The 57,671-nt window shown below is 46.4% G+C and carries 45 protein-coding genes and 1 tRNA gene (2 of these 46 cut by a window edge); 26 read left to right on the top strand and 20 right to left on the bottom strand.

Annotated features, from left to right (window positions below; genetic code table 11):
* Together ftsH and rsfS are read right to left on the bottom strand one after the other, a co-directional pair.
* A protein-coding gene (gene ftsH, locus CLV25_RS01770) for an ATP-dependent zinc metalloprotease FtsH (protein ID WP_131838109.1) crosses the window boundary here: on the bottom strand, nucleotides 1-1,873 show its 5' portion. The gene continues 182 nt to the left of window position 1, outside the view; the window shows 1,873 of its 2,055 coding nt (coding positions 1-1,873); its start codon is at nucleotides 1,871-1,873; the stop codon falls past the left edge of the window.
* Nucleotides 1,874-1,976: 103 nt separating this feature from the next.
* Nucleotides 1,977-2,348: a ribosome silencing factor gene (gene rsfS, locus CLV25_RS01765; protein WP_131837916.1), complete on the bottom strand. Its 372-nt coding sequence runs from the start codon at nucleotides 2,346-2,348 to the stop codon at nucleotides 1,977-1,979.
* Between the two features lie 152 nt (nucleotides 2,349-2,500).
* On the opposite strand from rsfS, the gene CLV25_RS01760 reads away from it, so the two are divergent.
* A complete protein-coding gene (locus tag CLV25_RS01760) occupies nucleotides 2,501-3,268 on the top strand; it encodes a biotin--[acetyl-CoA-carboxylase] ligase (protein ID WP_131837915.1) in 768 nt (255 codons plus the stop codon).
* Here CLV25_RS01760 and CLV25_RS16100 read toward each other — a convergent pair.
* The 3 genes from CLV25_RS16100 to pyrE all read right to left on the bottom strand — a co-directional run bounded on the left by CLV25_RS16100 (nucleotide 3,261) and on the right by pyrE (nucleotide 4,519).
* Nucleotides 3,261-3,395 carry a hypothetical protein gene (locus CLV25_RS16100; protein WP_262709451.1) on the bottom strand — a complete coding sequence of 45 codons (135 nt, stop codon included), beginning with the start codon at nucleotides 3,393-3,395 and terminating at the stop codon, nucleotides 3,261-3,263. The genes CLV25_RS01760 and CLV25_RS16100 overlap by 8 nt on opposite strands.
* A gap of 71 nt (nucleotides 3,396-3,466) precedes the next feature.
* Nucleotides 3,467-3,880: a polyketide cyclase gene (locus CLV25_RS01755; RefSeq protein WP_131837914.1), complete on the bottom strand. Its 414-nt coding sequence runs from the start codon at nucleotides 3,878-3,880 to the stop codon at nucleotides 3,467-3,469.
* Nucleotides 3,881-3,886: 6 nt separating this feature from the next.
* Entirely contained in the window at nucleotides 3,887-4,519 is a 633-nt protein-coding gene (gene pyrE / locus CLV25_RS01750) for an orotate phosphoribosyltransferase (protein ID WP_131837913.1), read from the bottom strand.
* A 1-nt stretch (nucleotide 4,520) separates the two neighbouring features.
* Here pyrE and CLV25_RS01745 point away from each other — a divergent pair, with 1 nt between their 5' ends.
* Nucleotides 4,521-5,138 carry an NUDIX hydrolase gene (locus CLV25_RS01745; protein WP_165876958.1) on the top strand — a complete coding sequence of 206 codons (618 nt, stop codon included), beginning with the start codon at nucleotides 4,521-4,523 and terminating at the stop codon, nucleotides 5,136-5,138.
* Between the two features lie 122 nt (nucleotides 5,139-5,260).
* Here CLV25_RS01745 and CLV25_RS01740 read toward each other — a convergent pair whose 3' ends face one another.
* The 7 genes from CLV25_RS01740 to CLV25_RS01710 all read right to left on the bottom strand — a co-directional run bounded on the left by CLV25_RS01740 (nucleotide 5,261) and on the right by CLV25_RS01710 (nucleotide 12,938).
* A complete protein-coding gene (locus CLV25_RS01740) occupies nucleotides 5,261-6,664 on the bottom strand; it encodes a TlpA family protein disulfide reductase (protein WP_131837911.1) in 1,404 nt (467 codons plus the stop codon).
* Nucleotides 6,664-7,140, bottom strand: a complete 477-nt coding sequence (coaD, locus tag CLV25_RS01735) for a pantetheine-phosphate adenylyltransferase (RefSeq protein WP_131837910.1) — start codon at nucleotides 7,138-7,140, stop codon at nucleotides 6,664-6,666. The genes CLV25_RS01740 and coaD overlap by 1 nt, the downstream gene beginning before the upstream one ends.
* 84 nt (nucleotides 7,141-7,224) lie before the next feature.
* Nucleotides 7,225-9,681: an endopeptidase La gene (gene lon, locus CLV25_RS01730; RefSeq protein WP_131837909.1), complete on the bottom strand. Its 2,457-nt coding sequence runs from the start codon at nucleotides 9,679-9,681 to the stop codon at nucleotides 7,225-7,227.
* Between the two features lie 93 nt (nucleotides 9,682-9,774).
* Nucleotides 9,775-10,959 (bottom strand): putative sugar nucleotidyl transferase, encoded by a 1,185-nt coding sequence (locus CLV25_RS01725; RefSeq protein WP_131837908.1) that lies wholly within the window; start codon nucleotides 10,957-10,959, stop codon nucleotides 9,775-9,777.
* A gap of 86 nt (nucleotides 10,960-11,045) precedes the next feature.
* On the bottom strand, nucleotides 11,046-11,306 hold the full coding sequence (locus CLV25_RS01720; RefSeq protein ID WP_131837907.1) for a type B 50S ribosomal protein L31: 261 nt from the start codon (nucleotides 11,304-11,306) through the stop codon (nucleotides 11,046-11,048).
* A gap of 133 nt (nucleotides 11,307-11,439) precedes the next feature.
* Nucleotides 11,440-12,198 (bottom strand): Bax inhibitor-1/YccA family protein, encoded by a 759-nt coding sequence (locus CLV25_RS01715; protein ID WP_131837906.1) that lies wholly within the window; start codon nucleotides 12,196-12,198, stop codon nucleotides 11,440-11,442.
* 56 nt (nucleotides 12,199-12,254) lie between these two features.
* A complete protein-coding gene (locus CLV25_RS01710; RefSeq protein ID WP_165876957.1) occupies nucleotides 12,255-12,938 on the bottom strand; it encodes a DNA alkylation repair protein in 684 nt (227 codons plus the stop codon).
* A 119-nt stretch (nucleotides 12,939-13,057) separates the two neighbouring features.
* Here CLV25_RS01710 and CLV25_RS01705 point away from each other — a divergent pair, with 119 nt between their 5' ends.
* The 3 genes from CLV25_RS01705 (at nucleotide 13,058) to CLV25_RS01695 (ending at nucleotide 15,154) form a co-directional block, all read left to right on the top strand.
* Nucleotides 13,058-14,341, top strand: a complete 1,284-nt coding sequence (locus tag CLV25_RS01705) for an oligosaccharide flippase family protein (protein ID WP_131837904.1) — start codon at nucleotides 13,058-13,060, stop codon at nucleotides 14,339-14,341.
* Nucleotides 14,342-14,487: 146 nt separating this feature from the next.
* A tRNA-His gene (locus tag CLV25_RS01700) sits at nucleotides 14,488-14,563 on the top strand.
* 177 nt (nucleotides 14,564-14,740) lie between these two features.
* On the top strand, nucleotides 14,741-15,154 hold the full coding sequence (locus tag CLV25_RS01695) for a hypothetical protein (protein WP_131837903.1): 414 nt from the start codon (nucleotides 14,741-14,743) through the stop codon (nucleotides 15,152-15,154).
* Between the two features lie 43 nt (nucleotides 15,155-15,197).
* Here the strand turns inward: CLV25_RS01695 and hydF are convergent, their stop codons facing one another.
* On the bottom strand, nucleotides 15,198-16,397 hold the full coding sequence (gene hydF, locus CLV25_RS01690; RefSeq protein WP_131837902.1) for a [FeFe] hydrogenase H-cluster maturation GTPase HydF: 1,200 nt from the start codon (nucleotides 16,395-16,397) through the stop codon (nucleotides 15,198-15,200).
* A gap of 313 nt (nucleotides 16,398-16,710) precedes the next feature.
* On the opposite strand from hydF, the gene CLV25_RS01685 reads away from it, so the two are divergent.
* From CLV25_RS01685 to CLV25_RS01650, 8 genes are all read left to right on the top strand, one after another.
* Nucleotides 16,711-17,364, top strand: coding sequence for a DUF4290 domain-containing protein (locus CLV25_RS01685; protein ID WP_131837901.1), 654 nt, complete (start codon nucleotides 16,711-16,713; stop codon nucleotides 17,362-17,364).
* 26 nt (nucleotides 17,365-17,390) lie between these two features.
* The gene (gene murA, locus CLV25_RS01680; RefSeq protein ID WP_131837900.1) at nucleotides 17,391-18,698 is read left to right on the top strand and encodes a UDP-N-acetylglucosamine 1-carboxyvinyltransferase; all 1,308 of its coding nucleotides are present in this window, start codon (nucleotides 17,391-17,393) and stop codon (nucleotides 18,696-18,698) included.
* Between the two features lie 110 nt (nucleotides 18,699-18,808).
* Nucleotides 18,809-19,411, top strand: coding sequence for a nucleotide exchange factor GrpE (locus CLV25_RS01675; RefSeq protein ID WP_243649579.1), 603 nt, complete (start codon nucleotides 18,809-18,811; stop codon nucleotides 19,409-19,411).
* Nucleotides 19,412-19,432: 21 nt separating this feature from the next.
* The gene (gene dnaJ / locus CLV25_RS01670) at nucleotides 19,433-20,593 is read left to right on the top strand and encodes a molecular chaperone DnaJ (protein ID WP_131837899.1); all 1,161 of its coding nucleotides are present in this window, start codon (nucleotides 19,433-19,435) and stop codon (nucleotides 20,591-20,593) included.
* A gap of 470 nt (nucleotides 20,594-21,063) precedes the next feature.
* Nucleotides 21,064-22,008 (top strand): ABC transporter ATP-binding protein, encoded by a 945-nt coding sequence (locus CLV25_RS01665; RefSeq protein ID WP_131837898.1) that lies wholly within the window; start codon nucleotides 21,064-21,066, stop codon nucleotides 22,006-22,008.
* Between the two features lie 12 nt (nucleotides 22,009-22,020).
* On the top strand, nucleotides 22,021-23,373 hold the full coding sequence (locus CLV25_RS01660; RefSeq protein ID WP_131837897.1) for an ABC transporter permease: 1,353 nt from the start codon (nucleotides 22,021-22,023) through the stop codon (nucleotides 23,371-23,373).
* A gap of 216 nt (nucleotides 23,374-23,589) precedes the next feature.
* Nucleotides 23,590-24,459 carry a Cbp1 family collagen-binding glycoprotein adhesin gene (locus CLV25_RS01655; protein WP_131837896.1) on the top strand — a complete coding sequence of 290 codons (870 nt, stop codon included), beginning with the start codon at nucleotides 23,590-23,592 and terminating at the stop codon, nucleotides 24,457-24,459.
* An 87-nt stretch (nucleotides 24,460-24,546) separates the two neighbouring features.
* Nucleotides 24,547-26,988: a hybrid sensor histidine kinase/response regulator gene (locus CLV25_RS01650; protein ID WP_131837895.1), complete on the top strand. Its 2,442-nt coding sequence runs from the start codon at nucleotides 24,547-24,549 to the stop codon at nucleotides 26,986-26,988.
* Here the strand turns inward: CLV25_RS01650 and CLV25_RS01645 are convergent.
* Nucleotides 26,985-28,331, bottom strand: a complete 1,347-nt coding sequence (locus CLV25_RS01645) for a sigma-54-dependent transcriptional regulator (protein ID WP_131837894.1) — start codon at nucleotides 28,329-28,331, stop codon at nucleotides 26,985-26,987. The two genes, CLV25_RS01650 and CLV25_RS01645, sit on opposite strands and share 4 nt — an antisense overlap.
* A 442-nt stretch (nucleotides 28,332-28,773) precedes the next feature.
* Here CLV25_RS01645 and CLV25_RS01640 point away from each other — a divergent pair, with 442 nt between their 5' ends.
* Nucleotides 28,774-29,691 (top strand): Ppx/GppA phosphatase family protein, encoded by a 918-nt coding sequence (locus tag CLV25_RS01640; protein ID WP_131837893.1) that lies wholly within the window; start codon nucleotides 28,774-28,776, stop codon nucleotides 29,689-29,691.
* 6 nt (nucleotides 29,692-29,697) lie between these two features.
* A complete protein-coding gene (locus tag CLV25_RS01635; protein ID WP_131837892.1) occupies nucleotides 29,698-30,864 on the top strand; it encodes a sigma-54-dependent transcriptional regulator in 1,167 nt (388 codons plus the stop codon).
* An 87-nt stretch (nucleotides 30,865-30,951) separates the two neighbouring features.
* On the opposite strand, the gene CLV25_RS01630 is transcribed toward CLV25_RS01635, so the two are convergent.
* The 5 genes from CLV25_RS01630 to CLV25_RS01610 all read right to left on the bottom strand — a co-directional run bounded on the left by CLV25_RS01630 (nucleotide 30,952) and on the right by CLV25_RS01610 (nucleotide 37,652).
* Nucleotides 30,952-31,227 carry a DUF4884 domain-containing protein gene (locus CLV25_RS01630; RefSeq protein ID WP_131837891.1) on the bottom strand — a complete coding sequence of 92 codons (276 nt, stop codon included), beginning with the start codon at nucleotides 31,225-31,227 and terminating at the stop codon, nucleotides 30,952-30,954.
* Nucleotides 31,228-31,738: 511 nt separating this feature from the next.
* Nucleotides 31,739-32,116 (bottom strand): helix-turn-helix domain-containing protein, encoded by a 378-nt coding sequence (locus CLV25_RS01625; RefSeq protein ID WP_131837890.1) that lies wholly within the window; start codon nucleotides 32,114-32,116, stop codon nucleotides 31,739-31,741.
* Nucleotides 32,117-32,668: 552 nt separating this feature from the next.
* On the bottom strand, nucleotides 32,669-33,607 hold the full coding sequence (locus CLV25_RS01620; RefSeq protein WP_131837889.1) for a DMT family transporter: 939 nt from the start codon (nucleotides 33,605-33,607) through the stop codon (nucleotides 32,669-32,671).
* A gap of 124 nt (nucleotides 33,608-33,731) precedes the next feature.
* Nucleotides 33,732-35,177, bottom strand: a complete 1,446-nt coding sequence (locus tag CLV25_RS01615; protein ID WP_131837888.1) for an OmpA family protein — start codon at nucleotides 35,175-35,177, stop codon at nucleotides 33,732-33,734.
* 318 nt (nucleotides 35,178-35,495) lie between these two features.
* Complete coding sequence (locus CLV25_RS01610; RefSeq protein WP_131837887.1) at nucleotides 35,496-37,652, bottom strand: elongation factor G; 2,157 nt, start codon at nucleotides 37,650-37,652, stop codon at nucleotides 35,496-35,498.
* Nucleotides 37,653-38,076: 424 nt separating this feature from the next.
* On the opposite strand from CLV25_RS01610, the gene CLV25_RS01605 reads away from it, so the two are divergent.
* Nucleotides 38,077-39,750: a putative transporter gene (locus CLV25_RS01605; RefSeq protein ID WP_131837886.1), complete on the top strand. Its 1,674-nt coding sequence runs from the start codon at nucleotides 38,077-38,079 to the stop codon at nucleotides 39,748-39,750.
* A 555-nt stretch (nucleotides 39,751-40,305) separates the two neighbouring features.
* Nucleotides 40,306-42,540 carry a beta-N-acetylhexosaminidase gene (locus CLV25_RS01600; RefSeq protein WP_131837885.1) on the top strand — a complete coding sequence of 745 codons (2,235 nt, stop codon included), beginning with the start codon at nucleotides 40,306-40,308 and terminating at the stop codon, nucleotides 42,538-42,540.
* A gap of 74 nt (nucleotides 42,541-42,614) precedes the next feature.
* Here CLV25_RS01600 and CLV25_RS01595 read toward each other — a convergent pair whose 3' ends face one another.
* The gene (locus CLV25_RS01595) at nucleotides 42,615-43,532 is read right to left on the bottom strand and encodes an alkaline phosphatase (RefSeq protein ID WP_131837884.1); all 918 of its coding nucleotides are present in this window, start codon (nucleotides 43,530-43,532) and stop codon (nucleotides 42,615-42,617) included.
* 267 nt (nucleotides 43,533-43,799) lie between these two features.
* Here CLV25_RS01595 and CLV25_RS01590 point away from each other — a divergent pair, with 267 nt between their 5' ends.
* The 9 genes from CLV25_RS01590 to fusA all read left to right on the top strand — a co-directional run.
* Nucleotides 43,800-44,528 carry a GntR family transcriptional regulator gene (locus CLV25_RS01590; RefSeq protein ID WP_131837883.1) on the top strand — a complete coding sequence of 243 codons (729 nt, stop codon included), beginning with the start codon at nucleotides 43,800-43,802 and terminating at the stop codon, nucleotides 44,526-44,528.
* Between the two features lie 101 nt (nucleotides 44,529-44,629).
* Nucleotides 44,630-45,784 (top strand): MFS transporter, encoded by a 1,155-nt coding sequence (locus tag CLV25_RS01585; protein WP_131837882.1) that lies wholly within the window; start codon nucleotides 44,630-44,632, stop codon nucleotides 45,782-45,784.
* 2 nt (nucleotides 45,785-45,786) lie between these two features.
* A complete protein-coding gene (locus CLV25_RS01580) occupies nucleotides 45,787-48,156 on the top strand; it encodes a GH92 family glycosyl hydrolase (protein ID WP_243649578.1) in 2,370 nt (789 codons plus the stop codon).
* 108 nt (nucleotides 48,157-48,264) lie between these two features.
* Entirely contained in the window at nucleotides 48,265-49,548 is a 1,284-nt protein-coding gene (locus tag CLV25_RS01575) for a GH36-type glycosyl hydrolase domain-containing protein (protein ID WP_131837880.1), read from the top strand.
* Nucleotides 49,549-49,561: 13 nt separating this feature from the next.
* Nucleotides 49,562-51,328 (top strand): class I mannose-6-phosphate isomerase, encoded by a 1,767-nt coding sequence (locus CLV25_RS01570; RefSeq protein WP_243649577.1) that lies wholly within the window; start codon nucleotides 49,562-49,564, stop codon nucleotides 51,326-51,328.
* Nucleotides 51,329-51,638: 310 nt separating this feature from the next.
* Nucleotides 51,639-54,566 (top strand): FN3 associated domain-containing protein, encoded by a 2,928-nt coding sequence (locus CLV25_RS01565; RefSeq protein ID WP_165876956.1) that lies wholly within the window; start codon nucleotides 51,639-51,641, stop codon nucleotides 54,564-54,566.
* 457 nt (nucleotides 54,567-55,023) lie between these two features.
* A complete protein-coding gene (gene rpsL, locus CLV25_RS01560; RefSeq protein ID WP_131837878.1) occupies nucleotides 55,024-55,443 on the top strand; it encodes a 30S ribosomal protein S12 in 420 nt (139 codons plus the stop codon).
* Nucleotides 55,444-55,469: 26 nt separating this feature from the next.
* Nucleotides 55,470-55,946: a 30S ribosomal protein S7 gene (gene rpsG, locus CLV25_RS01555; RefSeq protein ID WP_131837877.1), complete on the top strand. Its 477-nt coding sequence runs from the start codon at nucleotides 55,470-55,472 to the stop codon at nucleotides 55,944-55,946.
* A 70-nt stretch (nucleotides 55,947-56,016) separates the two neighbouring features.
* Nucleotides 56,017-57,671, top strand: the 5' portion of a protein-coding gene (gene fusA, locus CLV25_RS01550) for an elongation factor G (RefSeq protein WP_394345233.1). Its footprint extends 415 nt past the window's final position; only the first 1,655 of its 2,070 coding nucleotides appear in the window; it begins with the start codon at nucleotides 56,017-56,019; its stop codon lies off the right edge, out of view.

Here is a 57,671-nt window from a genome sequence, read left to right as displayed (position 1 = left end):
AGATTACTTCTCTTTCTAAAAGAAGTTCAGAGAGCTTATTTAGCCCTTCTCTATTTTCGATGAGGGTATTCTTTGCTCGCTGATAAGCTTCTTCTACGATACTCTTAACCTCTGCATCTATCGTTTCGGCAGTTTTTTCGCTGTAAGGTTTACCGAACATGTATTCGTTTTGCCCTGTTGAATCGTAAAAGCTTAGGTTGCCGAGCTCTTTGTTCATGCCGTAGTACGATACCATGGCATAGGCTTGCTTGGTAACTCGTTCAAGGTCGTTAAGCGCACCTGTAGAAATCTTTCCGAAAACAATCTCTTCTGATGCACGGCCACCTAATGTTGCAGCCAACTCGTCCATAATTTGTTCGCGAGTGGTTATTTGGCGTTCTTCAGGAAGATACCATGCTGCACCAAGCGCTCGTCCACGGGGCACGATGGTTACCTTAAGCAACGGATTGGCATGTTCGAGCAACCACGATACGGTGGCATGTCCACCCTCGTGGTAAGCAATTGTTCTTTTCTCTTCAACGGTAATGATCTTGTTTTTCTTTTCAAGACCTCCTATGATGCGGTCTATTGCATCCAAAAAGTCTTGCTTATCTACCTGCTTTTTGTTTTTACGAGCAGCAACAAGAGCAGCTTCGTTACAAACGTTGGCAATGTCTGCCCCCGAAAATCCTGGGGTTTGCTTAGCTAGGAAACTTGTGTCGAGTTCTGGAGCAAGCTTTAATGGGCGTAAGTGTACCTTGAATATCTCTGCTCGTCCGTTTAGATCTGGCAGCTCAACGTAGATCTGCCTGTCAAAACGTCCGGCGCGGAGTAGGGCGCGGTCGAGAATATCAGCCCTGTTGGTTGCTGCAAGTATGATTACCCCTACGTTGGTTCCAAAACCATCCATTTCGGTTAAGAGCTGGTTGAGGGTGTTTTCTCGTTCGTCATTGCCCGAGAAGTTGGCGTTTTTACCTCTTGCGCGACCAATAGCATCAATTTCATCGATGAATACGATGCATGGAGCTTTCTCCTTTGCTTGCTTGAAGAGGTCGCGTACGCGCGATGCTCCTACTCCAACAAACATCTCAACGAAGTCTGATCCCGAGAGCGAGAAGAATGGAACATTTGCTTCGCCTGCTACGGCCTTTGCCAAAAGCGTTTTACCAGTTCCTGGAGGGCCTACAAGAAGTGCTCCCTTGGGGATTTTACCTCCAAGTTCGGTGTATTTTTGTGGATTCTTAAGGAAATCGACAATTTCCATTACCTCGACTTTTGCTTCGTCGAGTCCGGCAACATCGTTGAAGTTGACTCTAACGTGGTTTTCCTTGTCGAAAAGCTGCGCTTTTGATTTGCCAACGCTAAAAATGTTGCCACCAGCACCCCCAGCTCCTTTTGACATTCGGCGTAGAATGAATACCCAAAAACCAATAATTAAAGCTGCGTATAGTAGGAGCGTGAATATGTCGCCAGTCCAGTCCTTCTTATTGTTAAAGGTGATAACGGCTTGATTGCCGGCTGGAAGTGTTTTCTGGAATTCTTCAATGTTCTTCTGAAATTCATCAGGAGATCCAATGGAAAAGTAGAATTGGGGTCCGTTTTTAGAAGGAGAGCTGAAACTGGTCTCAAAATCCTTTTGGTAGTTTTTTATACGGCCTTTCTTAAGGTAAACATCTACGCGCCTATCGTTGCTGACAATGTCTAGGCGCTCAACGTCTCCTTTAGGGAGCATTTGTGTTTTTACCTTTTGAAGGTTTGTCTCTACGGGAGATCCTCCGCTGTAGAAAAAGTTTAGCCCTATAATGGCTAATGCCACAATAGCATATATCCAGTATATGCTAAACTTGGGTTGAGGGAACTTGCTGTTTCCTCCTTGCTTGTTATTATTGTCCATGTTGTTGTTCTTCCCATCTGTATCAAAAAAGGCCTTTATACGGCTGCTAATTGGCAGCAATGCCTTTGCTATGCTCTTGTTGGCGTATGGTTTTGTTTTTTGTCTATCCATGTTTTACTCTTTTTGCATCGGCCCAAAGATCTTCCAGCTTGTAGAACTCTCTTTGTTCTGTTTGAAAGACATGCAGCACTACGTCTCCATAGTCTAGTAATACCCATAGGCAATTATCGTACCCTTCGCTGTGCCATGGTTTTTCGCCTGTTTTTTCCAGCACTTTGTCAGATACACCATCGGCAATTGCGCCTACCTGTGTGGTAGAGTTTGCGTTACATACTATGAAATATTGGCAGACGGCATTATCGAGCTTCCTTAAGTCGAGGCTTACAATGTTTTCCCCTTTCTTGTCATCAACGGCCTCAACGATTGCATTTACTAATTCTTGAGTTTGATTTTTGACGCTGGTTTGCTTTACCATTAAGCTGCTGTTGTAATAAAGTTTGCGTACAAATGTACTGATTTGTAACAATATTAAGCACAGGAAGTGTCTTCGAAATCCCGCTTAAAGCGGCAAAGTAACAAAAAAAAACAAAATAAAGTTTAATACTTTTGTTCCTCAAAATGTAAAGCATGAGCAAAACTTTCACAAGTCGGAATGATGGTGTAATTGGGGCAAATGTTGCCTACAAGCCCGTTGCGGAGTCGACGAATACGGAGGCTACAATGGGGTTGGCTCAAAAGGATGGTGAGGGGACGGTGTATATTGTAGACTTTCAGACAAAAGGACGAGGGCAGCGCGGAAACTACTGGGAGAGCGAAGAGCGGAAGAACCTTACGCTTTCGATCTTGACGTACCCTGCGTTCCTGGATATAGCCAACCATTTCTACCTTTCGAAGGTGGTGGCCAACGGTATGGTGCAGGCCTTGTCGGAATTTGGTATAGCGGCAAAAATTAAGTGGCCGAACGATATCTACGTTGGCGATTTTAAGGTTGCCGGAATTCTTATCGAGAATGGGCTTATGGGGAGCAAGCTCTCGCACAGCATTTGGGGGATTGGGCTAAACGTAAACCAGCACATCTTTAACAGCAATGCTCCAAATCCTATATCGATGTCGTTGGTTGTAGGTGGCGAGCTGAACCGTGACGAGGTGCTTCAGGCTGTGCTTGGGGCTATCGATGGCTGGTATGCAAAGCTTAGAAACGGGCTGCTGGCCGATATTGATGCTTACTACTTCGGGGCGCTGTACCGTAGCCAAGGAAAGTTCTGGTTTGAGGCCGATGGAGAACGCTTTATGGCCTCTATAAAGGGGATTGAGCCTACCGGCGAGCTGGTGCTGGAGGATGAGAAGGGGGCGCTCCGCTCGTTTGCTTTCAAGGAGGTGTCGTTTATTATCTAGCGACATCGGTAGAATTGCCAGCGTACTCGGTAGAATGACCAGCAACATCGGTAGAATTGCTGGCGTACTCGGTAGAATCACTAGCAACATCAGTAAAATGGATGGCGTACTCGAGTAGGATATGCAAAAAAGGAGGCAAACGGATGGTTGCCTCCTTTTTTACGTTATCGTAGGGCGCTGTGCTCGATCGGCATCAGCCTATCGGCTAAAGGCCTTGGCGATTTGGTCGGCCATCTGGTCGATGCCGTCCTGCAGCTTGCCCTTGAGCATCATCTTCATCATAAAGTTGAGGTCGGCGTGAAGGGTGAGCTTCATGCGAACGTCGTAGGGGGCTACCTCCTTGAGCTGTATCCAGAAGAAAAACTCGAAGGGGATTTTGCCGTCGCCGGTAAGCTTAAGGGTTTTGTGGGGCTCCTTCTCCACGAACTTCAGGCCTACGTCGAAGCCTTTTACCTTAAAGTGGCAGGTGTTTTCGTCGGCCTGCCAGTCGGTCATTTGCCCTTCGGGCACCATGTTAACCAGCCCATTGAAGTTGCGGAAATCCGAGAGCGCGTTGAATACGAGCTCGGCGCTGTTGCGGATGGCTACTACTTTGCTTTCTACTTCTGTCATGATTCCTTACTTTCTCCACTTGTCGGGGGCGATGCGCCACTCCTTTAAATCGTTTAGCTGATCTTCCTTTACGTAGCCCGACTCGAGGGCCGACTCGATGAGCGCGTTGTAGCAGCTTAGGGTGTCGACCTTTACGTTGGCGGCGGCGAAGTTGTCTTCGGCGGTTTTAAAGCCGTAGGTGAAGATGGCCACCATGCCGAGCACCTCTACGCCGGCCTGACGTAGCGCTTCGACAGCGCTAAGGCTGCTGCCTCCGGTGGAGATGAGGTCTTCGACTACCACAACTTTTTGGCCTTTGGTGTACTGACCTTCGATCTGATTGCCCAACCCGTGCCCCTTTGGAGCCGAGCGCACGTAGATGAATGGCTTTTGCATCTCCTCGGCAACCAGAACGCCGTGGGCAATGGCTCCGGTGGCTACGCCGGCAATTAGCTCGGCTTCGGGATACTTTTCGGCGATAAGCTGAGCAAAAGATTGGTAAATTTGCTTGCGGATTTCGGGGTACGAAAGGGTTACCCGGTTGTCGCAGTAGATGGGCGAGTTCCAGCCCGATGCCCAGGTGAAGGGCTCGCTGGGGCTTAGCTTCACGGCCTTAATCTTGAGCAAGCTTTGTGCTATTGCTTTTTCAACGCTAGTCATTATGAAGAAAATTTATTTTAACGATCGGTTTATCGGGGTTGCCGGATTGGACCATGCCGTTAGCAGCGCCGAGGGGATGGAGCAAATCCTTGTAACCGACTGCAAAGATATTCCAAATCTTGTAAAATACTTTGATGATACGCCTTCCATCGTTGGGCTAATCCTGAAAGGGGCGGATAAGAAGAAGATTTTTAGGGCGGTTCGAGCCTGCTTTACCGGCATCGAGGCTGCTGGTGGTTTGGTGGTAAACCCTCGCGGCGAGGTGCTGATGATCTACCGCTACGATAGGTGGGATCTGCCCAAGGGTAAGGTGGAGCGCGGCGAGGATGTTGAGGATGCTGCCGTTCGCGAGGTGGAGGAGGAGTGCGGCATCGCGGATCTTACAGTTGAGGCGAAGCTGTGCAAAACCTACCACGTTTACGCGATGTACGGCAAGCGCATGTTCAAAACTACGCACTGGTACCTGATGCGCCACGATGGCAGCGGGGCGCTGATCCCCCAAACCGAGGAGGCGATTACTGACGCTCGCTGGGTGGCGGCTGACGATCTGTCAGGCTGTCTCGAAAGCACCTACCAAACGATACTGGAGGTTTTTAGAAGCGCTGGGAAAGGACTTTAGGTATTCCGAAGCGTTTGGCGCCTCGACTCCGCTCGGCGACCAACAAAGGGTCGCCGAGCGGAGTCGAGGCGGAGGAAAAGGGCTCTTTTTATGCTAGCTCCGCCACATTCTTCTAGCTCCTTTTACAGCATGTCCCAATTCCGCAGCTGGTTTACGAGCATAATCTCCAGCTTCTCGTGTGGCGTAGGTGCAGGCGAAACCTCCATTTTCCCTTCGGGGTTAATCAGGAAGTAGGTAGGGTACGCTCTAACGTCGTATCGGTTGATGATGTCGGGTGCCGCTCCGTAGTGCACAAACGTCCATTTGTAAGGCTTTGTGGAGAGAAAATGCTTCAGATCGTCGATGTTGGAATCGGTGGATATGGATATGATCTCTACATGCTTGCCGTACTTTTTGTGGATTTGCTCGAGCAGCACAAAGTCCTGTAGGCAGGTGTAGCTGCTAACCGAGCAGAAGTTGAGGTAAACAAACTTTCCTCGGAACTGCTCTAGCGAGAAGGGCTTTCCGTTAATGTCGTATAGCCTAAACGCTGGAGGGAAGTAGCCAGGTAGCAGGCGAATAACCTTTTCTCTAATGTTGGTTGCAATGGCTTTATGCTCGGGAACTGTTGTGGAGAAGTAGAGGGAATCGAGCAGCGTTAGCAGGTTTTTTCTCGAAAAGTTATCCTCGTAGAAGCCATCATAAATTCCTTTTAGGATGACGAGCTCCAGATGCTGGTCGTTTTTTAGTACGCTATCCTTCGATAGCACCTTTTTTAGGCGCGACAGGCTTGCTGCGCTAATGCTGGAGCCAACGTTGTCGCCCCTCGATGGCTGATTGTAGAAGAGAAAGAAGCGGTCGTATATCTGGTTGAAGAGCTCCATGTACGACGGGTTGGTGTAAAGTATGGGCTGGTTTAAGAAGTACTGGTCGGAGATGCTTTTCGACTTGTAAACCATTACCAGATGCTTCAGTAGTCCCATGCGGTACCTTTTGTAAGCTTCGAAGAATGGGTTTTGCAGCTTGGCGCCTATGGTATCGAGCTGGTATATCGATGAGTCGATCTTTACCTTGCCTTTAGTCTTAAAAGACTCTTGAGCTATCGCGTTAAACTTTTCGTTGAAAAGGTCGTCGTAGAGGCTTATTAGGTAGTTAATGTCGGACCTAGGGCAGCTGCTTATGCCAATATGAAAGGTTTCTTCCTTAAAGAATGGGTTTAGGCGCTCTTCTTCGGTTTTAGGAACCTTTGGGGGGAAAATTAGGTTGTACTCCTTTCCCGGTTCTGCAAAGAAGTAGCCTTTTTGCGCTCCAAGCACTACGAAAACGAACGTCGGTTCAACTACCTTTAGCGAGCTCTGAAAGCTCCCGCGCTTATCTACCTTTACTTTACCCAAGGGCTCTTCGTTGTAGGTAATAAGGTCGCTATAGGTTTGGAACGTGAGGCTATCGCCTGCGTACGAAGGAGCGGTGCCCTTTATATGTGCCATTTGGCAGTACCCAACGTTGGCTGCAAGTAGGGTTAGCAGCAGCAGAGCCTTTTTTACCATTACTCTTCGAGGTATTTCTTAATGTCTAACGATTTTGGAATAAAAGCGGATACATCGCCTTTATTCTTCATGATCTCTCGGACTATGCTCGAGTTTATTGGGGTGTGTATGGTTGATGTAAGTAGGAATACGGTCTCGATATCGTCGTCCATCATCTTGTTCATTTGTCCGATGGCGCGTTCGTATTCGAAATCGGCGGATGTTCTCAGCCCTCTTAGGATAAATTTGGCGTTGATGGATTTGCAGAAGTCGACGGTTAACCCTTCGAAGGTAACAACTTCTACCTGGGGGGTGCCGGCAAATATCTCCTGTACCATTCGAATGCGTTGCTCTACGCTAAAGCAGCTATTCTTTGTGGTGTTGTGGCCAATGGCAACGATAACTCTGTCGAAAAGGTTCAGCCCGCGAAGAACTATTGATTCGTGGCCAACGGTAAAGGGATCGAACGAACCTGGGAATACGGCAATTTTTTCCATTTCAAGTTTAATGGGGTGTTCTGTGCAAATGTAAAAAGTTCGAAGGATATCTTCGAACTTTTCTATACTTAAAGGTGTGTATGGCTATATAAGCTTTTTGGGCTTTTTTACCTTTTCGTTGAGGAGCGCAAATTCTAGGGCATCGTCTATTGTTTGGACGAAGTGGAATTTCAAGCCTTTGATGTATTCATCCTTGATTTCTTCAATATCCTTTCGATTCTCTTCCGAAAGCATAATGTCGGTAATACCAGCACGCTTTGCCGCAAGAATTTTTTCCTTAATGCCCCCAACTGCAATAACCTTTCCCCTAAGGGTGATTTCTCCAGTCATCGCTAAAGACTTGCGTACTTTTTGCTGGGTAAAGGCTGATGTTAGGGCAACGGTCATGGTGATGCCTGCCGATGGGCCATCCTTGGGTATTGCACCTTCGGGTACGTGGATGTGCACGTTCCACTTGTCAAAGATCTCGGGATTGATGTTGAGCTCCTCGCTGTGCGATTTGATGTACTCCATTGCAATTACGGCCGATTCCTTCATTACATCTCCAAGGTTACCTGTAAGGGTTAGCGAACCTTTCCCAGGGCTTAGGCTGGTTTCGATGAAGAGTATTTCTCCTCCAACTTCGGTCCACGCAAGGCCTGTAACTACACCTGCAAACTCGTTACCTTGGTAGATATCCTTTACAAAGCGGGGTACGCCAAGTATTTTGCGAATTTCTTCTGTTGTAAGCGTTGGATTGTACTCCTCTTCGAATGCTATATGCTTGGCAATATTGCGGACCACCTTGGCGATGGTTTTGTCGAGTGTACGAACCCCCGATTCGCGAGTGTATTCGTCGATGATAAGCTCCAGAACTTTTTTGGGGAACTTAACCTGCGATTTATCTACACCATGTCCTTCAAGCTGACGTGGTATAAGGTGTTGCTTGGCTATTTCGTACTTTTCTTCGGCAAGGTAACCGCTTACCTCAATCATCTCCATCCTGTCGCGTAGCGCAGGTGCAATGGTGCTTATGTTGTTTGCCGTAGTTATGAATAGCACTTTCGACAAATCGAAGTCGAGCTCTAAATAGTTGTCGTGGAATGTTGAGTTTTGTTCGGGATCGAGGACTTCCAGTAGTGCTGATGCCGGATCTCCATGAAAATCCTTGCCAATCTTGTCAATCTCATCGAGGATAATAACAGGATTGGCGTACTTCGATTTTTTTATGGTTTGAATGATACGGCCTGGCATTGCCCCAATGTAGGTCTTACGATGCCCTCGGATTTCGGCTTCGTCGTGGAGCCCCCCCAGCGATATTCGACCGTATTCGCGACCAAGAGCCTTGGCTACGGATTTTCCTAGCGATGTTTTTCCAACTCCAGGAGGTCCGTAAAGGCATATAATTGGCGATTTTAGATCACCCTTTAGTTTTAAAACGGCAAGGTGCTCCAATATCCGCTCCTTTACCTGGTCAAGCCCGAAGTGGTCTTCATCTAGAATTCTCTTCGCTCTTTTAAGGTCGAAGTTGTCTTTAGAGTATTCGTTCCAAGGAAGTTCGAGGAGTAGCTGCAAGTAGTTTAGTTGGATAGAGTACTCTGCAACTGCGGGGTTCATGCGCTCTATCTTGGAAACTTCTTTCTCAAAATGTGCTTGTGTATCCTTGCTCCACTTCTTTTCTTGGGCTGCTTTTCTTAGTTCTTCAATTTCCTGTTCGTTAGGGCTACCTCCAAGCTCATCCTGGATGGTTTTCATTTGTTGATGAAGGTAGTACTCGCGCTGTTGCTGGTCTAGGTCGAACTTTACTTTTGCCTGAATGTCATTCTTGAGCTCGATTAGCTTCATCTCCTTGGTGAGATATTGAAGTAGGGTAAGAGCACGCTCCTTTAATGACGCGATGTCGAGTAGCTTTTGCTTCTCGTCGTTTGTAATGTCGGAATTCGAGCAAATAAAATTCACCAGAAATGAAGGGTTGTCGATATTCCGAATGGCAAACGAGGCTTCGTTTGGAATATTGGGCGAAAGTTTGATAATCTTCAGCGCAAGATCTTTTACCGAACTTACGATTGCATCGTAGTCGTGATGAGGCGATGATGGTGCAACATCTTCAAGTTCGGTAATCTGGCCTTTAAAGTAGGGTTCGGTTTCTACAATTTGGTTTAGCTCGAAGCGCTTAATTCCTTGTAGGATGACGGTCGTGCTACCATCGGGCATCTCTAGGATTTTTAGAATCTGCCCTATGGTTCCAATTTTATAGAGGTCCTCTTGGTTGGGCTCTTCAATCTTCGAATCAATTTGAGAAATTGCCCCAATGATCTTGTCCTTGGAGTACTGTTCGCGAACTAGCTTAAGCGATTTCTCACGTCCAACGCTGATTGGAATTACTACGCCAGGAAATAGCACAGCATTCCTTAACGCTAAAATTGGTAGCGGATTCGGAATTTCTGAACTGTCTATCTGCATCTCGCTGTCGTTGGCGATAAATGGGATAAACTCGTTGTTGTCTTCTGTAGCGCTCGTAATTAGGATGTTTTGGAGCGATATATCTGATTTGTTACTCATACAAATGTTATTCGACTACCGACAATTTGTCAGCATGTTGCTTTCTTGTTTTTCTCTTGCGGAGTATGGCAATAGCTGTGCCAAACTATGATGTTAAAAAGACCTGTCTTTTTCGGTCATCTCGAATACGGTGGCTAGAATTTCCTTGTCTACGTTGTCTAATTCGCGACACCGTCTTGATAGCGTCGCGCTTATTGCAGGAATGTAGTTGTTGCTTTTGTAGGTTATGTAGCCTTGCGTGCCTCCCCATGCAAACGATGGTATAATATTGCGAGGGAATCCAGAACCAAAAAAGTTTGTGCAAACTCCAATAGAGGTACCCGTACTAAACATTGAGTTTATGCCAGTTTTACTATAATCTCCCATTATTATGCCGCAAAACTGCAGCCCTGTTTGGATAAAGCGCTGCTGGTTGTAGCTCCACATCTTTACCAGCGCAAAGTTGTTTTTTAGATTTGATACGTTTGTGTTGGCTCCTAAGTTGCACCATTCTCCTATTACTGAATTGCCAAGATATCCATCGTGAGCCTTGTTGGAATATCCAAAAATAACGGACTCCGAAACCTCTCCTCCGATTTTAGAATGAGGACCTATGGTTGTGCCTCCATAAATTTTAGAGCCTAGTTTAAGAGAACTGTGGTCGCATAGCGCAAAAGGTCCCCTTACTGTAGAACCTTCCATTATTTCGGTATGCTTGCCGATGTATATTGGGCCGGTGGTGGAGTTGAGTATGGCACAGGTTATTTTGGCACCCTCTTCTACAAAGATGTTATTACCAATTAGTGTATTAGTGGCATCGATCGGCGCACTTTCTCTGTTGCGGGTGAGCAGCAGGAAGTCATTGGCAATCTCGTTGGCGTTTTGGGAGAATATGTCCCAAGGGTGTGCTATCCGCACAATGTCAGCGTCAAATTCGCGAACCTGAAATTCTTTTATGATACTGGGTTTGAATTCTGAAACTTGACTAGCCGTGCATTTGACGGCAATTGTGAGGTTTCCTTTGGTAAGAACTTGTCCTTGTTCTAATCGCGTAATTCTTTCAACTAGAGCAGCCGAAGGGACTACTGATGCGTTTATCAGCAGGTTTTCCGTCGAAATTTTTGAAGGATATTTTTTTGAAAGGTATGGTTGCGTAAGGTATGAAGGAGCCGCTTCAAGGTGTTTTGCCCATTTTCCCTTGATGGTTAAAATGCCAACTCTTACTTCGGCAACAGGTCGTGTGAATGAGAGAGGCTTCAGATTAAGCCATGCCTCATCATCAAAAAGAATGATTCCCATGCGTTAGTTGAACTTTACCAGCAAAGGTACATAAAAAAAGCCCCGCAAGCGGAGCTTTTTTGACGTATAAGCTAAATGATCCCTGTTTATTTCTTCTTGTCGTAGTGCTTCTTGTAGCGGTTCATGAACTTATCTACGCGACCAGCGGTGTCGATAAGCTTCATCTTGCCGGTGAAGAATGGGTGAGATGCGCTCGAAATTTCAAGCTTGTAGAGAGGATAAGATTGGCCATCAATCTCGATGGTTTCTTTGGTGTTGATGGTTGATTTCATCAAAAACACTTGCTCGTTTGACATATCTTTGAATGCCACAACGCGATAGTTCTCAGGGTGAATACCTTGTTTCATTGTATAAATTTTTTTACTCTTCTCTGTCACTTTTCTAACGGCTTGCAAAGTTATACACTAATTTCTAATTTACAAAACAAATAGTTGCGTTTTGTATCTTTATCATTTAGCGTATTCTTGTTGACAGGTATGCCTATTCTCTACGCGATAATTTTGCTAGAAGTTTGAGCATTTCAATGTAAAGCCAGATGAGGGTAACCATTAATCCGAATGCTCCATACCATTCCATATGCTTTGGTGCTCCTGCTTGCTCTCCTTTTTCTATGAAGTCAAAATCAAGAAGTAAGTTTAGTGCAGCAACAATCACAACTACTAAGCTGATTCCGATGCTTAAAAGGCTGCTGTCCATCATGAAGCCGACGTTGCCTCCAAACATGCCTACTATCCAAGTGACGAAGTAGAACAGAGCTATTGCACCCGTAGCAGCAATGATGCCAACACGAAACTTGTTGGTAACTTTAATGATGCCAGTTCTGTAAATAAAGAATAGAAGGAATGCAGTTGCGAGAGTTAAGCCTACAGCATTCATTACGATTCCATGGTAGGTTGCTTCAAAAAATGCAGATATAGCACCAAGGAAAAGACCTTGAAGCATAGCGTAGATAGGAGATAGCCATCCTGCTGTTTTAGGAGCAAACGATATGATAAGACCCGTGATTAGGCCGCCAATTGCGCCTCCAATCATCCATGGGGTTGCTGTTTTAACCCCGTCCAATGTGTCGGGTTGCATTACCATGCTCCATGTGTACGATGCACTTAGGATAACTATGGCAAGCATTAGCATGGCCTTACCCATGGTTCCCTTTACGGTCATGGTGTTTGTTCCTGTGAAATCGCGAGCGGTGTTTGCAAAGATGTTCTTTCCAAAAACTGGATTTGAAGAATTGAACATGATATAAATGAATTAAAGTTGTCTTTTTTTAGGGGTGAAGATTGCAAAATGTATGCCTAACAGAGTTTCTCTTGGAGGTCGTTGTCGGAAAGAATCCATGAAACTTCCTCTGCGATCCATTTGGACGAAAAGTTGTCGCTTTTTGCTAATTTGTCAGCCAGTATGACAGCCATTGCATTTAAGGCTTTATTTTTTTTTCCAATTTCGCGCAGGGCAAATGCTGCTGCACTACGGGAGTGGGATGATGCTGTCCCGGCTAAGTCTTCTATTATGTCGAAATATGGAGTGAAAATCTCGTCTCTGATCTCGGGTCTTTCTGCTGCAATTTTACCAATTATCATCAACCCTGCTTTTTGTAGGAAATCGTTGTTGCTCAACGACCATTCAGATGCTTTAAATAGGGCGTATTTGCTTTTCCAGAATAAGTTGATGACGGCCTGCTCCACAATTTCGTCGTTGATGAAGTCTGATGACCATCGATCCATTTGTTCAGCGCTTAATGCTTGGGGTGATTCCATGTAAATTGCGGCAAGTTTGGCTTCTCTGTAGTCCATCTCAAACATCTCTTCTGCCAACTCATGGTTGCCGTAGTAAGGCGCAACCAACTTTTTTATAATGGGGGTGTTTACCCCATAGTTTATTTTGTATATAATTCCTCTTTTGAACATGCTGTCAACTACATCTCCGCTTTTATGCTTAAGAATGAGTGAAAGCAACTCTAAGGCGATACTGTTCTCCATAATTACTCGTGCTATTTCATTTTGGGGCCTGGCAAAAATAAGCATTTGGGGGTAGAATACTCCTAAAACTCGATCTTTTCTCGTTTTAGCAATGTATATTTGTTATAAAAATAGCATGCATGATTAGTGTTGGTGAGTTACAGCAACTTGTTAAATCGGATTTCACAAAAAATGTAGGTAAGCTTTTTGCAGGGAATGGCATCTCTATGGCCATTAACCTTTTGGCATTGCCGGTTCTTTCGCGGCTGTACACACCGGAAGAATTTGGAAGCGTTGCTCTTTATGTGGCACTTGCTCAGTTGATCGCTGTTTTTATATCAGGACGTTACGACTACGCATTGATGCTTCCTCGGAAAAATGGAGAAGCTCTGAAAGTGGCTTTAAGTGGGCTGATTCTATCTTTTTATCTGTCTATATTGGTAGCAGTGGCTCTTTTCTTCTCATACGATAGGTTGCTGTCTCTTTTTCCTCACCCCATTTATGCAAAATTGATTTGGCTTCTTCCTATCTTAGGCTTTCTTCTTTCTATTCGTCAGATGCTGAGCATGTGGTTTTCTCGTAGGAGCCGCTTTGGTTTTACCTCGCAGAGTAAGGTCTTACAAACGGTTGTTGCTAATGGAGTGCGGATTCCTCGTGTAATTTATGCCAATGGAATAGCAGGTCTTTGGATGGGCTTTGTCGTTTCGGAACTAGTGGCGCTTGTTCAGGGCTTGTTCTTCTTTTGGAAGCATGATCGTCGATTGTTGAGGGCTGTAGAGCGGACTGAGTTTAAGGAAACTTTGGCTAAGTATGCTAGTTTCCCGATGTATTCTATGCCGGTGTCATTCTTGAATTCAGTTTCTTCAAATTTGCTCATTTATGCTTTTTCGTATGCTTTTTCAGCATCTGTTGTTGGTCTGTACGAACGATTCTCAAAAATGATTAGTGTTCCTCTTGATATGGTAAGTTCCTCTTTTAGTATTGTGTTTTTCCAGAAAATGGCTCTTGTTTCGTCAAAACAACGGTTTTATCGGCGAGCATACTTGCTTAGCCTTTTGTTGGGAGGGCTGATGAATTTGCCAATCGTGGTTTGGGGACCCGAAATTTTTGGATTTGTTCTAGGACCTGATTGGTTGTTTGCTGGAGAAATGGCTCGCTATCTGGCCCCGTTAATGGTGTTTGGTTTTTCCTCTAAATGTATTGGTACAACTTTTTCGACTATAAATAGGAATGGTGTAATGTTGGCTTGGCAGGTGTTGTATCTGGCCCTAACATTAGGGTGGATCATTGTGTTTAGGCACCATAGCGTTCTGTTTATTGTAAAAACATATGCTCTTTTTGGATGCTTCCTGAATATTATACTTGGCATTTATGGCTATTACTTCGTGAAAAAGGCAGAAGTGGAGGTTGGTAAATCGATTTAAATAGTTTTTATAATGTGTCAAACTGTTGGCCTATAAGTTAAATGTAATGTTCTTGTTCGGGAAGATTTATATGTGTTCCTAAAAAAAAGAAGGGGCTGTTTGAATAAAAGAAAAAGTTCGTATATTTGCACTCGAATTACAAACACGGTGGATGTAGCTCAGTAGGTTAGAGCATCAGATTGTGGTTCTGAGGGTCGTCGGTTCGAGCCCGATCTTCCACCCGGATACTAAAAGCGTACTTGATTTAAGTGCGCTTTTTTTATTCTCTCCAAGTTGCCAGTTATCGGCCAATTTCGACCACTTATCCGTAAATTTCTACCAGTTAGTTCTTTTTTTCTCTTTTTTTTATCTCCAGATGCTTTTATTCTGTTTCTTAGAAGAACAATATATATGCGTGAGATGGAATCAACTCAAGGTTTTACTAACATAGAATGTGAAGATTCGGGTGTTTTAGGTAATATCCCGGATCCAGGAGGCTGTGCTAGATCGGGTTTTGTCCTTACTAGCGATCTGCGGCATTTTATTGATATGGTTTACTTATACGCAACTCAGAAAGGGCTTTTGCCAGCCTATGTAAGCCGTACCGATTTTAAAAAGGATATTGATGGAATGCGAGAGTCTGCTATGTTGTGTAGTGCCTTTGTTGAGCCATCCGTAGAGAGTAGTGAAGATAGGCTTCTTACCTCTAAAAATGCCTATATGTATGCTCTAATTGTATATGGATCTATAAAAGAGATGGCAACATTAGGGGATTTTGAGGCTGCTAAGGCTTATGATGTGCTAAAGAATCTGATGCCATATAAAATCTTTTAACCTAATCATAGGAAGGAAAGGCGGGGGCCCCTGTCTTTTCCATTTATTCAGAGAAGGGAGCCGTTGCTCTTTCAAAAATTCCTTTTATATAGGCAATTGCCATTCCGTAGTTTGTTACAGGAATTCCGACTTCTATTGCGGCTTTTAGCCTGTTATGCAGTTGTTTTCGGGTAATCATACAGCCGCCGCATTGGATTACAATTGCGTAATCAGAAATAGGTCTGTTAAGAGAGCTTAAGCCGGAAACAACGTCGAACTCAACTTGCTTTGCGGTGAATTCTTTTATCCATCGTGGAATTTTGTAACGGCCAATGTCGTCGCAGCTGGTGTGGTGTGTACAACTTTCAAGGATTAGAACTCGGTCGCCATCTTTGAGATTTGCAATTTTTGGAGTTCCTTTTATGAATTCATGGAATGGGCCTTTTAGTCTTGAAAGGGTAATGCTAAACGAGGTGAGCGGAATCTCATCTGGGATCAAGGTGTTTGCTCTGTCGAAAATTTGGCTGTCAGTTACGGCTAGTGCGGGTTTTATTCCTGTTGTTTTTAAAAAATGCTCTACGGCGCTTTCTTTTAGCGTGATGGCTACAGCGTCATTGTCCAACGTGTCTCTAATGGCTTGCACTTGTGGAAGAATCATGCGTCCTGCGGGGGCTTCAGTGTCTATGGGTGTTATCAGGAGCACAATGTCATTCTTTTTTATGATGCCCTTAAACATGGATGGTGTTGTGTAGGCCGAATCGGGCATGTTTGCCTTAATGTTTTCCACCAGTTTGTCGAAGCCTTCTCCGTTTCTGGCGCTTACCTCTACGAATGGAATTTTTTTGCTGGTAAAAGTTTGGGCAAATGCATCAGAGGCCTTTGCCACATCTGCCATATTGTGTACAACAATGAATGGTGTGTTGTATGCGTTGAACTCGTCTATTAAACTCTTTTCGTAATCGCCAAATTGGTTGTTGGAAGTTACAAGAAGCGCTAGATCTACAATTTTTATGGATTCGCGAGTTTTTTCTATGCGCTTCTTTCCAAGTTCGCCTTCGTCATCAATGCCGGCTGTGTCTACTAGTACAATGGGGCCAAGGTTTAGGATTTCTACCGATTTTTTAACAGGATCGGTAGTTGTGCCTGCATGATTGGAAACAATGGCAACATCTTGACCTGCTATTAGGTTGATGATAGTGCTTTTGCCGTTGTTTCTTCTGCCATAGATGCCGATATGGGGCTTGTTGTCGCGTGTTTTAGTCATCGGGAGGTGTTTGTCGCGCTAATATAAAGTAATTGGATTAAGTTTAGTGTTAAAAAGGTTTTGCTCTGAAAAGATGTGCTTTCTGGAGATCATTCTAGGGCTAAAGGCTTACCCTAAAGTATAGTTTATGTGTCCTTGTTAATGCCTCGAAGACCGTATTAAAGAGTAAAAAAAGAGTAGATAAGTGTGCTTTCATCAAAGTTTTTTCTCATTTTTGCAAATTATAGTATACCATCTACACATTGCCTTGTAGCATTTTCTCTGAAGGCAGTATTAGAATGCAAATTACACTTCATTTACGCTCAACGTAGTTATGAATCAAATCGATATCAGCGAAGAGAATGATTTTAGGGATTACAATTCTCAGCGAAAAAAGCTAATCCTCCCAGAGTATGGCCGTCATATCCAAAAAATGGTTGATTACGTTTCTACAATAGAAGACCCAGAGGAGCGTAACCGTATGGCTCGTATATTAATATCGGTGATGGGAAATCTTAATCCTCACTTGCGTGATATTAATGATTTTAAGCATAAGCTTTGGGATCATCTTCATGTAATTTCGGATTTTAAGATTGACATCGACTCTCCTTACCCCAAGCCTAGTAGAGATACAATTAATGAGCTTCCTAAACCAATTGACTATCCCGCTCATCCTATAAGGATAAAGCACTACGGTCGAGTTATTGAGCAGATGGTTAAAGATGTTGCGGAAATGGAGGATGGTCCGGTAAAGACTTTCTACATAACGTCGGTGGCAAATCAAATGAAGAAGGCCTACCTTACATGGAATAAGGATGCCGTTAGCGATGAAACCATTATCAGAGATTTGGAGTCGCTTTCGGACGGGAAAATTAGGCTTAACTTGAATACTAAGCTTATGGATACCCGCGAGTTTAAGCCAAGTGGAGCTGGTAGTACGGCTGCTAGTTCTGGCAAAAGAAGGCACAAGGGAGGTCGGAAAAAGTAGGGTACTAATACTTTAAAAATAAAGCTATGGGCACTTTTGTTGTTAAAGGAGGGCATCCTTTAAAGGGTGAAATTACTCCTCAAGGTGCAAAAAATGAAGCACTTCAGGTTATAAGCGCTGTTCTGCTTACCCCAAAAAAGGTTACCATCTCGAATATTCCGAATATTCTTGATGTAATGAAGCTAATACAGCTTCTTAGCAAAATGGGTGTTGCTGTTGCAAAAGTTGACGAATCTACCTATACGTTTGAAGCCAAGAATGTAAACTTTGACTACCTTAAAACGGAGGATTTCCGAAAAGAAGCATCAAGTTTGCGTGGTTCAATAATGGTTGTAGGGCCTCTTTTATCTCGATTTGGCAAAGGTTTTATGCCTCGTCCTGGGGGAGATAAGATTGGCAGAAGACGTTTAGACACCCACTTTATTGGTTTCGAAAAGTTAGGCGCTAAATTTAACTTCGATGCTAACGAGAGTTTTTTTACCGTCGAAGCCAAGGAGTTAAAAGGCGCATACATGCTTTTGGATGAGGCCTCGGTAACTGGTACTGCCAATATTATTATGGCTGCTACGTTGGCAAAGGGAACGACCACCATTTATAATGCCGCTTGCGAGCCCTATGTACAGCAACTTTGTAAGATGCTGAACCGAATGGGGGCAAAAATTTCTGGTGTTGGCTCAAATCTGCTAACCATCGAAGGTGTAAGCGAACTTGGAGGTACTGAGCATCGTTTGCTCCCAGACATGATTGAAATAGGTAGCTTTATTGGTTTGGCTGCTATGACCCATAGCGAGATTACCATAAAGAACGTATCCTACCCCGATCTTGGTATTATTCCAGATAGCTTCCGAAGATTGGGTATCAAGATGGAACTCCGTGGCGACGATATCTACATTCCTGCCCAAGACCACTACGAAATAGACACCTTTATTGATGGTTCAATCCTTACCATTGCCGATGCTCCATGGCCTGGACTTACTCCAGACCTTCTGAGTATCTTCTTGGTTGTAGCCACACAGGCAAAAGGAAGCGTGCTAATCCATCAAAAGATGTTCGAAAGCCGACTATTCTTTGTTGATAAGCTAATCGATATGGGGGCTCAAATTATTCTTTGCGATCCACACCGTGCTACCGTAATTGGTCACGACAATGCAATAAAGCTGCGCCCTACAGTAATGAGTTCGCCAGATATACGTGCGGGTGTTGCTCTTTTGATTGCAGCGCTTTCGGCTGATGGCACTAGCGTTATTCATAACATTGATCAAATAGACAGGGGCTATCAGAACATAGATCTTAGGTTAAACGCCCTAGGTGCCAACATTTCGAGAGGATTGTAGTCCCCTCGTGTGCCGATTGTACATCAGATTGCGACAATCTGTCATTAATCGTTAATGGCAAACAATTTGCTATGCAATTAGGTACTGTTGAGAAAAATTAATTTACAAAGATGACTAAGTCGAAGCATAAAACGGATAAAGAAGTTGAGAATCAATCTCCCATAGAGACAAACATGCCTGTAGAGGAGAATCTGACTGCAAACGAGGAGAGTGAAAACGCTGCTGCCGAAGCATCAGAAGCTGCTGAGGGGGCAGATGCCATTTCAGCAGAATCGGAAGTGCTGAGTGAAAAAATTGCAGAGTGGAAGGATCGCTATCTTCGACTTACAGCCGAATACGATAACTACCGTAAGCGTACGCTGAAGGAGCGCGAAGAGCTTGTTAGAACGGCTGGAGAAGGATTGATTAAGGACGTTCTTGTTGTAGTTGACGACTTCGAAAGGGCGCTCTTGGCACTCGAAAAGCTCAGCGATACGGCAGGTTTCGATGGCATAAACCTCATCTACGATAAGCTTATGTCGATGCTTAAGTCGAAAGGTGTTACCGTAATTAATAGGGTTGGAGAGCCTTTTGATACCGATTTTGAAGAGGCAATAACCAAATTCCCGGCACCAACTCCAGAACAAAAGGGAACGGTGATAGATGTAGTTCAAAAGGGATACTTGCTGAACGGAAAAGTGATAAGATACGCCAAGGTTGTTGTTGGCGAATAGGTAAAATAGCGTCAAAGAACAATGGCAAAAAGAGATTACTATGAGGTTTTAGGGGTTTCCCGAAATGCAACCCAAGAGGAGCTAAAGAAGGCCTACCGAAAGATGGCCATAAAGTATCACCCCGATAAAAATCCAGACAATAAGGAGGCCGAAGAGAAATTTAAGGAGGCAGCCGAGGCGTTCAGCGTACTAAGCGATGACAATAAGCGCGCACGCTACGACCAGTTTGGTCATGCAGGTGTAGGTACTTCGGACGCAAGTAGCGGTGGCTTTGGTGGCTTTGGTGGAGGTATGTCTATGGACGATATCTTCTCCCAGTTTGGCGATCTTTTTGGAGGTCATTTCGGTGGCTTTGGCGGATTTGGTAGAAGTCAAGGTCGTCGAACCAATCGAGGGGGAGATATCCGCGTAAAGGTTCGTCTTACCCTGCAGGAAATTGCCTACGGTGCCGACAAAAAGCTGAAGATAAACAAGCAGGTAAAGTGTAACACTTGTAACGGAACAGGGGCAGAGCATGGCACTGCATTTACCACTTGTAGTACTTGCAATGGTTCTGGAACTGTAATTGGGGTTACCAACTCGATATTCGGACGCGTTCAAACCCAAAGCACCTGTCCCACCTGTCGTGGAACCGGAAAAACTATAACAAAGCACTGCTCCAGCTGTTCTGGATCTGGCGTTGTGAGTGACTCTGAGGTCGTTTCTTTCCACATTCCAGCAGGAGTATCGGAAGGTATGCAGCTTAATGTTTCGGGGAAAGGAAATGCCCCACAGGGTGGTGGAGTTAATGGAGACCTTTTGGTTGTAATCGAAGAGGAACCGCACGAGGAGCTTATTCGCGATGGAAACGATTTGGTGTACACTCTTTTCCTCGGATTTCCCGATGCCGTTCTTGGCTGCTCCTCTGAAGTGCCTACCATCGATGGTAAAGCCCGCATAAAAATAGACCCAGGCACTCAACCCGGCCGAGTATTTCGTCTAAAGGGTAAAGGTTTACCCGATGTTGATGGCTATGGCAGGGGTGACCTTTTGATATACGTAAGCGTATGGGTTCCTAAGAACCTTTCCGCTTCCGAGAAGGAGCAAGTTGAAAGAATGCGAGACTCCGGAAGTTATGCTCCAAAGCCCGACAAGTCGGACAAGAATTTCTTCGATCGTATAAAAGGAATGTTTGGTAGATAGTTCTAGATGTCGAAGTACAGAGGACAGAATATTGAATTGTAACGGGAGGATCGAGCATCCTCCTGTTTCTTTTATATCCCTTAAGGTCTGTTGTCTCTAAACCGTGGATGATTATCTCTTATCCGAGCTCGATTAACTCTTAACTGAGGTCAACTATCTCCAAACTGTCGAAGGTTTCCTATTATCCGAATTTTATTTTCTCCAAGCCACCGGCTATTTTCTTTTTCTAAAGCATCTTTTTCTCGAAATTCTCCTGTTTAATTAAAAAAATTGTACTGGAAAATCTGTAACATTTTTACAAATTCGCAACTAAGTGTATGTAGAATGTTTGGCGAAAGCTTCTGTCAGCGGTATTCTCACTCGATTTAGCTGCCTTTAATCCATATTTGGATGCATAGGAAGAACCGATAGCGGGTACTATGGAATGAACTTTATTTCGCTAAATTTGAAAGAGTAAAAATTTTGTTAGTATGGAAATATTTAGAGCAGAAAATGTTGTAAAACGGTATGCAGACCATTTAGCCCTAGATAATGTTAGCGTAACAATCCCTCAAGGGAAGATTTACGGGCTATTGGGACCTAATGGAGCTGGGAAAACCACCCTCATTCGAATCATCAACCAAATAACGATGCCCGACAGCGGTAAAATTTACTTTAAGGGCAACGAGATGAAGATGAGCGATGTTCAGTTTATCGGGTACTTGCCCGAAGAGCGTGGCCTTTACAAGAAAATGAAGGTTGGCGAGCAGGCAATGTACTTTGCTCAGCTTAAGGGGCTGTCGCACTCCGAGGCTTTGAAGCGTCTAAGGTACTGGTTTGCCAAGTTTGAGATTCAGGCCTGGTGGAATAAAAAGGTGGAGGAACTCTCGAAAGGGATGGCTCAAAAGGTTCAGTTTATTATAACCATTCTCCACGAGCCCGAGCTAATGATTTTTGACGAGCCTTTCAGCGGGTTCGACCCAATAAATGCAAATCTGCTTAAGGAAGAAATTCTTGAGTTTAAGAAAAAGGGGCATACCATAATTTTCTCTACGCACAACATGGCCTCGGTAGAGGAGCTATGCGATAACATTACGCTTATAAATAAGTCTCGTAATGTTCTTAGCGGCGATATCGATGAAATCCGCCATAGCTACGGCGATAATATTTACCAGATAGACTACGTTGGCGAGGTCGGAGCATTGTCCAAGGTTCTGCATAACGGCTACCAAATCGTTGATGAAGTATTCGAGAAGGGCTTGTCGAAGGTGAGGGTTAAGCTTCAGCCCGATCAGTCGGGCAATCCGCTTATTTCGGCTGTTGTTCCACATGTCGAGGTGGTAAACTTCCAAAAAATTATCCCCAGCATGAACGATATCTTTATAAAAGTTGTGCAAGGAGAATCATCGCTAAAAGCAGCTCATTATACCGAATAAAACGATAATGCTATGAATAAGACTCTACTTATAATTAAGCGCGAATTCCTTACAAGAGTAAAGAAGAAAAGCTTTATCATAATGACCTTGTTAACCCCAATCCTGATGGGGGCGCTCATGGTTGTGCCCGGCATGCTTGCCTCGATGGGCGATACGTCCAGCAAGAAAATAGCAGTAGTTGATAAAACTAAGATGTTTGTAAACAAGCTGCAGGGAACCGAAAAGGTGTCGTTCGAGTACATCGGCGAGCAGGATTTGCCAGCCTACAAAAAGGCGATGACGGATAAAGGCGTTGATGCAATACTTGTTATCAACCAGGGAATCATTAACAATCCTAAGGATGCTGTTATCTACTCGAACGAGGACGTAAGCGTGGAGATGAGCAGCATGATTGAGTCGAATATGGAAGACTTAATTAAGGAGGAGAAGATGAGAACCTTTAACATCCAAAACCTTGACGAAATGCTTAAGCAGGTGAAGTCCTCGGTAAACCTTAACACCATAAAGCTGGACGAGAATGGGATGGAAAAGGAAACCAATACTGTGGTTATTATGGGAATTGCCTATATATTCGGATTCCTGATGTACCTGTTTATCTTCCTGTTTGGAAGCCAGGTTATGCGAGGTGTTATCGAAGAAAAATCGAATAGGGTAGTTGAGGTGATTATCTCGTCGGTTAAGCCAATCCAGCTGATGATGGGGAAAATTATCGGGGTTGCCGCTGTCGGTCTGCTACAGTTCACAATCTGGATTCTGCTCTCTCTGGCCATTTTTGTGGGCGTAAAGGGATACATGATGAGCTCCTATTCCGAAAAGATGGCGCAGCAAACGCAGGTTACTTCGGTAATGAGCGCTCAGGGTGGAACCCAAATTAGCGAAGAGGATATGGCGAAAATTCAGGATGAAGTTGGTGATACCACAAAGATCTTTAACTCGATTTCGGAGCGAATCATTCCAATTCTTTTCTACTTTGTGATTTTCTTCCTAGGTGGCTATCTGCTCTACTCTTCGTTGTTTGCAGCAGTAGGTTCTGCTGTCGATAACGAAACGGAGACCCAGCAGCTGATGCTCCCAATTACCATTCCAATTATTTTGGCTCTAATGGTGATGATGCATACCTTCCAGAATCCGAACAGCTCCATCTCGTTTTGGTTCTCGATGATTCCGCTAACCTCGCCTATAGTAATGATGGCCCGAATACCGTTCGAAATTCCAACGTGGGAAGTAATACTTTCAATCGTTATTCTGTATGCCACCATCTTTGCGGTAATATGGCTCTCTGCCAAAATTTACCGTACAGGTATCCTTATGTATGGAAAGAAGACCTCATTTAAGGAGATGCTGAAGTGGATTAAGCATTCCTAGTATATTCGTTTTACCGAAGAAGCCGCTTAAACAAGCGGCTTCTTTGTGTAATTGTGTGGCGCAAGTTCCACATACTTGTGTAAGTTGTTTTGCTAGGGTTAATTGCTATATGTTTGAAAAGTAGAGTTTTGTTGAATAGAAACGGCTTATTTCGTATATTGGATTGCATTTTGCAGTACATGCACTACATTAGTAACCCAAATTAAATTCAAGCAAATGAAAAAGTTTTTAATAGCAATAGCAGTTGTGGTATTTGCAGCTTCGTGCGGTAATAAGCAGGAAGTAGAGAAGCTAAAGGCCGAAAACCAAAAGCTTTCAGAGTTGGTTAGCGTAAAGGATACAACGCTTAATAACATATTTATGTCGCTTAGCGAGGTTGAGGAAAACCTCGAGGCTGTAAAGCAAAAGCAGAATATCATAAGCGTAACAACAAAGCAAGGAGAGCTTAGCCGCGATGTTAAGGATCGAATTAAGGATGATATAGCACAAATTAATGAGCTCCTAGAGCAGAATAAGCGAACCATTGCAAACCTTCAAGGCACAGCAAAGAAGCTTAAAGCTGCCAATATCAAGATTGATGGGCTTGAAAAAATGATTGAGCAGCTAACCAAGCAAAACGGCGAAAAGGATGCAGAGATCGCTTCGCTAAAGGAGCAGCTGACAAAGCTTAACTTCCAGCTCGCCGAACTAAATAGCCGTGTTGATACTCTAACTACCCATAAGAAGGCCTTAGAGGAGAATGTTACTGCCAGAACGAACGAGCTTAATACGGCATACTTCATTATTGGATCGCAAAAGGAACTCGAGCAAAAAGGTATCATCAACCGTTCCGGTGGCTTTATTGGTATTGGAAGAACGGCTACCGTAAACTCAAACGTAAATCTCGATGCATTTACCAAAGTCGATATCCGCAATTTTGAAGGTGTTGAAATTGGGCATAAGAACGTGAAGATTTTGAGTACGCATCCTTCCGACTCGTACACTCTTAAAGTTGATAGCAAAAACTTCTGCTCTGGAATTGAAATTACAAACAGCAAGAAGTTTTGGCAATCGTCTAAATTCTTAGTAATTACCTACCGAAAGTAGGACTCTTAATAAGGAATAGCAATGTAAAAAAGGGCTGGCTCTTGCTGGCTCTTTTTTACTATTTAAATACGTGCTCATATTAGGTTTATGGTAAGCTTTCCAACCCAAAGCATAAGGCGTAAAGTCTTTATTTCTTTTTTTGTTCTGATGGTTTTTGGTATTGTAGCCTTTTTCTACAGCTACCTTGGAGTTGTAAGGCTATCGAATACCTTGAGAGATGCGCCTGCATCTGCCCAAAAGCTTATCATTATAAACCAGACGCTGGTTAAAATCTATGAGTCGGAAACCGATGCTAAGCTGTACGCTGCTTCTGGCGACGACTCCTTTCTGAAAAGCTACGTAGAGCAAAACAGCTATATCGACTCAAGTCTTCAAGTGCTTAGAAATATATCCATTGATGCAGAACAGCAGGTTTTGTTGGGTAATATCCTTATTATACAAAGACAGAAAAGTAAGGTTATCAACGATATTATTGCGCTAAAGCATAAAAAGACAAACAAGGGCGATTATAAGTCAATCTTTAGATCGAAATCGGATAGTTCGGAAGTGGAGCTCAAGCATAGGATTTATTCTACATTAGGCTCAAACGCTCCTTCCGAGCCTGTGGTTGTTAGAAAGCGTACCTTTTTTCAGCGGCTAAAGGCTTTGTTTAAGGAAGACGAAACTCCGATAATAATGTCGCACTTGGGGGCGCAAAAGAAGGTTGACTCAATAACGGTAAAGCAAAAGAAGACGGATAACAGCATCGTACAGCTGCAATCAAAGCTGGCAATGCTACAGGAGCGGGATAAAATAAACGAGAAACTTTTTAAGCAGCAGGAAATAGCGCTCCTTAAGAAGGATAAGCTGCTAACCGATAGAATGCTTTATCATATTACGATGATGAGCAAGGAAGAAATACGCATCAATAGAGAGCAGCTGGCAAAGTTTGAAAGCACTACGAATAGCTATATGCACAAGCTTATACTTATGGGGTTCTCTGCCTTCTTTGTGATCGTTGTTTTTCTGATTCTTATATTTAGGGATATACGGCTAAGCTCTCGTATGCAAAAGCAGCTCGAAGAGTCGAATGAAAAGATTCAGGAGCTGTTGAAGGTAAAAGAGAGATTTCTTGCCAACATGAGCCACGAAATTCGTACGCCTCTTTCGGCAATCATGGGCTTTTCCGATTTTCTGCTTAGCAAAAAAACGTATTCCGAAGAGGAGATTATGGCTATTAACTCCTCTGCTAAACACCTTCACTCTATTGTAAATGAGATTCTAGATTACTCAAAGGTAGAGTCTAACGCCGTAGAATTGGAGTTCTCTCAGTTTCCCTTGGAAGCATTTTTTAATGAGATCATCACCGAAATGAGCATTAAAGCCAAGGAGAAAGGGATCAGCTTGGTGCTTAACCTTGGAGTAGTGCCATCGATGGTAAAGCTTGACAGGTTAAGGCTTAAGCAGGTTATGCTTAACTTGATAAGCAATGCAATAAAGTTTACAGAGCAAGGAGAGGTTGTTGTAAACGTTTACGTACAAGAAGAGGAGCTAAGAATAGATGTTGTTGATACCGGAATTGGTATTCCAATGTCAGCTCAGGAGAAGATCTTTGAAGAGTTTACCCAAGCTGATGGGTCTGTAGCGCGAAAGTTTGGTGGAACAGGTTTGGGGCTAAGCATCAGCCGTAAGCTTGTTGTTTTAATGGGAGGAAATCTGTTGCTAAAGTCGGAAGAAGGCGTTGGAAGTACGTTTATCGTAGAGTTTCCTCTAGCGAATATTCTTAGCGAGGGAGCCAGTACGCTTAGTCAAGATATTTCTTCACAGCCAATTTCGTCTAGGGTACTTTTTATCGACGACGACAGCTACGTTCGGCTCCTTGTAAGCAAGATATTTGCAGCAAATGGCATCAGTTTTGATATTGCAGATAATGGGGCTAAAGGTGTGGAAATGTGTAGAAAAGGGGTGTATGGGCTTGTAGTAACCGATTTGCATATGCCCGGCATGAGCGGAATAGAGGCCGTTAAAGCTATAAAGGAGTACAATCCATTGGCTAAGGTGCTCTTCCTTTCGGCAGATGTCAGCGCGTCGATGACGAATGAAATGATGGCCATTGGGGCAAACGGAATACTGCAAAAGCCTTTTACGGAAGGGGAAATATTAACTGCAATCTCGAATATTATGCAAGTTCCAAGAGTTGATGTTAGGGAGGATAGGAGGCCGTTGTGCAATATCTCGAAGGTGACGGCTTTTATTGGTAATGATAGGGCGGAGCTTAAGCAGATTATTGATGCTTTTGTTTTATCGGCAGAAGAATCAATTGCATTTATTGCAAGCAACAATAGGATAGGCAATGAGGTGCCTGTTGCAGATAGGGCTCATAAGTTGCTAACCGGTTTTAGGCAGTTTGAAATTACGAGAGGGGTAGAGTACCTCCGCGAAATAGAAAAATGTCGACATGGTAGGCTGCTCTCCGAAGTGCAGCGTGAAATAGAGGAGCTGCAAAAGTTATGGGTAGATGTGAAAAAATATCTAGAGGCTAGCCTCTAGATATCAATTCCGTATTGCTTGAGCTTATTGTATAGCGTTTTACGATCAATCCCAAGTAGCTTTGCAGCTTGGGATTTGTTGTATTTTGCTTTTACGATAGTGCTGATGATTAATTCTTGCTCCGATTTCTCCTTTATGCTTCGGAGGTCTATCGTTTCGTTGCCTAGGGTGCTGCTTGCTGGTGTTAGCGAAGATTCCAGCATCTCTTCGGGAAGCGAATCGGTTGTTACAATGTTGTTGCTCGCTAGCAGAACTGCGCGGCGAACAACGTTCTTCATCTCACGAATATTTCCAGGCCACTCGTAGCGCTTGAAAACGTCGATAACGTTTTGGTCGAAGGCTATGTTTTGCTTGCCAAATTCTTGTGCAGCCTTGTCTTTAAAAAAGTTGGCAAAGTCGATGAGGTCTTCCTTGCGTTCGCGCAGCGGAGGGAGGTTGATGCTAAACTCGTTGAGGCGATGGTATAGGTCTTCCCTAAACTCGCCGGTTTTTAGCGCATTCTTCAGATCCTCGTTGGTGGCCGATATGATGCGAACGTCAATAGATGTTTCTTGTGTAGAGCCAATTCTACGAATCTTTCGCTCCTGAATAGCTCTTAGTAGGTTTACCTGTACGTCGTAGGAGAGGTTTCCGATCTCGTCAAGAAAAATGGTGCCGCCATTTGCTTCCTCAAAGTGGCCGATTTTGTCGTTTACTGCACCTGTGAATGATCCCTTAACGTGCCCAAAAAGCTCGCTCCCTGCAATATCCTTTGGGAGTGCTCCGCAGTCTACCGCTACGAACTTGGCGTTTTTACGCTTGCTGAACTGATGAATTCGGCGTGCTGCGTACTCTTTGCCGGTTCCGCTTTCGCCAAGGATGAGCACCGACATTTCGGTAGGGCCCACAAGGTTTATGTAGTCCTGAACTTTCTTGGCAGCATCGCATTTCCCCTCGATGTACTCAGGGCTCTTGCTTTGTATCGGCTTTTCAACTCGTTTTGAAGTGCTCTCTAGCCCGCTCTTTATGATGTGGATTATCTCATCGGGGTTTATAGGCTTTGCCACATATTCGTAGGCACCCATCTTTATGGCGTTTACGGCTATCTTGATATCTGCATAGCCGGTCATAAGGATTACTACGGTGTCTGGAGAGTGACGCTTGATCGTGTTTAGAAGGTCAATCCCATTCCCATCAGGTAGCCTATAATCCGTTAAGATAATATCAAAGAAAGAATCCTTTGCAGCCTTTAGACCATCGTTGAGGCTAAAAGCAACAGCAGCTTCCATTCCGTTTTTTTTAAAAAATGACTTAAGCATCAAGCAAAATGATGCGTCGTCATCTACTACGAGTATTTTAGGCATCTTCTAAAATCGAAAATATTTACGAAGTTAAGGTATTTTTCTTATGTTACCCTATCATTTAAAACTATTAAAGCATGGCCAGCCGCTTCTATAAAAAAAAGAAGGGATGACCTCGCGGAAATCCCTTCCCTAACCTTTCTTCTCTTTCTTATAACAAAACCGTTGTTCTGTTATATCAAAACGACTCTAAGCCTTGTCTATTTCTTTAAGTAAACTAAAACTGTGCCAAAGCATGGGCTCGTGGGTCTTTTGTTCGGTTAGGCATTGTAAATCAAACTAAAATTGTGCGAATGTTTTTTTACTTTTTATTTTGGTTGTGGGCTAAGTGTGGATAAGTTTCTACATAATGAGCTGCGCTGTATCTGCAAGGTGTGGATTTGGGTGTGGGGCCAACGCTTTTTTGAACGCATTAAAGCTGTATCTTTAGAATAAAAAAGTAGGCATGCGGATAGCTGTAGTTGATATGGGAACCAACACCTTCAACCTGCTTGTAGTAGAGGTTGATGGCGCTGGCTTTTCTACCATATACCACAACAAAATAGGGGTGATGCTTGGCGAAGGTGGCATAAATAGCGGTTTAATTGCGCCTAAGGCCTACCAACGGGGGCTGCAGGCTATTGCTGAGCATATGGAGGCTTCTAAAAAGCTAGGCGTTGGGGTGGTTAAGGCATTCGCCACGTCGGCAATACGTTCGGCAGGTAACGGAGGCAATTTCGTAAACGAGGTGATCAGCAAGTATGGAGTTGATGTAGAGGTTATATCGGGCGAGCGCGAGGCCGAACTTATCTATAAGGGCGTTGAGGCATCTGTATCCTTAGATGATAGAAGGGCTTTAATAATGGATATCGGCGGAGGAAGTAACGAGTTTATCATCTGCAACGGCAGCGGCATTCTGTGGAAGCAGAGCTTTCCGTTGGGCATGTCTCGTCTGCTGGAGCGCTTTAAGCCTTCCGACCCCATGCTGGCTTCGGAGGTTAATGCTGTCGAATCATTCCTGGTAGAGGGACTCGAACCTCTATGGCTGGCATGCCAGCAGTATTGCCCCGAGCTGCTTATTGGTGCAAGTGGTGCCTTCGATACCTATCGTAGCGTTATCTGCTTTGGAAACGACACCGACCAGCCAATATGCAGCATTGGTATGGATGCTTTCGATGCGCTTCACCAGAGCCTCTTGAAAAGTACGCTTGCGCAGCGAAGGCTTATGGCCGGAATGGACGAGCTGCGTGTGGAGATGATTGTACTTGCCTCGCTGCTTACCAGCTTGGTTTTGCGCAAAACGGCAATTGGAAGATTGGTACAGTCGAACTACTCATTGAAGGAGGGGGCTATTGTAGAATTGTTAGAAGGTAAAATAAAGTAGTATAGTATGGGAAAAGTTCTTGTAATAGACGACGAGAGAGCTATTCGTAGCACTCTAAAAGATATACTGAGCTTGGAAGGCTTCGATGTGGAGCTTGCCGAAAATGGAGCTGCAGGAATTGAGCAGTTCGAGAAGGGGGGCATCGACGTTGTATTTCTTGACATCAAAATGCCCGGAATGGATGGGATAGAGGTGCTGGAAAGGCTCCAGGCTATCTCCCCAGAGGTGCCCGTGGTAATGATATCGGGGCATGGCACCATTGATACGGCCGTAGAAGCCATCAAAAAAGGGGCGTACGACTTTATTGCCAAACCGCTCGATCTGAACCGCATCCTCATCACCCTAAGAAATGCTACGGATAAAACCTCGCTGGTGCAGGAGACCAAAAAGCTGCGCAGCAAGGTAAACAAGACCTACGAGATTGTGGGAGAGTCGGCGCCCATACGGCGCGTAAAGGATATCATAGAAAAGGTGGCGCCCACCGAGGCCCGCGTGATGATTACCGGGGCCAACGGTACGGGCAAGGAACTGGTGGCCCGCTGGCTGCACGAGAAGAGCAACCGTGCTGCCGGTCCATATGTGGAGGTAAACTGTGCGGCCATCCCCTCGGAGCTTATCGAGAGCGAGCTTTTTGGGCACGAGAAGGGCGCCTTTACCTCGGCCATCAAGCAGCGCAAGGGGAAGTTCGAGCAGGCCGACGGCGGCACCCTCTTCCTCGACGAAATTGGCGATATGAGCCTCTCGGCCCAGGCCAAGGTGCTGCGAGCCCTACAGGAGAACCGCATCAGCCGAGTGGGGGGCGATAAGGATATCCCCGTTAACGTGCGCGTGGTGGCCGCCACCAACAAGAACCTTACCGAGGAGATTGCCAAGGGCTCCTTCCGCGAGGACCTGTACCATCGCCTGAGCGTCATTCTTATTCATGTGCCATCGCTTGCCGAACGAAAGGAGGATATCCCTTTGCTGGCCGAGCACTTTATTGACACCATTAGCACGGAGTACGGTATGGCCCGTGCCTCGATTACGGCCGATGCCATTGCCGAGCTCCAAAAGCTGGGCTGGACGGGCAACGTGCGCGAGTTCCGTAACGTTATAGAACGCCTAATGATTCTATGCGGAAAGGAGATTAAGGCCGAGGATGTGGAGATGTACGCCTCGCCCAATATTGGATAGCACCCGTAGATGTTTTCGAGATAGCTTTTAGGCCATGTGGTAGCACATGGCCTTTTCTTTGTTCTTTGATCCCGATTCGAACACTGCTTATTTCCCCGTTTCTGTTCGTACAATATTTACCATTCGCTCTTGGGTCGAGTCGGCCTTAACGCTGGTAACCTCGCCCTTGCAGTTGGTAAAGTACACCCAGTGCCCCTGGTCGTAGAAACGGTACACCTTGCAGCCGTCGTGCTCGAAGAGGTAGCTAACCTCGTAGGTCTTGTTGTTGGCCGGAGGCGCTTCGGTAATTGGGCGTTGAATTGTGCACGAGTAAAACATTAGCGCCCCAGCGATTGCGGTTAAAAATGTTAGCGTTCTTTTCATTGGGATGGTAGTGTGTTTGATAAATGTGTCAGAGTCATCGTTGTCTAATAGCTACCTCTGATAGGGTTCGACCCCCTGTCAGAGGCTATACTCTAGTGCTACCGCTGGGTGCTGCGTCCTTGCTACAATTAGCTGGGCGATGCATATCCTCAGACGAGCAGCTTAGTACTTACGTTTCCTCTAGTAGCAACCTACGGCAGGCAAACCTTCATTAAATCAGCCCATCTTCTTCCGTTAAAAACGTGGCAACGCCACACCATTTTCGTCGTGGGTTCTGTTCGAAGCGGACGGAGCAACCGCTTCCCCTTCGGAAAGGTCTAAGCTGCCATGCGCACGCTGGCGTCGATTGTAGCACAACCTCACCCGCCGAAGTCTGCGAGTTAAGCCACGACAGGCTTTTCTTTGCTTCGTTTCTTTTGGCCACAAAAGAAATGAAGGTTGAAGCTCATCGCCCTCCAATTGTGAGTGCTGATGGCTATGGCGCTAAGATGATGGGTTCGTTGCTACAGATCTATTCCTTCGCACCCTTTTCAGCCGCCCCCTTCTTCTGCGCAATCCGCTCCTCCATCAGCCGCTGCAGCTCCAGCTGGTCGCCGTAGTCGAGCTTGTTCAGCAGCTGGTCGAAGTAGGGCTCCGGCTTAAAGCGCAGCTGCTGGAGCGGCGTATCTAGGCTTACCTGATCCTGGTTGGGAACCCACTCCAGAATGTCGTTGGGCGTACAGCCCATTCGCAGGCACAGCTGCTCCAGATCCTCGAGCCGGAAGCGTGAGTGGTTCATCACCACCAGCCGTTGGGCCGTAGAGTAGGTGTAGCCCTTCTCCACCAGAAACCGCGTAGGGCGATGTACCGCAAACGCCCTAAAAATCCGCGAAAGGTTTATTCGTAGCATGGCCGTAAATGTTAGATTGGTTATACCTGTTAGGTTGTTAGGCCTAAGGTAGCTATTTTTTTGATTCCTAAATTCTACTGATGCTAAGTTTGTTGCAGGTATTCGATAAAAATATGAACGTACGCATTGGAAAGATGGAGGTACTTCTTATGAATTTGCAGATACTCGCGAAAAGTCTGTTGGTATTCCTTCCATGTTTGCAGGTGCTCACGAAGAGTTTGGTGATACTGCTTAAGTGTTTGCAAGCATTCACGAGGTGTTTGTTGGTACGCCTTTCATGTTTGTAGGTACTCGCGAAGAGATTGTTGGGACACCTTTCATGTTTGCAGGTACTCGCGAAAAGTTTGTTGGTACTGCTTAAGTGTTTGCAGGTACTCAAGAGGTGTTTGTTGGTGCTCGTTACTTTGCTGCATATGCTCGCAAAGCAGCTGGGCAACTTTGTTGCACCAACGGATAGGGTAGCAATGCTGCTATAGGTAGGGCAACCCGCAGGGCGTATGCTTGCCGCAGTGTCGGGGAATAGGAGAGGTTGCTTAACGGTAGGGGTAGGGGCTAGGCCATATCCGCCTCCTTGGCCTTCGCTTTAGGCTTCGGTGTTCCGATCGACGAGGGCTGCTTTTTATTCTTCTTCTGCTTTCCCAGCACCACCAGCAGCACCGAGGCAATCACCAGGCAGATGCCCGCCAGCTGGTAGCCCGAAATAGCCTCGCCAAACCAGCCGATGCCCACCAGCAGCGCCGTAAGCGGCTCCATCGAGCCCAGCACCGAGGCCGAGGTCGAGCCGATCTCCTTTACGGCCAGCACCAGCGTCAGGTTCGATATGATGGTCGATACGATGGCCAGCAGCAGCAGGTTTACGCCCACCTGTGGGCTGGCAATGGGCTGAATGCCTCCTTGCGTAAGGGCAATCGCTCCGAAGAAAATGGTGGAGACCAGCAGCACGTAAAGGGTGACGGTGCTCCCTTTCACCTCGCGCAGCCCCGTTTTGTTGAGGCCCACCACGTAGAATCCGTAGCAGAAGATCGTAACCAGCGAGTAGGCCACACCTCTAAGGCTAAGGTTGGCACCGGGGCTCCACGCCATCAGCGCCACCCCGCCCAGCGATAGCACGATGGCTATGGCAATGCCCATGCTGGGGCGCTCGCCAAAAATTAGGAAAAGAATTAGCGCCACCATCACCGGGTAAAGGAAGTTGATGGTGGTGGCTATCCCCGTTGGGATGTAGCCGTACGAAAGGATCAGGAAGAGGGCTGTACCTCCGTAGCACGCCGCGCCCAAAACCACCAGCTCCAGCAGCTGTCGGCTGCTTACCCGAAACGATTCGCCCCGCAGCTTCAGGAAAAGCCCGTAGAGCAGCGTCGAAAAAAGGAAGCGGTAGAAGAGCACCGAGTAGGGCGTTTGCCCGCTGCTCATGGCGGTTACCGAGAAAAGGGGGAGCAGCCCAAACGTGGCCGACGATATGATGGCGTAGGCTATGCCTTTACGTTGCATTTTTTGCGGCAAAGGTAACCGTTTTTTGGTGATAAGAGGATCAGTGAGCAACGTTTGCAAAAGAGAGAGGGCATCCCGAACTTCGGGATGCCCTCAACCTTTATGGTGTGATAAGGTATTTTGATTAGAACGTAACCTTGAACTCTACGCGACGGTTAAGTGCTCTACCTTTGGCTGTTTTATTGTCGCCAACAGGCTGGGTCGAACCGTAGCCTGTTGCGTTTAATCGGCTTCCGTCAATTCCTTTTTCGATAAGATAAGCCTTAACAGCATCGGCTCTATCCTGCGATAGCTTCATGTTCATGTCTGCTTTGCCTACGTTATCGGTATGTCCACCAATATTTAGGATATAGGCAGGATTCTCGTTCATTACGGCAGCAACGTTGTCTACAATTGGGTAAGAAACCTTGCGAATAGCTGCTTTCCCTGTTTCGAATTGAATTCCACGAAGCGCTTTGTCGAATACCTTTTTAGCAGCAACCGATACTTCAGGACAGCCCTTGTTGGCGGCAACCCCAGCTACATCTGGACATTTGTCATCTTTGTCGGCAATGCCGTCGCCATCTCTGTCTGGACAACCCTTAAGGGCAGCAGGTCCTTTTTCGGTAGGGCATCTGTCTTCCGAATCCTGAATGCCATCGCCATCGGTGTCGGGGCAACCGTTGAACTTGGCAATACCCTTTACGTTTGGACACTTATCCTCCGAGTCCTGAATGCCATCGCCATCGGTGTCGGGGCATCCTGCAAATTGGGCAAGACCTTTCACGTTTGGACACTTATCTTCCGAGTCCTGAACGCCATCGCCATCGGTGTCGGGGCATCCTGCAAATTGAGCAACACCCTTTACATCTGGGCACTTGTCATCCTTGTCGGCAATGCCATCGCCATCGGTGTCGGGACAGCCAGCAAGTTCGGCAATTCCGGCCAAGTCTGGGCAAAGGTCAACTTTATTCAGCACGCCATCCTTATCCCTGTCCTTGTTTCCGCCAAACGAGAATACAAAGCCGATGGTGTGCGATGCAAACTGCTCGTTGTGGCCGTTGGTGCGACCGTCGCGCTTATCGTGGTTGGTAAAGTTGTAGAGCAGCTGGTACTGCAATGCTACATTCTTGTTGAAGTTAACCTTTAAGCCACCTCCAACAGGTATAAGGAAATCGCTTCCGTTCCGGATTCGGTCTCCGGTAAGGTGCGCTGTTCCAATTCCCGCCGACATATAGGGGGCAATGGTGGCGTTCTCGTTAAAGATGTAGCCGTTGGCAAGCTTGTAGGTAAGCAGCAAGTTAGCGTCGGCTTTAGTACCAAAGAAGTTGCGTAAAGCATCTTTGTGGTATCCGTATTCGCCGTATGATGCAAAAATGCCCATATCGAACGATCTGTTGAGGTATCGGTTGATAGACATAGCTCCTATAGGATAGAATGCCTTGTTGAATTTGAGAAAACCATTTCCATAATCGCCATTGTACTCGGTTTTCCCTGCAAATACGCCTATCGACCATTTATTCTCCGCATTTTGAGCATAGGAGAAGGTTAGAGATAAAAGAAAAATTGGTACCAGTAAAATCTTTTTCATGATTAAACTATTTAAGTACTCCTACTCGTATGGCTTTTCGGTTCCGCCTTTATCTTATCTGGTTTTTTTGAACTTTTTTGTTTAATAAGCGACGAAGAAACATCTGTATTGTGCTTGTATGCTGTTTAATGTTAATAACATCAAATTATTCGTATGGTTCATTCTTTTTAAAAAATCTGTTATTTGTCATAAATACAGCTTATCCTTTTTCGAAGGTGCTAGTATTTAGGGGAAATAGTTTTGGTGTATGTTTGCGTTAAAAAAATGGAGGTGCTCCATTCGAAGCACCTCCATTACTATTCTTTGCGAAGTAGTGTTCTATTCCTCTACAGCAATAGCCTCGTAGGCCTTAAGCAGCTTCTCTTGAACATCGGCAGGCACCTGCTCGTAGTTCGAAAACTTCATGTTGTAGGTAGCGCGTCCGCTGGTAAGCGAGCTTAGCGTGGTCGAGTACTTGTGCATTTCGGACAATGGAACCTTTGCCGATAGCTTCTCGAATCCCTTAGCGCTGCTCATACCCTCGATAATGGCTCTACGGTTTTGCAGATCGCTCATCACATCGCCCATCTTATCGGCAGGAACAAGCACCGTTACATCGTAGATTGGTTCCATGATTTTTGGTCCTGCATTCTTAAAGGCTTCCTTAAAGGCGTTACGTCCGGCCAGCTTAAACGAAAGCTCGTTGGAGTCTACCGGGTGCATCTTGCCGTCGTACACGTACACGCGGATGTCACGGGCGTACGAACCGGTAAGCGGACCTTCCTCCATCTTTTCCATCACACCCTTAAGAATTGCAGGAAGGAAGCGTGCATCAATTGAACCTCCAACGATACAGTTGTAGAATTCTAGGCTTCCGCCCCATGGCAGAGGCTGTACTTCCTTACCCTTAAGGTTGAGGTTAAGCTCCTTGCCCTCGATCTTGAACTTCGAGCGTGCCTCTACGCCCTCAACTATTGGCTCTATGATGATGTGTACCTCACCAAACTGTCCTGCACCACCCGATTGCTTCTTGTGGCGGTAGCTGGCGTTGGCCACCTTGGTTATGGTCTCGCGGTATGGAATTTTAGGAGGGTAGAACTCGATCTCCAGCTTATTATTGTTGGCTAGCTGCCATTTTAGAATATTCAGATGGTGCTCGCCCTGTCCGGATACGATAATCTGCTTAAGCTCCTTAGAGTACTCTACCAAGATGGTTGGATCTTCCTGATGAGCCTTATTGAGCAGTTCGCCCAGCTTCTCCTCGTCGGCCTGATTCTTAGGTTTAACCGCAGTTCTAAACTTAGGTTCAGGGAAGGTTATAGGAGCAAACACCCAGTTCTTGCCATTTCCGGCAAGTGTATGGCTTGTTTTGGTATTCTTCAGCTTAACGGTGCAGCCAACATCGCCGGCGAGCAGTTCGGCAACCTTGGTGCGGTTCTTCCCGGCAGTAACGTACAGCTGTGACAGCTTTTCCTTCGTCCCGTTATTGTTGTTGGTAAGCTCGATGCCTTCGGTAATCTTTCCCGATATTACCTTGAAGTAGCATATTTCACCAAGGTGCTGTTCAATCTGTGTCTTAAACACAAAAATGCAGGGAGCACCAGCAGCATCGAATGCGACTTCGGTGCCATCTGTAGTAGTTGGCTTTGGCTTCTGGTTAGGACTAGGGGTATTGTTGATGAGGAACTCCATCATGCGGCGAATGCCGATATCCTTCTTGGCCGATAGGCAAAGAACCGGAAATACATCACGGTGGGCGATACCCTTGCGGAGCCCTACTCTAATATCTTCTTCCGATAGCGTACCCTTTTCGAAGAACATCTCCATCAGGGCGTCATCGTTTTCGGCTGATGCTTCAACTAGCGCGTTGTGCAGCTCGTTGGCGCGCTCTTCCTCTTCGGCAGGGATAGGCAGCTCGTGAACTACGCCGCTATCGCCATCGTGCTTGTACAGCTTCATGGTTAGCACGTCGATGAAGGAGTCGAAGCCTGGACCTGTAGTAATTGGGTATTGGATAAGAACCACCTTCTTGCCGAAGGTTTTTTGTAGCGATTCGATGGTGTTTTCCCAGCTGGCCTTTTCGTGGTCGAGCTGGTTGACAGCAAGGAAGAAAGGTTTGTCGTACTCTTCGGCGTAGCGGCCAAAGATCTGAGTGCCTACTTCGACACCGTTTACGGCGTTAATCACCATAATGCCGGTGTCGGCAATGCGGAATGCAGAGAATACACCGCCCGAGAAGTCGTCGGAACCAGCGGTGTCCACAATGTTGAGCTTGCGATCGAGATATTCCGTGTAAAGTACCGTAGAGAAGATAGAACGCTTGTAGATGTGCTCCACCTCTGTGTAGTCCGATACGGTGTTTTGGGCGTCAATACTTCCTCTACGGTCGATGACTTTGCCCTCGAAGAGCATCCCTTCCGCTATGGTGGTTTTGCCCGAGCCCGAGTTGCCAAGCAAAACCACATTCTTAATTTCATTAGTTTGGTACGTTCTCATAATCGAAACGTTTTTAGTTGTTGGGCGCCTTGGCATCAGCGTATTTTAGATTTTGGATGCCAATGACGATTCGAAAGTTATTAAAAAGTTTGAGAAAATGTGTTTTAATGGTTAAATAGATGTAATAAATTTTGAAAATAATTTTATCGAACTATAAGGATGCTGTTTTAATGCTTGTAGGGGCTTCTTCCGTTCTTTTTTGCTTGGCAATCGCCAAGTACTTTCCGACGCTTACGAAACGTTCCCAGCTGCTGCCGTGCGCTTCTTGAAGCTTTCGAATTGTTACAGGCGGTTGCTGTATGCCGAACTCGAGCTCTGGTTTCTGAAAAATTTGCGTCCTCTTGCCAAAAGACTTGTAATTCGCATTACTTTTGTCTTCCAGTCTTAGTTTGAACGTATTTAAACACGTATACGCGGCATCGGTATGGAGTGGTTCGGTAATCTATTCGTTGGTCAATCGGTTATTCAAGCAGTAGTGCTGCTGTCAACTATCATAGCAGTAGGCCTTTCTTTGGGGCAGATAAAAGTTCTGGGTGTCTCGCTTGGGGTGACCTTTGTGTTTTTTGTTGGTATTCTAGCCGGTCACTGGGGCTTTTCGATTGAACCAACGATTCTGAGCTACGCCGAAAGTTTCGGGCTTATCCTTTTCGTTTACGCGTTGGGGCTGCAGGTGGGCCCTTCGTTCTTCGCCTCTTTCCTGAAAGGCGGCGTGCGGCTCAACACGCTGGCGCTGGGGGTGGTTCTTGTGGGTACTTTAATGATGCTTGTATTCCATTTCTCAACCAGCATTTCGCTTCCCGAAATGACCGGCATCTTTTGCGGAGCCGTAACCAACACGCCTGCGCTAGGTGCTGCTCAACAAACCATAAAGCAGCTATCGGCCGATCCGACCCTGCAATCTGACCTCGCCTTAGGGTGTGCGGTTACCTATCCGTTGGGGGTTGTGGGGGTAATCATAGGGTTGGTTGTGCTGCGTAACCTCTCTTCGTCTGCAAAAAAGGAGGAGCAAAACGAGGAGGGACTTTCGAGAGGTGAAACTTTTATTGCCAGCTTCTACATTTCGAACCCTGCCATCTACGGGAAAAGCGTGGAGGAGGTTGCCTCGATCATTACCAAAAAGTTCGTTATCTCCAGGGTTTGGCATGGCGATAACGTCATCATCCCAAATTCGGAGACCATATTGGAGAAGGGAGATAAGATTTTGGTGATTACCGATCCTAATGAGCTGAAAGCGCTTACGGCGCTGTTTGGACAGGAGGTGGCCTACGACTGGAATAAGAGCGATATCGACTGGAACGCTATCGACTCGCAGCTGGTGTCGCAGCGCATTGTGATCACCCAATCGGACATTAACGGGAAGAAAATTGCTCAGCTGAAGCTTCGTAATCGATTTGGGGTGAATATTACCAGAATTCACCGTTCGGGAATCGACCTGCTGGCCACGCCCGATTTAACGCTTCAGGTGGGCGATAAGGTTACGGTTGTTGGTACGCAGAGCTCCATTAAGCAGCTAGAAGCGCTTCTGGGAAACAGGGTGAAGAGCCTCCACGAGCCCAACCTGGTGGCCATATTTATTGGTATTGTGCTAGGGCTGATTTTAGGATCGATCCCTATCAGCATTCCGTGGGTCTCGCTACCTATTAAGCTGGGGTTGGCGGGCGGACCTATTGTTGTAGGCATTCTTATGGGGGCATTCGGTCCACGTTTTCATATTGTAACCTATACCACCAAGAGCGCGAACCTGATGCTACGAGGCGTGGGTATTAGTTTGTATCTGGCTTGCCTCGGGCTCGATGCTGGAAAGCACTTCTTCGAAACCGTATTCCGTACCGAGGGGTTGGTTTGGCTTGGAATAGGATTTGTCCTTACGGTTCTTCCCGTGCTGATCGTGGGGGCTTATGCTCTTATGATCAAAAAAATGGATTACCCTACCGTTAGCGGGATGCTTTGTGGTAGCATGGCCAACCCAATGGCGCTAAACTACGCCAACACAACCGTCGAAAGCGATATGCCTTCAGTTTCGTACGCTACGGTATACCCTCTTTGCATGTTTGTCAGGGTGATTATTGCCCAGCTGATTTTGATCGTTTTTATGTAGAGGATTGCATACTCACCCCGTAGAATCAGCAACGGGGGAGGACTCTTAAAGCTCATCCTGTTCCATAAGCCCCTCTAGGGAGGTCGGGTGAACGCGATTATTCGGGAGAAACAATTACTCCAATTACCGTTTCCCAGCGTTGGGATGAGCCCATCCGACCCCCCGATCACCGTTTCCCAGCGTTGGGACGAGCCCATCCGATCCTCCGATTACCGTTTCCCAGCGTTGGGACGAGCCCATCCGACCCTCCGATTACCGTTTCCCATCTTTGGGACGGGCTCATCCGACCCTCCGATCACCGTTTCCCAGCTTTGGGACGGGCTCATCCGACCCTCCAATCATCATTTCCCAGCGTTGGGACGAGCCCGCAGCCTTGGTTCGATGGAATTTCCAAGATTCACCGAGGTTCATACCCTATGTACACGTTAAGGGCTGCTCGCTGGCTGGCAACCTCTCGAATGCGAGCTCTAGGCTTATTTTCGTATCCTCTTTTTTATTGGTAATGGAGAACATAAACGCTATTTTTACCCTCGATAAACACCTTAATTTATTGTAATGAAGAGGCTATTTTATTTGCTAATGTGCTTCATTCCGTTGCTATCGTACGGGGCGAAGAAGGAGAAGGAGGGGGCAAACCTGATCCCCTATCCAACCTCGGTTGAGTGGAAATCGGGCGGCTTTGTCCTAAAGGACGGGGTTGCTATCTATGCCGAAAGCAGTGCGTTGCCCATCGCTACCTACTTGCAGGATGTGCTGGGCAAAGGGTGCAAAATCTCGGCAACGGTTAAGCCAATTTCCGGTAACGAGTCGGTAAAGAATGGGATCTTTTTCGTGCTGGTAAACGACGAAAAATACGGAGAACAGGGGTACGGACTGGATGTTACTACCGGTAGGGTAACCGTGAAGGCCAAGACTCTAAAGGGCCTGTTTGCTTCGGTATCCACCATACAGCAGCTAATCCCTTTAGAAGGGAAGCCGAAGCTGCCTGCTGCAACCATTTTCGATAGGCCACAGTTTGTATGGCGCGAGCTGATGTTCGACGTAGGGCGCCACTTCTACAACAAGGATCAGATTAAGCGCTACCTCGATCTTGCCGCGCTTTACAAGTTTAACGTGTTCCACTGGCACCTTACCGAGGATCAGGGCTGGCGTATCGAAATCAAGAAGTACCCCAAGCTAACCGAGGTTGGCGCTTGGCGTACCGAGATTGATGGAACGCGCTACGGCGGTTTCTATACGCAAGAAGATATTAAGGAGGTGGTTGCCTACGCTACATCGCGCGGCATCAGTGTCATTCCCGAGATTGAATTACCGGGCCACTCGGTGGCTGCGCTTGCTGCATACCCCGAGCTGTCGTGTACAGGTGGCCCTTTCGAGGTTCGCAATACCTGGGGCGTGGCAGACGATGTGTACTGCGCTGGAAATGAGAAAACGTTTACTTTTCTTCAGGATGTGCTTACAGAGGTAATGGCGCTTTTCCCTGGGAAGTATATTCATATTGGTGGAGACGAGTGCCCAAAGGTGCGCTGGGAGAAGTGTCCCAAGTGTCAGCAGCGCATAAAGGAGAATGGGCTTAAGAATGAGCACGAGCTGCAAAGTTACTTCATTCGCCGTATCGAGAAGTTCCTTAACGACAATGGTCGCCAGCTTATTGGTTGGGACGAAATTCTTGAGGGGGGCCTAGCTCCAAATGCAACCGTTCAGCTTTGGCGCGATTGGGATTACGCTATCAAGGCAGCAACCGAGGGGCACGATGTTATAATGACCCCAACTTCGCACTGCTACTTCGACTATCTTCAAAAGAACCTGCCATTAGATAAGGTATACTCGCTTAACCCAATTCCAGAGGGATTGGCACCCGAGTACCACAAGCACATTCTTGGCGCAGGTGCCAACCTTTGGACCGAACGCGTGCCAGGAAACGATCGTGCCGACTTTATGCTCTTCCCCCGCATTCAGGCTATTGCCGAGTGCCTATGGAACGGTAAGTCGCGCCAAAGTTACGATCAGTTCCTCGAAAGGGTGCGCAAGGAGTACGTACGTTGGGATAAAATGGGTGTGAAGTACGGTCCAGAAGGTCGTGACTTTACCACTACTGTAGAGCCTGATATCGCTAACCGTGCGCTAAAGGTAAACATCAAGTCGGATATTTCTGATTTGGAATTCCGTTACACCACTGATGGTTCTACTCCAACGATGGTTTCTCCTTTAGTAAAAGGGGGAACTTTCACGGTAAAAGATAAAGCTACGGTTATTGTGGCTGCGTTCCGTTTAGGCAAGCCATTTGGAAGTACGGCTACCTATCGATTTGATGCCAATAAGGCATTTGGTCATCCGGTTAGTATCAAGAATCCGCTTGGAGCGAGCTACCGAGGTCTCTACAATGATTGCCTAACAGATGGTCTTCGTGGATCCGATAGCGACTTTAGGGATGGATTATGGCAAGGTACTCCATATAACGACTTTGTTGCAGAGGTAGATCTTGGAGCGTTGACAGAGGTAAGCAGCATGTCGCTTGGTGCATTTCAAGATGTTGGATCATGGATTTTTTATCCTGTAACCGTTGTGTTCGAGGTGTCCGAAGATGGCGTGAAGTTTATCCCTGTGGGTAGTGCACAGGTTCCGCTTGCAAAGGCAAAGCAACCGATATTCGACTTTAAGGTGAACTTTGAGCCTCGTAAGGCTAAGGTTGTGCGCGTAACGGCTAAAAATATAGGGCTATGCCCCGATGGTCATCCAGGCAAGGGCAATTCTGCGTGGCTGTTTGTCGACGAGTTGATCGTTGAGTAGAATTAAAATTGCTATATAAAAAAGGTCCTGCCTCAAAAAGAGCAGGACCTTTTTATTAATGAAATAGTACGTGTCTACTTAAAAATAGAAGTAATAGGACGAGCAATCCATACCTGAGGTTGCTTTACCTTCAGCATGTAGGCAATTGTTGCTGCAACATCGTACACCATGGTGCTTTGGGTTATACGATATCCCTTTTTAATGCCTTTACCATAGAATACAAGTGGAGTTTGCATTTCGTTCATCGTTTTCCCTCCATGCCCCTTGTTTATTCCTCCATGATCTGCAACCACCATAATTACAGTTTCGTTCATTATTCCTGCCTCCTTAATAGCTTCTACCATTTTGCCTAGGTAGCTGTCGAGTTGCTGCATCTTTGTCATGTACTCTTCCGACTCCCATCCTCTCGAATGTCCAGTATGATCAGGTTCGTCGAAGATAATGGCGCAAAGGTTAGGTTTCTTTTCTCTGATGTACTTGATCGCTGAATTAAGACAGCTGTTTTCCTGTTGCAATAGCGTTGCATTTTTACAGTAGCTTATGGCGAGGGTGTCTGCAAGGTAGCGCATACCTCCCCATTCGTAGATATAGCCAATTTCTGCTGATGGCGCTTTGTCGCGGTATAGCCCAAAGATTCCCGGAAAATTTCTGTAGTGATTTAGTTCACGAGGCTCTACCTGAGGAGTCTGCGTTCCCCAGTCGGTGAAGCCGTGCAGCTCAGGACCTGCTCCCATAAACATGGATGCCCAGTTGCAGGCGCTGGACGAGGGTAGGATGGAGCGTTGCTGCAATGTGTACGATCCTTCGTCCATAAGTTTGTGCAGGTTGGGCATTTTTGCTCCATTAGTGATGGATTTAGCGCTTAGTCCATCGAATCCGATAACGATTACGTGCTTAGGCATGCCTTTTCGAGCCAAAGCCGTCTGACTGCTTCCAATAACAAGGCAGATTAAACCTGCTAGGATAAGAGGCTGGTAGGTTGTTCTTTTCATTGTGCTTATGTGTTTAAAGGTTTATCAACGATTGTTGGCTTTACTTGTAGAATTTTGTCTTAAGTATTTTGTGCCATTCTGTGGCAATACTTAGGTGTAAATGTATAAACAAATCATCCGAATGATAGATGTTGAGATTTTTTCTTTCGCATTTAACCGCTATATGTGTTATTGTTTTGGCATTTAGTGAATTAATTAATTCTAAGGGCTTGCTTTGCTGTTGCTATTTAAAGATATATTACCTTTGAACATAAAAACAGATAGAAAGTGAAGATAAAAATCGATCATAGCAGCCCAATACCTTTGCATGTACAGGTGGAAAGTCTTCTTAGGGAGATGATAGAACTTCCAGAATATAAGAATGGTGCTTTTTTGCCCGATGAGGTCTCACTATCGAAACAGCTTGGTATTGCTCGCAACACGTTGCGACAGGCCATCAACAAGCTGGTGTTCGAAGGGCTCTTGACCCGTAAAAAGGGCGTAGGCACCAAGGTGTCGGAGAAAACATTCGAAACAAGCCTCGATAGCTGGCACAGCTTTACTCAGGAGATGAGCAACAAGGGGGTAGCCCTAAAAATGTATAGCCTAGAGAGTGGGTTTGTCGAAGTTTCAGAGCGCATCCGCAACTTTTTAATGGTCGATCAGAATGCGCAGGTGCTAAAGGTTTCGCGTTTGCGTGGTTACGCCGATGCTCCATTCGTATTTTTCGAGAGCTACTTCAATCCACGTATCGGTCTTACTGGCAACGAGGACTTTTCTCGTCCACTTTACGAAATTCTGGAAAGAGACTTTTCTATTGTTCCGTCATTGTCTAAAGAGCGTATTTCGGCACGTCTTGCATCGCCACAGGAGGCGGCTCTTTTGGGAGTAAACACTAAAACTCCAGTTATGGTACGCGAGCGCTTCGTTTACGATTCAGGTATGCGTCCCGTGGAGTATAACGTTGGGATTTACAATGCTGAGAAATTTATTTATTCGATAGATATTAAGGTGTAGAGTTAAACTTGCGAACTTTTCGCAGGTTTACATCTTTTTAATTGTTTAAACATATAAACAAATTATATTTGCTTCGTATTACTAACTGTAGCATTACACCTATGAAGCAAGATAATTTTAGTTTACGAAAGGTAGCCCCTATGCTTATGGCCTACATGGTTATGGGCTTTGTCGACATCGTGGGTGTCGCAACGGGGTACATTAAGCAGGACTTTGAGCTGTCTGATGTGTGGGCGCAAACCATCCCCTCGTTGGCCTTTGTCTGGTTCTTCCTCATGTCTATTCCTTCGGGAATTCTTCAAGATCGATTTGGTAAGAAGCGTATGCTCAATATGGGGATTGCTCTTACCGCTGTAGGGATGCTCATTCCTTTTGCATTCTACTCGCTATTCACTGTTGCTATTTCGATAATACTACTTGGTGTCGGAAATACGATTATCCAAGTCTCCTCCAATCCATTGCTACGCGATGTAATCTCCTCTGAGAAGCGCTTTGCCAGCATGATGAGCCTTTCTCAGTTTATAAAGGCAATTGTTTCGTTGTTAGGCCCAATCTTGGCAACGTTTGCTGCGGCTTCGTTTGGCTCGTGGAGGTTGGTTTTCTTGGTGTATGGGGTAACCTCCATTGTTGCTTACCTGTGGCTTGCCGCAACAACTATTGAGGAGAGCCGCAGCACAGAGGTTCGTGCCACATTCGCTTCGTGCTTAGGGTTGCTTAAGAATCCTTTTGTGCTGGGCATGACAATGGCCATTTTCTTAATTGTAGGTGCCGATGTGGGGATGAACTCAAATATTGCCGCTATTCTTTCTTCTCGCTATGGGATAGGTTTAGAGGAGGCGTCATTGGCTATTAGCATCTACTTTACGGCTCTTATGATTGGCCGTTTTTCGGGTGCGCTGCTGCTAAGCCGTATTCCGCTCCGCAAGTTCTTGCTGGCATCGTCGGTGCTCGCTATTGCGGCGGTGGTATTCTTTATGGTGGCTCCAACTGTAAACCTTGCTCGTGCTGCCATCTTTTTGGTAGGTTTAGGCTCTGCCAACCTTTTCCCGCTGATTTTTACTGCAGCAATAAATAGAATGCCCGATCGCTCTAACGAAATTTCGGCCTTGATGGTAATGGCAATTTCGGGAGGAGCGCTAATTCCTCCAATAATGGGGGCAGTTAGTGGAGCCTTTGGTGTTGCCGCTAGCGCCGTGGTTATTCTTATCTGCTTGCTGTACGTTCTATTTGCTGCTCTATCCACCAAACTCAAATAATCATGATTAAGAAAGTTGCTCTATTAGCCATTGTGGCTGGATTGCTTCTAAGTTCTGGCGTCATGGCACAGGATTTATTTCCTAATAAGTATGTTAAGCCCAACTTAGGAGCAGTTCATGCTCGATGGTTTTTTTACACGCCAGCCGCGCTTCCTTTTGGAATGGCGAAGCTGGCACCTCACACCAACGCCTATGGTAGCCCGGGTAGCTGGCTTCCTTGTGGGTACGACGATAGGCATGGCTCTATCGAAGGCTTTGGCCATTTCCACGAGTTTCAGGTAGGAGGTGTGGTGGTAATGCCAACAGTTGGCAAGCTGAAAACAGTTCCTGGAACCGTGGAGAATCCAGAGTTGGGCTACCGTTCTCGTTTCGATAAGAAGGAGGAGCATGCTGAACCCGGATACTACTCTGTTTTTTTAGAGGACTATGGAATAAAGGCCGAAATTACCGCTACTACTCGTGTTGGATTTCATCGTTATACCTTCCCTAAAACGGATAATGCCCATTTGATCTTTGATATTGGGCATAAGCAGGGCGAGAGTAGCGATGTTGTTGAGGCGTATATGGCTCAAACCGGAGATAAAACGGTTGAGGGGTACGTGATAACCTATCCAGAGTATGTCAAGTTTTGCCAACCAGGCGGACGCGTGAAGATGTACTTCTATGCCGAAATGAATAAATCTCCTAAATCGGTAGGTTCTTTTGTAGACGACAAGCAGGTTGTTAGTGCCAAAGAGACTAAGGGTGTTGCTAATGGTATGTTCCTAAACTTCGACATGAAGGAGGGAGAGCAGCTTCTAATGAAAGTTGGCGTATCCTACACAAGCATTGCCAATGCAAAATTAAATCTACAAAAGGAGGCTGCGACGCTAGCCTTTGATGATGCAAAGCAGCGCGCTGTTGCCGAATGGCAAAAAATGCTAGGTCGTATCGAGGTTAAGGGTAAGTCGGAGGATGATAAGGTGAAGTTTTACACGGGACTATACCATTCACTTCTAGGTCGTGGCATATCCAGCGATGTAAATGGTCAATATCCTAAAAACGATGGAGGGGTTGGTCAAATTGCGCTTGATAAGAATGGGATGCCAACTCACAACCATCATAACACCGATGGTGTTTGGGGTGCTTTCTGGAACCTATTTCAGCTGTGGGGCTTAGCATACCCCGATGTTTATAGCGACTACATGCAGTCGGTACTAGATTTTCATAAGGATACGGGTTGGATGCACGATGGAGAAGCTGCAGGAATGCATTCTAATGGGGTGCAAACCAACTTTATGGGGCTAGCGCTTGCGGCTGCCTACAACTGCGGTATTCGCGATTTCGATATTAAGCATGCCTACCAAGCTGCTCGCGATAATGAGCTGGAGTACCGTAATCGTCCTTTTGGCTCAGGTAAATACGATCTTCACTACTTTGTAAACAACGGCTATGTGCCTTATAAAGATACAACCATCTCCAATGGCTGGGTATTCAACTTTGGGGCATCGCATACATTGGAGTTTGCTTTTAGCTCCTATGCGGTTGCCAACATGGCCAAAGCGCTTGGAAAGAAGGCTGACTATAAGCGGCTAATAAACCAGGCTACTTTCTACCGTAATATTTTCGATAGCGAGACTAAGTATATTCGTCCTAAGCTGGAAAGTGGCGAGTTTATAAAAAATTATAACCCAAAGGAGGCTTGGAAAGGCTTTCAGGAGGGTAACGGATACCAGTATACTTGGTATGCACCTCATGATATTGGAGGCTTAATTAATCTTGTTGGAAAGGATCTTTTTAACGAGCGTTTGGATAAGACTTTTTCCGAGTCGCAGAAGCTTGAGTTTGGAGGTGGTAAGCAGGTTGATAGCTTTGCCGGCATTGAAATGCTCTACAATCAGGGCAATCAGCCCTGCCTTCATATTGCTTGGCTCTACAACTATTCGGGAAAGCCTTGGCTTACCCAAAAGTGGACTCGTACCATTTGTAACGAGTTTTACGGAGTAACTCCATCCAATGGTTATGGTTACGGGCAGGACGAGGATCAGGGACAGCTCGGAACTTGGTTTGTGCTGGCCTCGATGGGGTTATTTGATGTGCAGGGCCATAGCGCGGCATCTCCATCTTTCCAAATCGGAAGTCCAATGTTCGATGAGATAACAATTCATCTTCATCCAAAATATACCAAGGGAAAAACCTTGAAGATTGTTCCAACTAATAACTCCAAAGATTCGTTCTACGTTCAGGAAGCCTCGTTCAATGGAAAGTCGTTGAACAGCTGCTGGATTCCACGAAACGATTTGATGAAGGGTGGTGTTCTACGGCTGAGGATGGGGGCAACTCCAAATACCAGCTGGGGGGTAGCAACACCTCCTCCTTCGATGACTCGATGAGTTTTGAATTGTAGTGTGTTAAGAACAGGTGGAAGGATAGACAGCTCCTTCCCTTGTTTTTAAGGCAACAAATGATGTAAGTCTAAACACGTTAAACTAGTAATATCTATGAAGCAGCTATTTGTGCTTGTGTTTGCCATTTCCTGCTCTTGGGCGATGGCCATTAATCCGACCAAAACGCTGGTCGAGAAGGTAAAAACGAATAATACCTACCCTCTTATTGTTGAGAAAGCCAAAGCGGTAATGAAAACTGGCTTCAATGCTGGCGATGGCTATGGCGAAGTATGGATTCGAGACTACAATACCTTTATCGAGCTGGCCTGCGATGTCTACGATGCTAAAACCGTAAAAGAAAACCTTCTTGTATTCTTCACGCTTCAGGGGGTAGATGGTAACATTGTGGATGGCTTTATTCCAAAAAGCAAAGCCGCTGCTGGGTACGACTATATCCACACAAAACTGGAGACGCGCTATGCTGGTCACAAAAATACCGTGGAGACAGATCAGGAAACTTCCTTGATTCAGGCAATATATAAGTATGCAAAGCGTACTGGTAAAAACGATATACTTACCGAAAAGGTAGGCGACAAAACCGTTGCTGTTCGCATGGAGGAGGCAATGGAGTATCTGCTAAACCATCGCTACAGCGCACGATATGGCCTAATATGGGGTGCTACCACCGCCGATTGGGGCGATGTGCAGCCCGAGCACGAGTGGGGGGTATACCTAACTAGCGACACCCACTACGCCATTGACATATACGACAATGCAATGTTTGTTATTGCATTAGATAACATGATGGAGCTTCTTCCAGACACAAAGGCTCGTTGGAAGTCGGTAAGGGACGACATTGCAAAGAACTCTCGCAAATACTTGTGGGATAAGAAAAATCAGAAGTTCATCCCCCATATCTACCTAAATGGATCTCCGTTCTCCCCTTCACTCGACGAGAATGCTATTTTTTACCACGGAGGAACCGCCGTTGCAATTGAAGCCGGCCTGCTTTCGAAGGCGGAGATTAAGGTTTCGTTGGACAAGATGATTAAAAATGTAAAGGAGTCTGGTGCGGCCACCATTGGTCTTACCATGTATCCTCCATACCCTCAAGGTGCTTTTATTGGAAAGGGGATGTACCCCTATGGCTACCAAAATGGGGGAGACTGGACTTGGTTTGGTGCTCGTATGATTCAGCAGCTTATTCACTACGGATTTGTTCAGGAGGCCTATGAGCAGATGCAGCCTATGGTCGATCGTGTAATTGCCAACAAGGGCTTTTACGAATGGTACAGCGTAGATAATAAGCCTTCTGGCTCGGGTACATTCCGAGGCGAGGCTGGCGTGCTGTACAAATCTATCCAAATGATTCAGAACTGGGCTAACACCACGAAGTAGAACTTATAATTGTATGATGAGCAACTTAAATAGTAAAAGAAACACCGCACAATTTCTCCTGCCGCTGCATAAAGATGGCGAAACGGCAGGTCAGTACGATATTTACCCCAGCCTAAAGGTGTCCGAAGATGCTGTTAGCGAAGGCTTCGGCTCCCTTGCTGCCCGCATTGCTGGCTGCAAGCAGGTGCTGCTCGAAGGCTACGTAGGCGTATTCTTCGACGATTACCGTAACGAGCTCGAAAAGGAGCTGCTGAAACTGGGGGTAGCATCAACTTGGGTTGATGTCTCTACCGCCATGAAATCGGAGGGCGATATAAGCGCTATGGTGGAGCCTTTTCTTGGCGGCGACGATCCCATCTTCGGGAAACGGACCACCCTTACGCTTTCCGACTTCTTTGTTGCCGAAAAGCTGCAGGCCCTTAAGCCTGCAGGCGGGCTTACCATTGCCTACGGCGTTGGCGCCTCGCTGCTCGATTGGGACGCGGAGCTCATTTACCTCGACCTGTCGAAAAACGAGCTGCAGTTTCGTTCTCGCGCAGGCAGCATCACCAACATTGGCTGCTCTAAGCCCGATGCCGCAAAGAAGATGTACAAGCGATTCTACTTTGTAGACTGGGTGGTTTGCAATAGGCGTAAGCAGGAGCTGGTTGCTCTGGTCGATGTGTTTGTCGATGCTCAGCGCGATATGCCTACCTGGATTGGCGGAGACGCCGCCCGTGCCACCTTGGCAACCATGAGCCAAAACATGTTCCGCGTGCGCCCTTGGTTCGAGCCTGGCGCTTGGGGAGGGCAATGGATTAAGGATAAGATCGAAGGGCTAAATGACGATGTGCCCAACTACGCCTGGTCGTTCGAGCTGATTGTTCCCGAGAATGGGCTCCTCATCCAAGGTGGCGATACGCTGCTCGAAATCTCTTTCGACTGGCTGATGTACCACGACGCGAAGGCCGTATTGGGCCACTGCCACGAGCAGTTTGGAACCGAATTCCCCATCCGATTCGACTTCTTGGATACCTATAGCGGCGGAAACCTCTCGGTGCAGTGCCATCCTCAGGTGGAGTACATCCGCGAGCAGTTTGGAGAAAGCTTTACCCAGGAGGAGACCTACTACATTCTCGATGCCGAGCCCGACGCCAAGGTATACCTCGGATTTCAGGAGGATATCGAGCCGGCCAAGTTTGAGCAGGCCCTTACCGACAGCTTTACCAACAACGAGCCCATGGAGGTGGAGCGCTACGTGCAGGTTCTCCCTTCGCGCAAGCACGACCTCTTCCTAATCCCTCCGGGAACCATTCACGGATCGGGCATCAACAACCTCGTTCTCGAAATCAGCACCACCCCATACATCTTCACCTTTAAGATGTACGACTGGCTGCGCCTCGATCTCGATGGCAAGCCACGTCCAATTAACATCGAAAGGGGGATGGAGAACCTTTGCTTCGACCGTAAGGGCGAGCGCGTGCCCAACGAGCTGGTGGCGCATCCCGCCCTGCTCGATGAGGGTCACGACTGGAAGCTCTACCATCTGCAAACCCATCCAAAGCACAGCTACGATGTTGTTCGCTACCACTTTGCCTCCGAGGTAACCATTAGCACCAACAACCGATGCCTGGTGATGAGCCTCGTCGAGGGGACCTCCGTCGAGGTGGTTTCGGAAAATGGGCTTACGCAGCAGTTCAGCTATGCCGAAACGTTTGTGGTGCCAGCTGCTGCAGGTAGCGTAAGGGTGCGCCAGCAAGGCGGTTCCGAGGCCATTTTGGTGGTTGCCTTTATCAAGTAGATGCTACCCCTCGGATGTTCGTTCGTAGACTGTCATTATGGCAGGAATACCGCTCGGAAAATGGTGCGATTTTGGGGGAAGTCCGAAGGGACTCCGAAGGCACTCCGAACTCACTCCGAACGGACACCGCTGACAATTTGGCGGAGATGCGAACGAAGACGCTTGTATCTCCATGAAAAAGGGGCTAAAACTCCCCGTTTCGATCGTATTTAGTAATATTATAGGTTGGCTATTCAGAACTAAAAGTTGCGGTATTCTACAACGCCGAAGCAGGTTCGGAATAGCCAATTTTGCTAATACCTTATGTATAATGAAAAAGGTTGTTTTTTTGTTGATGGTGATGCAGGCTGCCGTTGCGGCCCTAGCCCAGCAGGGATGGCTAACGCCCGAGGCGCTTCGGATGAAGCGCGAGCAGATCCGATTTACCGATAACCAGCTGCGGCTCTTCAACGGGCGCGGGGCGGCCCACGTTAAGCGCTACAGCCTAACGGGTATCCACCGCCTTCAGTTTCCGCCCATCGAGCTGGCCAACTACAGCTTCTTCCTCAACTTCTACGAGCACGATGCCGACGTGCTCATTCAGGATAACGTTCCCGATCTTTGGGAGGAGTGGATTCGCTTCGGCTCCGGAACCGATCCGCTGGGAGCCAACTTCCGCTCAGGGTTTGCCACCATCCCCGTTACGCAGGACGAGTACTGGGAGCCCAACCGCTATGTTCGTCAGGGTACATTCCATAAGGAGTACAGCCGCAAAACGGTCTCGTTTGGCATAAAAACGGAGACCGTAGCCTCGGCAAAAGCCGATGAGGTTATCCTGCGGATGGTGCTAACCAACAGGGAGCCGCAGCCGCTAAAGCTCTCGCTTATTCCCAACCAGCAGGTGCTGGCAAAAGATAATGCCGCCGCCTCTAGCCGCCTATCGCCTTTCGTGCTAGCCGCGGGCGACTATCAGGTAAGCCTTTCGTCCTCCATTCCCGATGTCGATAGCCGGGGATGGTACGTAGAGGTACCAGCAAAGGGTAGCCGTGAGGTTTATATCGCCATAAAAATGGGGCGTAAGGATGCCGCTACAGCAGCCACCGATGGTGCAGTGGCGGACCGCTTCGATGGGGCCATAAAGGATACCCGGCAGCGGCTGAGCTTCGCATCGAGCCGTCTACCCGAGCTGCGCTCCGATAACCGCCGCCTCGAAGATTTTTATAGGCGCTGTATCGCCACCATGCTCGAGTGCCGCTGGGAGCGCGAGAACTTTATCATCAACCCATTCTGGTCGGTGGGCTCGTGGGTATTCACCATTACTTGGGATAACTCTTTTGCCTCCGATGCCATATCGATAATGGACCCGGCCAGCATGAAGCGCACCATCTTGGTGGCCATGAAGGAGGGCAAGCTTAAAAGCACCTACATCTCTTGGCAGGGCGGGGGAGACGGCATCTTTTACATTCAGGAGCCCTTTGCCCTTAAAACGATGATAGACGCCTACCTCCGCCAAACTGGCGATGTGGCCTTCCTCGACGAGCAGGTTGCGGGCAAAAGCGTCATGGAGTGGATGAAGTCTTGGGGAGACTTACTCCACGTCAAGTACCGCTCTCCCTTCACTGGGTTGATGGATATGGGACGGAAGAACGAGGAGCTCATCGAGATGCGCACCGACGGCTACAGCGGGGTTGTCCCCGTGGTAAATGGCTTGGCTGTCGATCTCTATCGCTGGCTAGATGGATGGTGCACCCTGCGTAACGATGGCGATGCCTCCAAGTTCCGAGGCTACGCCAACGACCTGAACGACCGCATGCATGCCAAACTTTGGAATAGATCTACCCGCTGGTTCGATAATATTTACCCCGATGGCCGTAGGGAGCCGCTCTACAGCAACCACCTCTTCGATCTGCTTGGTACCAACGCCATCACCGACGAGGAGCGGATGGGCATCATCTCCCATTTGAACGATCAGGAGTTTTTGGGCCCATATAGCGTGTATTCTATATCGAGGCAGGATAAGGTGCGCTGGGATCTTATCGATTCCGATTGGGGCGGAGGAGGCTCCTTTACGGGTGTACCGCTGCGTCTTGCCCGCAACCTATACGGTATGGGGCAGGGGCCTCTCGCTTGGACAATCCTCTCCCGATTCAGCCGCTATGCCGACTATTTTCCGTACCTCGGTCAGAATCTACGGGCTAACGAGCCTCTTCAGGACGAATCCTCAATGCCTATTCAGATATCGTCTGGGGCAGGTGTAGAGGCGGTTATGTTTGGCCTTTTCGGCATTAAGCCCAATATCGATGGTACGATGTTTGTAAACCCTCACTACAGCCTCGAGTTGGGTAGGTCCTCGTTGCAAGGGTACCTCTTTAGAGGACATTCCTATTCTTTCGAGATGGATGAGTTTGGCTTTACAGTTTCTCGCGATGGGCAGTCGTTTGGCCCATTTAGCTACGGCGAGGAGGCTTTTGTAGGCAAAGATGGTGCCGTTTCGATTGTAAAGAAGGGGCTAGCATCTCCCTATGTGCGTAGCTACCGTTCGTACTTTGTAAATCGCAGGTCGGTAGAGCTCCTTGCTGATGCTGGTACTCAAATACGCTATACGCTGGATAGAAGTGAGCCATCGCTGCGTAGCACATTATATCAGAAGCCATTCAGCATTGATAAAAGCACGGTTGTAAAGGCTATTGCAATTAAAGGAAACGAGCAAAGCCTCATATCGGAGGTGGCATTCGAAAAGTTACATTTCCGAGATGCCGCTAATTCAGGTAATGTTATCAACCGCTACGACTACCCAAGCATAACGCCGCTTTTTACTCTAAGCGAAAGCCATCTTCCATTATATGGTATTTACACCCTAATGGATGGTAAGCATGGTGGTGATACTTACCGCGATGGACAATGGATTGGAAAGGATAAAGACGACGTAGCCTTTCTGCTCGAATGGGATAGCCCTGTAGAGGTAAGGAAGGTGTCTACCCGCTTTTTGCAGTATCAGCCCGAATGGATTTTTACCCCTTTAGCATTTACAGTGGAGGTGTCATTGAATGGAAAATCTTTCAAGAAGGTTGGCGAGCAATCTTTTAGTATAAAGGAGCGGTTCGATAAAAAGGAGATAGTTTCTGTTGTGGTGTCGTTTCCAAAGGAGAAGGTTCGCTATGTAAGGGTTACCGCTAAGAATATGGGTGTATGTCCTTCTTGGCATGGAGGTGCTTGCGGAAACGCATGGGTGTTTATGGATGAGTTAATCGTAGAGTAGGCCTACAAAGCATTCGCAACTGACGTATCTATTCGGGTAACCGAGCATGGTGCAAGCCCAGCTTTCGCAAGTCTTTTTTCTTGCTGGCTGGGCTTGCTTTCTCTTGGAGGCAGTAAAAACAGACAGTTTAAAGTTAAAAATTCATAAATATAAGTTTTATAAGCCTTCTGATCCCTTAATCAGGACGTGTTTTGGCCGCTTTGTTGCAAACGATACTATCTCTTTATAGAATTGGTTTAAAGTGCAATATATCAGTGGTGTTCTAATCATTCTTTGAAATGGTGGGAAAGAGTCGTCTACCGTGCTACAAGCCAATCTGTAAATGGTTCAAAAGCAATCAAAATACTTTTAAATAGAAGTCTAAATGCTTGGCGTTAACGAAAAAAAGAAATACCTTTGCAAGCCAATTTGTTAAAGTGTACCTAGAATCGTTACAAAACAAAAGCAAGTAACTTTTATGCCTACTATTCAACAGTTAGTTAGAAAAGGAAGGACAAAGAAGGAGTACAAGAGTAAGGCTCCTGCTTTGGACGCATGCCCACAACGTCGTGGGGTATGTACCCGCGTGTATACCACAACCCCTAAGAAGCCAAACTCAGCTATGCGTAAGGTAGCTCGTGTTCGTCTTACCAACGGGTTAGAGGTAACCGCTTACATTCCAGGTGAAGGTCACAACCTTCAAGAGCACTCAATCGTGCTAGTTCGTGGTGGTCGTGTTAAGGACCTCCCAGGTGTTCGTTACCACCTTGTTCGCGGTGCGTTAGATGCCGCTGGTGTAGAAGGACGTAACCAACGTCGTTCTAAGTACGGAACCAAAAAGCCAAAAGCAGGTAAGGGTGGCGCAGCTGCTGCACCAGCAAAAGGCAAGAAGAAGTAATTAAAAACTATTTGAAAATTAGTTAGATGAGAAAGACGAAGCCTAAAAAAAGGATTCTACTTCCAGATCCCAAGTTCAAGGATACCCTTGTAACCAGGTTTGTAAACAACCTGATGCTGGATGGAAAGAAGAGTATTGCCTACACCATCTTCTACAATGCGATGGATTTGGTAGGTGAGAAGATGAAGGACTCAGAAAAGGCTCCTTTAGAAATATGGAAAAAGGCAATTGACAACGTAACTCCACACGTAGAGGTTAAGTCTCGCCGTGTTGGTGGTGCAACTTTCCAGGTGCCAATCGAGGTGCGTGCTGAAAGAAAGGTGTCTCTTGCTATGAAAAATCTTATCCTTTACGCTCGTAAGCGTTCGGGACGTACCATGGCTGAGAAGCTTGCTGCAGAAATTATGGCTGCTTTTAACGAGGAAGGTGGTGCATTCAAGCGTCGCGAAGATATGCACAAGATGGCTGAAGCGAACAAGGCATTTGCTCACTTCAGATTTTAATTAACAAATTTGACGAAAAGGTACAGCATTCATGAGCAAAGATTTACAATATACTAGAAATATCGGGATCATGGCGCACATCGACGCTGGTAAGACTACAACTACCGAGCGTATCCTTTACTTCACCGGTAAGACTCACAAGATCGGTGAAGTACACGATGGTGGCGCGACCATGGACTGGATGGTACAGGAGCAGGAGCGTGGTATCACCATTACCTCTGCTGCAACTACTACCTTTTGGAATTTCGGTGATAAGACTCATAAGATCAACATCATCGACACCCCAGGTCACGTAGACTTTACTGTTGAGGTAGAGCGTTCTCTCCGTGTTCTCGATGGCGCTGTTGCCACTTTCTGTGCCGTTGGTGGCGTTGAGCCTCAGTCGGAAACAGTATGGCGTCAGGCTGACAAGTACAAAGTTCCACGTATTGGTTACGTGAACAAGATGGACCGTATTGGCGCAGACTTCTTCAACGTTGTTGCGCAGGTTAAGGAGCGCCTTGGCGCAAATCCTGTACCTATCGTTGTTCCAATTGGAGCAGAAGATAAGTTCCGTGGTATTGTCGATCTAGTTTACAAGAAAGCTTACGTTTGGGATAGCAACAACGAGAAAGATCCTTTTAAGGTTGTTGACGTTCCTGCTGAGCTAGAGGCTGAGGTAGCAGAATACAGAGGTCAGCTTGTTGAAGCTATCGCTGAATTTGACGATACCCTAATGGAAATGTTCTTCGAAGATCCAGATTCGATCTCTGCAGATCAAATCATTGCTGCGCTTCGTCAGGCAACCATCGCTATGAAGGTTGTTCCTATGATGTGTGGCTCTTCTTTCAAGAACAAGGGTGTTCAATACCTACTAGATGCCGTAATCCAATACCTTCCAAGTCCAATGGACGTGGATTCAGTAGTTGGAACTAACCCTGATACTGAAGAAGAGGTAGTTCGTCACCCAGATGCAAAGGAACCTCTTGCAGGTTTAGCATTTAAGATTGCTACCGACCCATTCGTAGGTCGTTTAGCTTTCGTTCGTATCTACTCTGGACGTATCGATGCAGGTTCTTACGTATACAATAGCCGTTCGAACAAGAAAGAGCGCGTATCGCGTATCTTCCAAATGCACGCTAACAAGCAAAATCCAGTAGAATTTATCGAAGCTGGTGACATTTGCGCAGTAGTTGGTTTCAAGGATGTTCGCACCGGCGATACCATCTGCGAAGAGAACAACAAGATTGTTCTTGAGTCGATGAGCTTCCCAGAACCAGTTATCGGTCTTGCTATTGAGCCTAAGACTCAAAAGGATCTTGATAAGCTTGGCGTAGCTCTTAATAAGCTTTCGGAAGAGGATCCTACCTTTACCGTAAGAACCGACGAAGAGTCTGGTCAAACTGTAATTAGCGGTATGGGTGAACTTCACCTTGAAATCATCGTAGACCGACTACGTCGCGAATTCAACGTTGAAATCAACCAAGGTGCTCCTCAGGTTAACTACAAAGAAGCTATCACCGGAAAAGTTGAGCACCGCGAAGTGTTCAAGAAGCAAACTGGTGGTCGTGGTAAGTTCGCCGACATCATCGTTGAGATTGGACCAGCAGACGAAGGTCACGTAGGTCTTCAGTTTGTTGACGTTGTTAAAGGTGGTAACATTCCTAAGGAATATATCCCATCAATCCAAAAGGGATTTGCTTCGGCAATGGCTAACGGCTGCTTGGCAGGTTACACTGTTGAGAG

Origin of the sequence: Acetobacteroides hydrogenigenes, from assembly GCF_004340205.1 — a bacterium.
GTDB classification, from domain to species: Bacteria; Bacteroidota; Bacteroidia; order Bacteroidales; family ZOR0009; genus Acetobacteroides; species Acetobacteroides hydrogenigenes.
The sequence above is the reverse complement of the archived record's forward strand: the minus strand, read 5'-3'. Positions and strand labels throughout refer to the sequence as shown.

Excerpts from the sequence above, each read along its gene's own strand:
- rpsL (WP_131837878.1), top strand. The coding sequence starts at position 55,024 with ATGCCTACTATTCAACAGTTAGTTAGAAAAGGAAGGACAAAGAAGGAG.
- CLV25_RS01625 (WP_131837890.1), bottom strand. The coding sequence starts at position 32,116 with ATGCTACGAATAAACCTTTCGCGGATTTTTAGGGCGTTTGCGGTACAT.
- CLV25_RS01695 (WP_131837903.1), top strand. The coding sequence starts at position 14,741 with ATGGAATCAACTCAAGGTTTTACTAACATAGAATGTGAAGATTCGGGT.
- CLV25_RS01565 (WP_165876956.1), top strand. The coding sequence starts at position 51,639 with ATGAAAAAGGTTGTTTTTTTGTTGATGGTGATGCAGGCTGCCGTTGCG.
- CLV25_RS01620 (WP_131837889.1), bottom strand. The coding sequence starts at position 33,607 with ATGCAACGTAAAGGCATAGCCTACGCCATCATATCGTCGGCCACGTTT.
- rpsG (WP_131837877.1), top strand. The coding sequence starts at position 55,470 with ATGAGAAAGACGAAGCCTAAAAAAAGGATTCTACTTCCAGATCCCAAG.
- pyrE (WP_131837913.1), bottom strand. The coding sequence starts at position 4,519 with ATGACTAGCGTTGAAAAAGCAATAGCACAAAGCTTGCTCAAGATTAAG.
- CLV25_RS01740 (WP_131837911.1), bottom strand. The coding sequence starts at position 6,664 with ATGGTAAAAAAGGCTCTGCTGCTGCTAACCCTACTTGCAGCCAACGTT.
- CLV25_RS01600 (WP_131837885.1), top strand. The coding sequence starts at position 40,306 with ATGAAGAGGCTATTTTATTTGCTAATGTGCTTCATTCCGTTGCTATCG.
- CLV25_RS01705 (WP_131837904.1), top strand. The coding sequence starts at position 13,058 with ATGATTAGTGTTGGTGAGTTACAGCAACTTGTTAAATCGGATTTCACA.
- CLV25_RS01710 (WP_165876957.1), bottom strand. The coding sequence starts at position 12,938 with ATGGAGAACAGTATCGCCTTAGAGTTGCTTTCACTCATTCTTAAGCAT.
- CLV25_RS01650 (WP_131837895.1), top strand. The coding sequence starts at position 24,547 with ATGGTAAGCTTTCCAACCCAAAGCATAAGGCGTAAAGTCTTTATTTCT.
- CLV25_RS01615 (WP_131837888.1), bottom strand. The coding sequence starts at position 35,177 with ATGAAAAAGATTTTACTGGTACCAATTTTTCTTTTATCTCTAACCTTC.
- rsfS (WP_131837916.1), bottom strand. The coding sequence starts at position 2,348 with ATGGTAAAGCAAACCAGCGTCAAAAATCAAACTCAAGAATTAGTAAAT.
- CLV25_RS01580 (WP_243649578.1), top strand. The coding sequence starts at position 45,787 with ATGATTAAGAAAGTTGCTCTATTAGCCATTGTGGCTGGATTGCTTCTA.
- CLV25_RS01685 (WP_131837901.1), top strand. The coding sequence starts at position 16,711 with ATGAATCAAATCGATATCAGCGAAGAGAATGATTTTAGGGATTACAAT.
- CLV25_RS01725 (WP_131837908.1), bottom strand. The coding sequence starts at position 10,959 with ATGGGAATCATTCTTTTTGATGATGAGGCATGGCTTAATCTGAAGCCT.
- CLV25_RS01630 (WP_131837891.1), bottom strand. The coding sequence starts at position 31,227 with ATGAAAAGAACGCTAACATTTTTAACCGCAATCGCTGGGGCGCTAATG.
- CLV25_RS01655 (WP_131837896.1), top strand. The coding sequence starts at position 23,590 with ATGAAAAAGTTTTTAATAGCAATAGCAGTTGTGGTATTTGCAGCTTCG.
- CLV25_RS01675 (WP_243649579.1), top strand. The coding sequence starts at position 18,809 with ATGACTAAGTCGAAGCATAAAACGGATAAAGAAGTTGAGAATCAATCT.
- CLV25_RS01760 (WP_131837915.1), top strand. The coding sequence starts at position 2,501 with ATGAGCAAAACTTTCACAAGTCGGAATGATGGTGTAATTGGGGCAAAT.
- murA (WP_131837900.1), top strand. The coding sequence starts at position 17,391 with ATGGGCACTTTTGTTGTTAAAGGAGGGCATCCTTTAAAGGGTGAAATT.
- CLV25_RS01665 (WP_131837898.1), top strand. The coding sequence starts at position 21,064 with ATGGAAATATTTAGAGCAGAAAATGTTGTAAAACGGTATGCAGACCAT.
- CLV25_RS01595 (WP_131837884.1), bottom strand. The coding sequence starts at position 43,532 with ATGAAAAGAACAACCTACCAGCCTCTTATCCTAGCAGGTTTAATCTGC.
- CLV25_RS01645 (WP_131837894.1), bottom strand. The coding sequence starts at position 28,331 with ATGCCTAAAATACTCGTAGTAGATGACGACGCATCATTTTGCTTGATG.
- CLV25_RS01660 (WP_131837897.1), top strand. The coding sequence starts at position 22,021 with ATGAATAAGACTCTACTTATAATTAAGCGCGAATTCCTTACAAGAGTA.
- CLV25_RS01745 (WP_165876958.1), top strand. The coding sequence starts at position 4,521 with ATGAAGAAAATTTATTTTAACGATCGGTTTATCGGGGTTGCCGGATTG.
- hydF (WP_131837902.1), bottom strand. The coding sequence starts at position 16,397 with ATGACTAAAACACGCGACAACAAGCCCCATATCGGCATCTATGGCAGA.
- CLV25_RS01575 (WP_131837880.1), top strand. The coding sequence starts at position 48,265 with ATGAAGCAGCTATTTGTGCTTGTGTTTGCCATTTCCTGCTCTTGGGCG.
- coaD (WP_131837910.1), bottom strand. The coding sequence starts at position 7,140 with ATGGAAAAAATTGCCGTATTCCCAGGTTCGTTCGATCCCTTTACCGTT.
- CLV25_RS01570 (WP_243649577.1), top strand. The coding sequence starts at position 49,562 with ATGATGAGCAACTTAAATAGTAAAAGAAACACCGCACAATTTCTCCTG.
- CLV25_RS01610 (WP_131837887.1), bottom strand. The coding sequence starts at position 37,652 with ATGAGAACGTACCAAACTAATGAAATTAAGAATGTGGTTTTGCTTGGC.
- CLV25_RS01605 (WP_131837886.1), top strand. The coding sequence starts at position 38,077 with ATGGAGTGGTTCGGTAATCTATTCGTTGGTCAATCGGTTATTCAAGCA.
- CLV25_RS01585 (WP_131837882.1), top strand. The coding sequence starts at position 44,630 with ATGAAGCAAGATAATTTTAGTTTACGAAAGGTAGCCCCTATGCTTATG.
- CLV25_RS01640 (WP_131837893.1), top strand. The coding sequence starts at position 28,774 with ATGCGGATAGCTGTAGTTGATATGGGAACCAACACCTTCAACCTGCTT.
- dnaJ (WP_131837899.1), top strand. The coding sequence starts at position 19,433 with ATGGCAAAAAGAGATTACTATGAGGTTTTAGGGGTTTCCCGAAATGCA.
- lon (WP_131837909.1), bottom strand. The coding sequence starts at position 9,681 with ATGAGTAACAAATCAGATATATCGCTCCAAAACATCCTAATTACGAGC.
- CLV25_RS01755 (WP_131837914.1), bottom strand. The coding sequence starts at position 3,880 with ATGACAGAAGTAGAAAGCAAAGTAGTAGCCATCCGCAACAGCGCCGAG.
- CLV25_RS01715 (WP_131837906.1), bottom strand. The coding sequence starts at position 12,198 with ATGTTCAATTCTTCAAATCCAGTTTTTGGAAAGAACATCTTTGCAAAC.
- CLV25_RS01720 (WP_131837907.1), bottom strand. The coding sequence starts at position 11,306 with ATGAAACAAGGTATTCACCCTGAGAACTATCGCGTTGTGGCATTCAAA.
- CLV25_RS01635 (WP_131837892.1), top strand. The coding sequence starts at position 29,698 with ATGGGAAAAGTTCTTGTAATAGACGACGAGAGAGCTATTCGTAGCACT.